Genomic DNA, 57,671 nt, shown 5'->3' on the forward strand with positions numbered 1-57,671 from the left:
TCCTTTCTTGGTGGTTTCGCAATCCCGAGAATACCCTACTTTTTTGTTGCCTGCTAGGCTCCAAATTTTGGTACACAACTTACTTTACGCCATCCCTGTGGTGAATTCAGAGGTATTTTTACCTCTCATTTCCGCATATAGCCCGCCTGTGGCGAATTCAGAGGTATTTTTACCTCTCATTTCCTCGATAGGCCCGCCTGCGGCGAATTCAGAGGTATTTTTACCTTTCATTTCCTCGTATAGGGCCGCCTGCGGCAATTTCTCTCCCAAAAAAGCAAAAAACAGCTCCCCCATCCAGGGAAGCTGTAGTCCACAAATCTAGCCGCAGCTACTGTGATCTGCCGGCTTTGGCAGCAGGTCTGCCGCTGGGGCGGCTGCTGTAGTTATTGCCCGGTCTGCCGCCTTGGGTGCCAGCAGATCTGCTGTTCTGCCCGGCGCTTGTCCGTTCACCCGTTCTCCCGCTAGCGCTGCCGCCGGGGCGGCTGCCTGCACCAGCTCCGCCGCCGTTCCCTCCGCTTGGTCTCCCGCTAGCACCGGCTCCGCCAGACCTTGCTCCACTGGCGGGAGCACTTCCAGAGCTTGCGCCAGCATGGTGGGCCGGCTTCCCGTCCGGTCTGCTTCCCGCGCGGCTATTGGCTCCGCCGCCAGAGCTGTTGCCCGGACGGTTGCCCTGCGTGAACCACTCGGACTTTGGCTTGCGGGCCGGATTGGACTTCGCTTTTGCCGCCGGTTTCGCCGGTGACTTGACCGGACGATCATTCAGCAGCGCCAGAGTACTTTGAGACATCGGATAGGCGTGGTCTGTCACTTGCGGTATCGTCTTGCCGATCAGCTTCTGGATATCCTTCAGGTACGGAATCTCTTCTGCTTCGCATAAGGAAATGGCAATTCCGCTCATCCCGGCACGGCCGGTGCGGCCGATCCGGTGTACATAGGTCTCCGGAATGTTCGGCAAGTTGAAATTAATAACATGCGACAGTTCATCAATATCAATCCCGCGCGCGGCTATGTCCGTGGCAACGAGTACACGGGTGGCCCCGCTTTTGAAGTTGCGCAGCGCATTTTGCCGGTCATTCTGGGATTTGTTCCCATGTATCGCCTGAGCGGTAATATTAATGCGGGTCAAATCACGGGTCACCCGGTCAGCCCCCCGTTTCGTGCGGGTGAAGACCAGTGCAGACACAATCGATTTGTCCTGCAGCAGACGGTTCAATTGATTTTGCTTATTGCCGTTCTCCAGCAGGTAGACTGATTGTTCGATTCTGTCCACGGTAGAGGAAACCGGGGTAATTTCGATCTTCACCGGGTTTACCAGCAGCGTTTTGATCAAATTTGAAATTTCTGTCGGCATCGTTGCCGAGAAGAACAATGTTTGCTTTTTGCTTGGCATTTTGGCGATTATCCGCTTTACATCATGAATGAAACCCATGTCAAGCATGCGGTCCGCTTCGTCCAGCACAAGGATCTGCACATATTGCAAATCGACATGCTTTTGGGTAATCAGGTCAATCAGCCGTCCTGGTGTGGCAATCAGGATGTCTGTACCCTGGCTTAATGCCCGCTCTTGAGCTTTTTGGGACACACCGCCGACAATAGCTGTTGAACGGATATTGGTGAATTTACTGTAAGCCTGAATATTTTCCGAGATTTGCAGGGCAAGCTCTCTTGTCGGTGTGAGAATCAGCGAGCGGATGCGGCGTTTGCCGCCTGTTACGGAAGGCTGCTGGCTTAACAGCTGAATAATCGGCAACGAAAAAGCCGCTGTTTTACCCGTACCGGTCTGTGCGCAGCCAAGGACATCCCGGCCAGCCAGAGCCGCTGGAATGGATTCCTCCTGAATGGGGGTGGGGGATGTATAATTTTCTTGGCTTAACGCCTTGAGGATTGCCGGGATTAAATTCAAATCATTAAAAGTCATGTTGTCTCCTTAATGTTAAATACATATATTTTCAGATCATGTGCGAGCATATTCAGCTTATTCCTGCGTCTCCACATAGCGCAGTTGTAAGTCATAACACATAATGATACCACAGATCCGCATAATAGATAACCCTACAAACTGGGATTGAAATTTCAAGGGCCCTGTCCAAGAGATTTCCAGAAAAAAAAGCAGTTCCCTTATAAAAGAACGAGGGGACTACTTTTTTTGAACCCAATTCAGTCCATTTGCCAGTATAATCTCTGACGGGACAATGATCTGATGCGCTTGGATCAATGTTGCAAAATTAAATTGATGCTGATGACCATCATTTACAGTAGTGAGACCGGTAACAAAATGTACATGCTTGCCATTACCAACCGGAATAGCCGGTCCGGTTCTACTCTTTTTCAGATTATGAAAATGGTTCAAAAAATCGGTTTTATTAAGATCAATTTCATGGACATGGCTGTTCCCTGCCCGGATTGCCTGCCCCGTCACACCTGCGAACCGATGGTTATGCCGATCTGCGCCTGCTTCGGCCAGTTTAGTACTACCTTCAAATTCATGTACATGCCGCTGTGCCTGTTTAAGAAGATGTACCTTTCAACCTTCTGAGATTTTTCTTCTGCATCCGTCACTTGCCTCCTTACAATAGTGGACTCCACAACATCATATTGAGGCAAAAATATGTATGTGCTAGGCAACTGTCAGTGATCAGAATGTTATTTCCCCGGCTTCGCGAGGCTTTTGCATGGAAGCTGGTTCAGGTACTTTGCTGATGATATGCAAAAAAAGCGGAGGATCGCTCCCCCGCTCTCTTCCTTCTTATAAAAAATAAAGACTAATCCACAATTTCAGCAGTATCGCCATTGTTGGCGCCTGCAGCGTTGGCTTCGTCGGTGTCGATATGCATGTCGAGCTTAAAGTTGTCGGATACACGTGCAATCACGTTCTCAAGTACCAGACCACGTTCACCGCCAAGGCGTACCTTCAGCATTTGCTTGTCGGCGATACCCCAGGCTTCAGCTTCAGAGGTATGGAAGTGGATGTGGCGTGCTGCCACAATAACGCCTGTTTCCAGCTCAACTTCGCCGGCAGGTCCTTTGATCGTAATGCCTGGTGTGCCTTCAATGTGGCCGGATTCGCGGACAGGGGCTTTCACGCCGAGGCTGAATGCGTCTGTGCGGGATACTTCCAGCTGCGATTGCGGACGGACAGGTCCAAGAATTCTGACCTTGTCGAATTTTCCTTTGGTGCCGATTACGGCTACTTGCTCATTTGCTGCAAATTGTCCGGGTTGGGACAGCGGTTTGAACTCCGTTAATTGATAGCCTGGGCCAAACAATGCTTCTACGTGCTCCTGCGTAAGGTGAATATGCCGGGCCGACACACCTACGGATACAGTCTTGCTCATTGTAATGTCACTCCTTGTATTTTCTCTAGTATCTGTACAAGCCACTGAACATTATACATCTATTTCTCTGAAAATAAAAAGCCCCTCTTCACATAGAGGGAGCTTTTTTCGACATTTTACGATATTGGAACAGGATTGTCAAAAAATCGCCACTTGCGGGACCGGTATTCACAGCTACGGTTGGATTGTCTTGGATGGCAGATTTTTGGCGAGAAAAGACAGGGCATTCCCGTGAAGCCAGCTCTTCACCGCATCTTCAGGGTAACGGGCGAGCAGCAGCTCGGCGAACTCTGCATATTTTCCCGGATGCTCCAGGCCCTCCACCCAGCAATCGATGCCGTCAAAATCCGATCCGAACATGATCTGCCCGGAGCCGCCGAGCGAACAAATATGCTCAATATGCCGGAGGACATCCTCAACCTTCGCCTCCCCGCCATCCCGGACAAACCAGGGGACAAATGTCACTCCGATCCGCCCGTCCATTGCGATCAATGCCTGAATCTGCTCATCGCTCAGATTGCGCGGATGTCCGCACACAGCAGCAGCATTGGAGTGAGAGGCAATAAAGGGACGCACACTCCGCTCCGCAAGCTCCCAGAACCCGGCAGGCGCCAGATGCGACACATCCAGCAGCATTCCGCTCTCATTGCACCAATCTATTAGTTTCCGGCCCTGTTCCGTAAAACCACCGTTCCGCTGCTCCAGCACGCCGTCCGCTGCCCAGTTGGCATAATTCCAGGTTACGCCTATGAACCGTACTCCCAGTTCAAAGCACAGCTGGGCATAGAACAGATTGCCCTCCAGACCGTCCACACCTTCCAGGGAGAGCATTCCCCGGCCTGTAGGTGTATTTATCTGTTCTGCTGCCTCCTCCTTCCAGCGCAGCCACTGCAGGCCTCCTGAACCGGCTACTTTATTGCGGAACGACTCGATTTGACCCAGAATGCGCTCAAAGCCCGCCTTTTCCCGCCGGGTAGACAGATAGACGGCAAAAACCTGCAGTTCGACACCCCCCGCCTGCAAACGGTCCAGGGTCACATCCAGCCGGCTGTCATTCCTGAAATCTATATCCGGTGAAGCCTGCAGCTTGCTAAGCACATCACAGTGAAAATCCGCCACTCTCCGTTGCCTGTTTCTCACCACTGCATAAACCTCGCTTTCGTTTGGGCTTATAGCCTATTACTAAGCTTATGCTCCCATAACTTAACTCTCAACTTGGAACCAGTAATTTCTATATGCACAGCAAAAAACCTGCTTACTGGAGTAAACAGGTTCATTCAAAAGTTTTGCGGGGATGACTCCAACAATTGGACTTCACGCAAAACTCACTTCGAAAATCTACTTATGGCTATCTATTATCTAGGTTCTACAATCAGTTTAATCGCGGTCCGATCCTCTCCATCGATCACTATGTCTGTAAAAGCGGGAATGCAGATCAAATCGACGCCGCTGGGTGCGACAAATCCCCGGGCAATGGCAACTGCTTTGACGGCTTGGTTCAGTGCTCCGGCTCCAATAGCTTGCAGCTCGGCCGATCCACGTTCACGAAGAACACCTGCTAACGCGCCGGCGACGGAATTAGGATTGGATTTAGCTGATACTTTTAATACATCCATAGTAAGTACCTCCCCTGGGAAAATGATGGTGTTCTTCCACTACTGTAGATGTTATTCGCGTTAGAAGAATTAATTCCTTCTTTTTGCGGACCATTCCGGAGAAATTAGGACAAAAGATACTCTTTCTCGATATAATAAATATCACACTTTACCCAAAACCAGCGATTATTCTCGAAAAACCTATTTACTTGGAACCCAAACTAGCTCATTACCCATTCGCCTTCACGCATCCGGATCTTCTCAACACGTGTCGCCTTACCCGTAGCTTCATCAAGTTCTGCGAACAACCCATGCAGCTGCCACTTCCCTTCATCCACTACAAATCTTGCCGGAAGCTGGGTAGTAAATTTATACAGTACCGCATCCTTTTCCATACCCAGAATCCCTTCTCTTGAACCAACCATCCCGGCATCGGTCAAATATGCAGTCCCTCCCGGCAGGATAACTTCGTCGTTGCTCTGCACATGGGTATGCGTCCCGACCACGATTGAAGCCAGTCCATCCATGAAATAACCCATGGCAATCTTTTCGGAAGTAGCTTCAGCATGAAAATCAACCAGGATACATTTGTGCTTCTGTCGCAGCTCCTGGGCAATCTCTTCGCCAATACGGAACGGGTCATCAATAGCCGGCAAAAACGTACGTCCCTGCAGATTGACAATTGCGAGCTGTTTGCCATTCGCTTTGATCACTGTGTAACCGCGGCCTGGCGTGCCTGGAGGGAAATTAGCCGGACGAATAAGCCTCGGCTCATCGTCGATAAATTCAAAAATATCCTTGTTGTCCCAAGTATGATTACCCATCGTAATGCCATGCACACCCCAATTGAAAAATTCATTGGCAATGGCTGAGGTAATCCCTCTGCCGGCAGCGGCGTTCTCTCCATTAACGATAATCACATGCGGCTGATATTTATCCTTTAGGGTAGGCAGCATTTCGCGCAGCGCTTTTCTGCCGGTATTCCCGCAAATGTCTCCGATAAATAGAACTTTAATGATGTTCTCCTCCTGAAAGAAAAAAGGCCCCGCAGAGGGGCCGATTTCCTTGTTATTTAGCGTATTCTACTGCCCGTGTCTCGCGGATTACGGTAACCTTGATATGACCCGGATAATCCAGTTCACTCTCGATCATCTTCGTAATGTCGCGGGCCAGACGGAAAGCTTCGGCATCGTCGATCTTCTCAGGCTGCACCATCACGCGAACCTCACGGCCCGCTTGAATGGCATAGGATTTCTCCACGCCTTCGAAGGATTCGGAGATCTCCTCCAGCTTTTCCAGACGCTTGATATACGTTTCCAGGGTCTCGCGGCGGGCGCCAGGGCGTGCGGCCGACAAAGCATCGGCTGCTCCAACCAGCATGGCGATAACCGAGGTAGCCTCGCAGTCTCCATGATGGGACGCGATACTGTTGATGACCACCGGATGTTCCTTGTATTTCTTCGCCAGTTCGACGCCGATTTCCACGTGCGAACCTTCCACTTCGTGATCCAGCGCTTTGCCGATATCATGCAGCAGTCCGGCGCGTTTTGCAAGCACGATGTCTTCCCCAAGCTCACCGGCCATCAGTCCAGTCAAATAAGCAACCTCCATGGAGTGCTTGAGTACGTTTTGACCATAGCTCGTACGGAATTTCAGACGGCCCAGGATCTTGATCAGATCCGGATGCAATCCGTGAACGCCTACCTCGAAGGTAGCCTGTTCGCCGTATTCACGGATTCGTTCATCTACTTCCTTACGGGACTTCTCTACCATTTCCTCGATTCGGGCCGGATGGATACGTCCATCCGCTACCAGCTTCTCAAGTGCCGTACGGGCCACTTCGCGGCGAATCGGATCAAAGCCTGACAGAATAACCGCTTCCGGCGTATCATCAATGATGAGATCAATACCAGTGAGAGTTTCCAGTGCACGAATGTTGCGGCCTTCACGGCCGATAATCCGGCCCTTCATCTCTTCATTAGGCAGTGTTACGACCGACACGGTAGTTTCCGCCACATGATCAGCAGCGCAGCGCTGAATCGCCAAGGTAATGATTTCACGGGCCTTCTTGTCCGCTTCTTCTTTGGCCTGCTGCTCAATTTCCTTGATCATCTGTGCGGTTTCGTGGCGAACTTCCTGCTCAACATTGCTCAGAATGATACTTCTGGCATCATCGATGCTCAAATTGGAGATGCGTTCCAGTTCAGTGACTTGATTCTTGTAAATAACATCAATTTGCTGCTGTGTTTCGTCAATTCGTTTCTCTTTGTTAGCTACTTGTTCTTCTTTTCGTTCGAGCGATTCCATTTTTTTATCCAGCGATTCTTCCTTTTGCAGCAAACGTCTCTCTTGCCGTTGGATTTCATTCCGACGCTCACGAGTTTCTTTCTCAGCTTCGGTGCGGATTCTATGAACTTCGTCCTTAGCTTCAAGTACCGTTTCCTTCTTCAGCGCTTCTGCCTCTTTCTTCGCGTTCTCCACGATGACTACGGCTTCCTTCTCAGCACTGGAAATCTTAGCTTCTGCAAGGGATTTACGAATAAAATAACCGAATCCAAAGAATAATGCAGCTACAACGAGAACGATTATGACCCAGATTGCAGGATGCATTCTGTTCACCTCCTCGTTGGTTCCTCCAAGAACAAGCCTTGGGAATTTGTGCAGTTGTTAAACTAATCCGTTCATCACCATACAAAAAACCGGTAATACACCGATTGCCATACTGCACATGCTGCACATGCACACTGCCCGCCTTATCCGGCGATTACATTTCATATGAGTTGTACGCGAACCGCACCATAAGAGTCTGCTTTTTGGGAAGGAAAAAGGATTCTTATTTAGGCCGATTCATGTTATATTTTATTATTTATAAAAAGACATTGTCAAGAGAGTCGATAACCGCATTAAAGTCAAGACAATCAGTCAGGGAAGTAAATCTCCTCTTCTTCGCCTTCAAAATCTTCTTCCTCGCGTAAAATGTTCAGCACCTGACGCACCATATCCCCAGAAAACCCCCGCCGCATGAGAAATGCGCCGGTCTTCCTGCGCTTGTCATTCACATCGCCGCGGATCAGATTCCATTTCTTCCTTCCCGTCTGCAAAGCGCTCTCCAGCTCCTGCTCGGGAGTAATATTCTCCAGCGCCTCGGAAATCAGCGACTTGTCGATGCCCTTCTCGCGCAGCTCCTGGCGGATCCACAGCTTGCCTTTGCGCTGGTTCGTAATACGCTGCTCTGCCCATTGCTTGGCATACAAGGGATCATCCAGCAGACGCTCCTGCTGCAGGCGCAGCAGAACTTCGGCAATAATAGTCTCTCCTATTTCCTTGTCCCGTAAACGGCGGGCCATCTCCTGGGATGTCCGGGGCTTGCGCTCCAGATACCGCAGTCCCTCCACATAAGCCCGCTGGCGTTCATCAGCGACAACGATCTCCTCCAGATCGGACTTCATGAAGGAGCTCCCGGTAATCATCCGGTACTTAATCATGACATCTTCATGAACGGTCATCTGATACGCACCAAAATGAATGATGTAACGGTGGTCGGACTTCTTCTGGCGCTCCACCTTCGTAATCACCAGCAGCTCATCCGCAGGAAAATCGGCCAGCATCTGCTCGTCCTGCTCTTCGGGTTCGGGATTTAATTGTATTACCATGATGGCTGTCACCTCATTGCTATTGTAAGTCTGGTTCATTTTACGAAAAAACGCCCTGTCAGATCATTCACAGGGCGCTCGATATCTTACCTAGTATTCAATTTCAGAAGATTGAATATCAAGTTATTCGATTTCAAGCAGCAGCTTTTCTTCTTCCTCTTGCTCAGCCGCCACCTCAGATTCAGTTGGCGCAGCCACAATCGTTGACAGATTGCTTGCTTCACGAATCTTATTCTCAATCAACAGGGCAATATCCTGATGTTCCTTCAGGAACTGCTTGGAATTCTCACGGCCTTGTCCAAGACGCTCACCCTCATAAGAGTACCAGGCACCGCTCTTGTTGACGATGTCCATTTCAGTACCGATGTCCACAAGGCTTCCTTCTTTGGAGATCCCTTCACCATACATGATATCAACATCAGCCTGCTTGAATGGAGGAGCTACCTTGTTCTTCACGACCTTGATCTTTGTGCGGTTACCCACCACATCGTTACCCATCTTAATGCTCTCAACGCGGCGTACATCCAGACGCACGGAAGAGTAGAATTTCAAGGCCCGGCCGCCGGGTGTTGTTTCCGGGTTACCGAACATTACACCAATCTTCTCACGAAGCTGGTTGATGAAGATAGCAATAGTATTCGACTTGTTGATTGCCCCCGACAGCTTCCGCAAAGCCTGAGACATCAGGCGGGCCTGCAAGCCTACATGGGAATCGCCCATGTCGCCTTCGATTTCTGCCTTCGGAACCAATGCTGCCACGGAGTCCACTACGATAATGTCGACCGCACCACTGCGGACAAGTGCTTCAGCGATTTCCAGCGCCTGCTCGCCCGTGTCCGGCTGGGACAGCAGCAGCTCATCGATGTTAACGCCAAGCGCGTTAGCGTATTTAGGATCAAGCGCATGCTCGGCATCGATAAAGGCAGCTTGTCCGCCGACCTTTTGCACTTCTGCAATCGCATGCAAGGCAACTGTGGTCTTACCGGAAGATTCCGGTCCATATACTTCAATAATACGTCCTTTGGGAAGTCCGCCTATACCTAGTGCAATATCAAGTGCCAAAGATCCGCTAGGTACCACTTCCACCTTCATGTGGTTGGATTCTCCCAATTTCATGATCGAACCTTTACCGAATTGTTTTTCTATTTGACGAAGCGCCATATCAAGCGCCGCACGACGATCTGACAATCAGACCACTTCCTTCACTGTTTATAGTACTATAATAACGTGTTTTGGAGGTCTTGCCAAGCTTTTTTTCGAACATACATTCGTTTTTTTTGTCCTGCGGGGGAATACTCCCTTTTATTGTAAGCCTCCTTCCGGATCTGGTGCTAACCCAGAATATTCGGTCACCGGACGCCGGACAGTGCCTTCTTCCAAAGGAAGGCTGCAGGTTCATGCCTATTAATATAACAAAAAACCGCAGCAAGGATATCTCAGTGCCACGGTTCTTCCGTATACTTGAATTATATACTGGGCAATACGGTTATTGCAAGGCTGACCCTTCAAGCGGGGTATCCACCTTGCGCTCCTCCAGTCTGCGCCAGAGACGGTACAGAAGCGACTTGACGGTCCGCAGACGGATGTTCTCCCGCGTACCCTTAAGATTGAGCTCATAGACCTCGGTAGGCCGGCCCCGTTCCGCCAGTCCAACGAACACAAGCCCAACTGGCTTGCGTTCAGAATATCCCGGACCGGCTACACCGGTAACCGACAACCCGAAATCACTGTCTGCAATCATTCTGACCTGATCCGCCAGCACCTCGGCCACTTCCCGGCTTACCGCGCCCGGCGCATCCGGCCCCTCCAGAAGGGCTGACGGCACATTCAGCAGCTTTTTCTTCATATCATTGGAATAGCATACGATTCCTCCGAGAAACATCGAGGCGCTGCCCGGAATACTCGTAATGCTCTCCATCAGCAGGCCGCCAGTACAGCTCTCCGCCGCACTCACAGTCAATCCGGCATCCGCCATCCAATCGACGATCAGCTGTTCCAGAGGCACATCGATATTAGCGTACATATGCTCCGGCAGGATCTCCTGAATGGTTTTCTCCAGCACCTCCAGCTTCTGCATGGCCTCCCGTTCAGAAGGGGCTTTGGTGGATATGCGGACCGTTACCTCGCCCTCCTTGGCATAAGGAGCAATGGTCGGATCACTCTGATTCCTAATCAGATCAATCAGCTTATCCTCCAGAAGCGATTCTCCAATGCCGGCGAACTTAAGCATCTTCGAATAAATCGGCATTTCGCCGGTCAGTGCATGCTGCTGCAGCCAAGGCTTGGCCTGGCCTGTGAACATAGGCTTCATCTCACGCGGAGGACCGGGAAGTACAATGTAATACTTGCCTCCGTCTGCAAGCGCAAGGCCCACAGCAAGACCCGTTTCGTTCGGAAGCGGTGTGGTTCCATCAATGATAAGTGCCTGTTTGCGGTTATTTTCGGTCATTACAATCTTGCGTTCATCAAAAAAACGCTGGACATGATCCATGGCAAGCTGATCAATATGCAGGCTGCGGCCCAGCGATGCGGCAAGCGCGTCCTTGGTAAGATCATCTTCTGTGGGGCCAATCCCGCCGGTGAACAGAATGACATCCGCACGGCTGCGAGCTATTTCAATGGCCTGCTGAAGGCGGCTGCTGTTATCCCCAACGACGGTCTGAAAGAACACATCGATTCCAAGCGCCGCCAGCTCCAGGGATAGAAACTGGGCATTGCTGTTTACGATCTGTCCGAGTAAAAGTTCTGTACCAACGGCAATAATTTCCGCTTTCATAGCTGGCTTTCTCCTCCTGGATGTAGAGTAACACAAGTAATATTGGTCTTAGCGGTCAGGCATTATGAAGCTCCAGCAAATCTTTATTTTTTACAAAATAGTCAATGCCGGAATAGATAGTAACAAGTGCTGCAGCCCAGATGGCAATATCATCTACAGGAATGCTGACGAATTGAAACGGGAAGTTATTCAGCAGCAGCAGGGAAATTGCAACAATCTGAATAACAGTTTTTATCTTGCCCCACTTGCTGGCAGCAACCACTTTTCCTTCGAGCAGCGCTACCTGGCGCAGTCCGGTTACTGCGAACTCACGGCTGATAATAACGATTGCGATCCATGAGTCACATCTGCCCAGCTCCACCAGGGAAATCAGCACAGCCGAGACCAGCAGCTTGTCCGCAAGAGGGTCGAGCAGCTTGCCCAGATTGGTGACCATGTTGTACTTCCGGGCGATATAACCGTCAATGCCATCGGTGCTGGCCGCAAGCAAAAAGATCACCGCTGCGATCAGATGATTAAAGGAAAGCTGGAACGAGCCCCAATGAATCGGTTCCGGATAAAAGCTGAAATTCACCAGCAAAAAAAACATCATAATCGGGATAAGACAAATACGTGCCAGCGTAATGCGGTTAGGCAAATTCACAGAAGTTCCTCCCTTGTTCCATACGAATCCGATATTCCAGTATTCAAGTTGAAACGGCTGCGCCGTCCTTATAAAAGCTTATGCTTCCGAAGCAGCGATACAACGTATCGCTTTCAGGTACCCGTTTCAACGAGAAATATAAATTCTTTATATTTTCTAAAAAACGGCTTACGCAAGTATATTATAGCCCTATGTAGGTGTCAAAAAAACACAAAGCACCCCGCAGGCGAGAAATCAGCAAGCAGTGCGGGGTACGAAAATCTTACTTTAAGTTATTAAACTGCAGATCCAGCGGCAAATCGGCTTTGCGCAGAATCTGGATAATCTGCTGCAGATCATCACGGCTTTTGCCGGTTACGCGGATTTGGTCCCCCTGGATTTGGCTCTTCACTTTCAGCTTCGAATCACGGATCAGAATGTTGATTTTTTTGGCATTTTCCTGATCAATTCCCTGCTTAAGACCCAGACGCTGGCGCACAGTGCCCAGAGAAGCCGGCTCAACCTTGCCGAAATCCAGATTCTTCAGTGTAATGCCGCGCTTGACCATCTTCGACTGTAAAATATCGATGACGGCATTCAGCTTGTATTCGTCCTCCGAAGCGATGATAAGCGCATCCTTCTCCAGCTTCAGACTGCTCTTGCTGTTCTTGAAGTCGAAGCGGTTATCGATCTCCTTCTCCGTCTGGTGAACGGCATTGGTCAACTCCTGCATGTCCATTTTGGACACGATATCAAATGAACTTTCCGAACTCAATTCATCCACTTCCTTTGTTAGCAAATATTCTTTTCCTATTATATGAGAAAGGAACTCTTAAGTCTAATTTGACAGGTAAAGCCCGACATACAAAACAGCCCCACCAAAGTGGAGCCATTCTGTGTAAAGGCAGAAACCCCCTTCCCCGGATTCAATGAATCGGGAGACGCGCTACTGCCTGCTGCGTGAGGGGGCCCGGAACATATCCAAAATCCCGAGCAGAATATGTGCCAGTCCAAAGCCCAGAATACCATAACCCCAGACACTTGGTGTCAGATAATATCCGAGGAGACTGACGATAATACCAAGCCCTGTTACGATCCAGCTTGCGGTCATGAGAGAATACACCTCACTTTGGCGTAAGAACTGTAAATCAGTCATAGGTTCTCCTAAAAGCCAAAGTCTATACATCAGATGATCATTCAGCAGTTGAATTCTCCTGATTTGTATTCTCCTGATTGGTTACATTGTCCTGGCTTCCCTCAGTACCGCTGTTCTGTGTTCCTGTTGTATCTCCGGACGCTGAGCTATCATCCAGCTCCAGGAGAAGCCGGGATGAGGTTTTGCCGTCTGTGACTACTTGTCCATTGACTGTAATTTCCGTAGCCGGGGAGTACCCGGACTTGATGTACATTCCTTCACTGTCGAGCGTGAAGCTCAAGTTGTCCCCGGCAGCAGTATTGCCGAAGCTTAGCTTCTCTCCTTTGGAATTCTCGCCTTTGTAGACTTCAAGCCAGCTCACCCCGCTCGCAGCGATCTGCACCTGAACGGCGCTTCCAGCAGGGGCTGACACCTTGTACACCGTCGTTTTTCCCGATTTGCGGTCCTGAGTGACCGTAACCTCCTGGGAGGATGGGGATGGTGATGGAGATGGTGAAGCCGATGGAGCTGTTGTCGCCTCAGGAGTCGCTGTGCCCGAACCGGCATCTGCCGAAGCGGAAGGCGCCGCAACGCCACCTCCCACAGCAGTCGGTGAAGGCTGAACCTTCGACGGATCCTGTGTAGCCGTGGTCAGATTGCCAGGTTCGGCTTTGTCTGGTTCCGGTTTGTTCATATTGGAAGAAGCGTACATGTAAATCACTACGATAATAAGCACGGGAAAGGTCCACATCAGAACTGTAGGCAGCCATTTCGCATTCCGTTCCGTTTCTGGTCTGCGGCTGCGCTTCTGTATCACCGTTTCCATCGGTGTCTCTACCGGAGCGGCAGGCACGTTGCCGTGTTCCTCCATCAGCTCGTCGGGATTTACATCCACGGCTTCCGCATAGGTTTTGATAAATGCCCGGACGTAAAAGCTTCCCGGCAGCACCTTATAATCCCCCGCTTCGATGGCTTCTAAATATTTTTTGCGGATTTTTGTTACTTCCTGGACATCATCAAGGCTCATCCCTTTTTGCAGACGCGCCTCCTTCAAATGCCGGCCCAGTTCCGACATACCATCACCTCCTAAGTGTGTAGTGCCGCTATCAGCAGCTATTTATAGATCATCACTGTAGCTCGTCGTGAACGAGTCATACAATATCTCTTCGCTTGGTATATTGCGCAGCTCGATAATAATATCGAAATCATCATAGGTGTATTCGGATTCCCGTACAAAAATATCCGGGTGCTCAATCACCTTCGTGCTTGGCATGCTCATCACATGCTGCAGCAGATTATAGTGCTTCTCGTTGGAACGGATCGTGCTGACAATACCGTCAATAATGAATACATTGTGCGGGTTCATTTCATCTTCAGCGAGCTGGCTGCGCACCGTCTGGCGCAACAGCGTCGAAGAGACAAACGTCCAGCGCTTCATGGCGCAGACACTGCCGGCGATAATCGATTCCGTCTTGCCGACGCGGGGCATGCCCCGAAGACCAATAACCTGATTTCCTTCCCTTTTAAACAGCTCACCGAGAAAATCAACCAGCAGCCCCAGTTCATCCCTGGTGAACCGGAACGTCTTGCGGTCATCCGAGTCACGGTCGATATAGCGCCCATGCCGTACGGCCAGCTTGTCAACAAGCCGCGGGGAACGGAGCGCGGTCACTGTTATATTATCAACTTTTTTGAGCATTTCGCCCATCAGCATGATTTTTTCATCATCACTTGTTTCCAGCAGCATTCCGCGGGTCTTGCCTTCTACCCCGTTAATGGTCAGGATATTAACCTCCAGCATTCCGAGCATTGAAGCGATATCACCAAGCAGACCAGGTCTGTTCTTATGTATCTTATACTCCATGTACCATTGTTTATATTCCACTTGCTACACCTCATAGATTCCTTTTCCCATAACTTTGCGGTATACACCAAAAAAAGCCGGCTTCGGCAAAGTGTTCTGAACACGGGTCATGTTAATGATATATAAAATAAATTTGAAAGGCAAGGACACTATTGTAATAATTGCAGAAAAGCTCCCGCGAGGGGAGCTTGTTCCGCGAGCTATGCGTTTTTCTTCGCCAGCTTCACCATGAGGGAAGCAATGGTCTGCTTCTCATCATCCGTGCCGACATCCCACAGCTCTTTGATCGCCCGGTTGGAGTAGTTGCCCGGATCGACTTTCTTATCGAGAAACTCCCCGATTTCAAAAGCCAGCTTGGAAATGGTTTCGTCGCTCATCCCCATTTTTTCAGCCTGAATGACCCGCTCTCCCAGAAAGCTTTTCCAGGTATCAAAGTTCTTCACTACGGAGTCTGTTGACATCTTAAATCCTCCTCAAAATGTTGTGGGTTACGTGAGATTTAAAAGCAACAGTTATAATATGTCTCCGTCCGGATATTCTTATGCTGGAGTATTTCTCCAAGGGTACAGCTTCAGGTAATCCAACCGCCGTTCGGACTGATGATCTGCCCGGTGATATAACCGGATTCCGGAAGCGCCAGAAAATACACCAGCGAAGAAATCTCCTCTGGAGAAGCGAGACGTCCTGCCGGAATCTCATCCTCCAGCATCCGCATCTCATCCGCCTGCAGGTTGGCAAGCATCGCCGTCTGAACGGCTCCAGGGGCTACGGCGTTGACTGTGACACCCGATGGGGCCAGTTCCTTCGCAAGTGCCTTGGTGAAGGCATTCACACCGCCTTTGCTGGCGGAATAAGCGACTTCACAGGAGGCGCCGGAAATTCCCCAGACCGAGGATACATTGATAATCCGCCCATACCGCTGGGACACCATATATGGCATAAAAATCTGGCTGCACAGGAAGGTGCCTTTGAGATTGACTGCCATAATCTCGTCCCATTCTTCCTCAGTCACATCCGCCAGCATCCCGTAATGCGCCTTACCGGCGTTATTTACCAGAATATCCGGCTGCATTCCGCTCGCCGTGAGCCTTTCGGCCATCCGCACCAGCTGGCTGCGGTCCTTCATATCCGCAGCCACTGTCATTACCTTGGCTCCAAGCGCCATACAGCGCCGGGCCACATCATTCGCCGCTTCGTGCGAATTCATATAATGAATAACAATGTTCATTCCGACTGAGGCAAAACGTTCGGCAATTGCACCGCCGATTCCCCCGCTGCCTCCGGTAATGAGTACGGTCATTTCCCCGATTGGTTTGCTGTTCTCTCCCGGAAGCGTCATTAAGGGCTCACCACAAGCGACACTGCAAGCTGCTCCCAGTCGACATGCGAGCGCAGACGTTCGTTGACTTCTTCCAGTGTGATCGATTCATAAAGCGGAAGCACTTCAAAAAGGTCCCCTCCGCGGAACTGGTACCGCGTGAATTCATGGGCAATGCTCTCAGGCGAATTCAGCATGCGCAGATAGCCGCCGATTTTCTTTTTGCGGGCCCGTTCAAAATCCTTCTCCGCAAAACCGGACGCCAGCACGAGATTGATTTCTTCCTTAATCCGCTTCAGCAGCAGATCAGTGTCTTTGGTATCGCCGCCGATAGCCGAAAACGCGTATTGCGGCGAGCTGTTGAATTCATGTCCGAAGCTGTCCGAGATCAGCTCTTCGTCATACAGTTTCTGGTACAGTGCCGTACTGCTCCCGAGCAGCAGGTCCAGCATCAGCTTGGTCGTCAAATCGCGGCGCACCGCAGCTTCCCCGGTCAGGCCCTCCACCTTTTCCTTGAAGCCGAACAGCAGCTTCGGCATGGACACCGCCAGCTTGCTCTCCTTGACTTTTGTGGCTACCTGAGCAGGCTCTTCCTCAAAAATGCGCTGGATTTCTCCCTGTTTGCCGTAAGATTTGCCCTTCTGGTTGTTGCGGATCAGCTCGAACACCTTCTCCGGATCGACTCCGCCGACTACAAACAACAGCATATTGCTGGGATGGTAGAAGGAATTGTAGCAGGTATACAAGGTTTCTTTGGTGATCGTGGCAATCGATTCGATGGTACCGGCAATATCGATATGGACCGGGTGTTTGGAATACATGGCTTCGATTAAACCAAAATAAACGCGCCAGTCGGGATTATCCGCATACATATTGATTTCCTGGCCGATGATGCCCTTTTCCTTCTCCACATTCTCATCGGTGAAATAAGGCCGCTGCACGAAATCCACAAGCGTACTAAGGTTGGTTTCGATATTTTCGGTTGCCGAAAAGAGGTATACCGTCTGGTCAAAGCTGGTAAACGCATTTGCTGAAGCTCCGTTGGATGCAAAGGTGGCGAAAATATCGCCTTCCGGCTCCTCGAACATTTTATGCTCCAGGAAGTGGGCAATGCCGTCAGGAACTGTCGTTTCTTCGCCTCCTGCAACCTTGAAGTGATTGTCCACGGACCCGTATTTGGTCGCAAAGGTGGCATAGGTTTTGAGAAAAGCCGGCTTCGGCAGCACATACACCTGCAGACCGTTATCCATAACCTCGTGATACAGCGTTTCTTGAAGTTTCTCGTAATGAATCTTCTCCACCGTTATTCCCCCTTCCCTGTCAGGAAATAAATCGTATCCAGCTCAAAGGTGCCGGCTGCAGCCTTCACATCTTCTGCCCCCGTGCTGTCAACCTGAGCCAGGAGTTCCTGGGCGGAGCGGTCTTTTCCGGACAACTGGCGGTTGAAGTCAAAGGATATCATTTCAAAAGCGGAGTCCTGAATTTCGGAGAGCAGATTGCGGATCATGGCTTTGGTCTGGCTCAGCTCCAGCTCACTGATATTCCCGGCCTGGAGTTCATCCAGCTGCTTGCGGATAATGTCCACGGCTTTGCTGTAGTTCTGTGTCTCAATCCCCGATTGAATGGTGCCAATGCCTTTATGGCCGTCATAACGCGAGGATGCGTAATAAGCCAGGCTCTCTTTCTCGCGCACGTTCACAAACAGCTTGGAGTGCGGATATCCGCCCAGAATACCGTTGTACATGAGCGCTGAAGCATACCTGTCGTCTTTGTAGGTTATCGGGGTGCGCAGACCCATGTTGAGCTTCCCCTGATTGACATCGAGCTTCTCTTCCACCGTGCGGACCTCCGTAACGGTTACCGGTGAAAAATTAGAGGAATACTCCGCTGATTCCCCGTGGGCACGGCCGAAATGGCGGGTTACCAGCTTCTCTACTTCCTCAGGGGTGGTGTCACCTACGACATACAGGTCGAGAATGGCTCCGCCCAGCCAGGAATTATAGGACTGATAGAGCGATTCCGGAGTAATGCCGTCGAGATCGGCTCTTTGGCCCAGCGGGTGAAGACGGTACGGTTCGTGCCGGCACATTTCTTCAATGCAGCGTTCGGCTGCATAACGGATTTTGTCGTTGACGATGGCTTCCAGCTTCTTGCGCACGGTTTCGCGCTCGGTTGCTACATAGGAAGCACGGAAACTCCCTGCCTCCAGCAGCGGTTTTGTCAGCACCTCTCCGAGAAACGCAAACGATTCGCCCAGCAGGCTTTCTTTGCTCTGGACAAAGGAATCATTGATCGTATCCATACGAAACTGGACAATCTGATAGTCGCCTCTTTTATAAATGTCAAAACCGAAACCGGCCCCGTACAGCTCCTCCAGACGTTCGCGGAACTGTGTGGTTTCGGGATAATTCGCCGTCCCTCTGCGCAGCACAAAGGGAATCAGCGCTGTCGGGGTCACCGTGTTTTCATCAAGCGGAACACCGGCATAGAGTGAGATGGCGAATGTCTTGAACGCCTTGGTCGGCAGGACATGAATACGCATACCTGCGGCGCTGCCATGTTGAAATCCATTATTTGTCAAGTCCAAAACTCCTTTGCGGCGGGGATAACTGCCATATAAGCTGAACTTAAGAGCAATAACAAGCCGGATTCTTAAGTTCACTCTCTATACAACAAGTTTATGAAGTATTATCCATTCTAAACCATTCCAAAGTAAGGAAGCAACCGGAAGCAGGCTGCCGGTTGCTCTTGGTCGATTTTTGACTTATATGGTGCTGCCATATTGCCGGCTACATGCAGAAAATATGCTCGCCGATGGTCTTCACCTGCGGACGGCTCCAAATCCATTTGGATGTGGCTGTCTTCGGATTGAAGTAATAAATGCAGCCGCCGGAAGGGTCCCAGCCGTTAAGGGCCTGCTGCACCGCCTTGCGCGCCTGTTCATTCGGCTCCAGATAAATCTGTCCATCTGCCACTGCGGTGAAGGCGCCCGGCTGAAAAATCACACCGGAAGGTGTATTCGGAAAGTTTGGTGATTTCACACGGTTCAGAATGACCGCAGCTACTGCAACCTGGCCTTCAAACGGTTCACCGCGCGACTCTCCATATACGGCATTGGCCATAATTTTGAGATCATTCTCCGACAAGCCCATGGTGTTGCCGGAGCTAAGCTCGGCTGTATTCTTGTTAGCCGCATTTGAAGCTCCGGTGTTCCCGTTGCCTCCCGTCTTCTTAGCAGTGCTGGTTGACGGTTCTGTAGGCTTCCAGGCTTTGGTGGCGTTATAGAGCTTCAGCTTTGTTTTGGCCCCGACAATACCGTCAGCCTTCATCCCAAATTTCCACTGGAACCACGTAACTGCATTTTTAGTTTTGGCTCCAAATTGGCTGTCTATGGCACCCGCATAAAATCCGAGATGCTTGAGCCTGCCCTGCAGCTCGTAGACATCCTGTCCGGAAGAACCCACCTTAAGCAGGGTCGTCCCAAACGCAGGCAGCGCCTCTTCTTCAGGCACAGTGCTCTCCGTCATTGGAGATGTATGATTATTCTGATTCGCATAAACTGCACCTGGTTCCTTGATGAGTATAGCTGTGAACGGTGCAGCTGCCAGTGCAAGGGTTAGTGCGGCAAATATCCATTGCGTGTGCTTTTTCATTGGGGATCGCTCTACCTTTCTCTTGTAAGTTCTGCATGGATGGCTAAAGTTATTATGACGACTGGCAGGGCATCCTATGCATTACCGGCTTCGAAACAAGCGGTCCCGGTGAATCCGGTTTAACTTGAAATACAACAAACCCCCTTCCAATAAGGAAGAGGGCTTGATCCCTAATAAATAATACCAATAGTTAAGAGCTAATCCGGTTATGCTGGTATTGTTCCAGCGACATCAACACTTCGCGGGGTTTACTGCCTTCGTATGGTCCGATCACGCTCCGCGCCTCCATAGCATCGATCAGCCTCGCAGCGCGAGTATAACCGACACGCATGCGCCGCTGAAGCAGTGATACCGAAGCTTGCTTCGCTTCCAGCACAATCTGCACCGCCTGCTCATACAATTCATCTTGCGGCTCATCGTCTTCAGTCACCGTGTCATCCACTTCAGGAACAATGGACTCATCGTAATTGGCTTCCCCTTGACTGCTGACATACTGGACAATCGTTTCCACTTCCTGATCGCTCATAAAAGCACCCTGGACGCGTATCGGCTTAGAAGCGCCCATAGGCAGGAAAAGCATGTCGCCACGGCCCAGCAGCTTCTCCGCTCCCGGCATATCCAGAATGGTCCGCGAATCAACGTTAGAGGATACCCCGAACGCAATGCGTGAAGGAATATTGGCCTTAATGAGTCCTGTGATGACATCGACTGACGGACGCTGGGTTGCAATGATTAAGTGGATGCCTGCTGCGCGGGCCATCTGGGCCAGGCGGCAGATCGCGTCCTCGACATCGTTAGCCGCAACCATCATGAGATCGGCAAGCTCGTCCACGATCACAACAATATAGGGCAGCACGGCAGCCGGGTTATCCTTCATCAGGTTATTGTAGCCTTCCACATTGCGTGTACCCGATTTGGAGAAGAGTTCATATCTTTTCTCCATTTCAACCACAATTTTCTTCAGCGCCAGACTTGCTCTTTTGGGATCTGTGACGACTGGAGCAAGCAGATGAGGTATTCCGTTATACACATTAAGCTCAACCATCTTGGGGTCAACCATCAGAAACTTAACCTCATTCGGTTTGGCTTTATATAAAATACTGGTAATAATGCCGTTAATGCAGACAGACTTCCCGGAACCCGTTGCTCCCGCTACAAGGAGATGGGGCATCTTCGCCAGATTGCCGACAATCGTCTGCCCGGAAATATCTCGCCCGAAGGCAATCGATAACCTGGATTCGGCATCCTGGAAAATCTGCGTCTCCATGACCTCGCGCATGGTTACGACCGACACTTCCGGATTAGGCACCTCAATCCCTATGGCAGACTTGCCTGGGATAGGCGCCTCCATACGGATATCCTTGGCCGCCAGGGCCAGCGCAATATCATCCGTCAGATTCACAATGCGGCTGACCTTGACGCCGATATCCGGTTGAATCTCGTACCTGGTAACGGCTGGTCCTCTGACAACCTCCAGCACTTTCGCCCGCACGCCAAAGCTCTCCAGTGTGGCTTCCAGCTTGCGTGCCGTCTGCATGTAATCATTCTGGTCACCGGACTTGGCTCCGTTGTTAGGCTTAGCCAAGAGCCGGAAAGGCGGCAGCTTGTACGGCTTGGGCGGAGGAGGCAGCGGTACGGGAACCGGTTCTCCGCCCTCCGCCGAATCCAGCAGCCCGTTCAGTTCGAGCGGTGCCAGTTCCTCTTCCGGCACGTCCTCCACAGCCGGGATACCTCCGTTAACCGGGGGTGTCCCGGAAACGGCTTCCCTGACCGCTCCGCTGCGCGCTGCAGGAGAAAATTCGCTCCATTCTTCTCGATCCTCCGCATTCAAGCCTTCCGCACGGATGTGCTCAAAGAAATCACGAATAATCGGAGTAACAGGCTCTGTATCATCACCTAGATAATCCTCGTCATCGTCCAGCTGTGACAGGTCTCCTCCGGGGTAACCCGAAATAATTGGACCGGAAGGTGTACCGCTCAGCACCACATCTGCATCTTCATCCGCAGAATGGCCTTCGCCAGCAGGTTGTCCAGTTCTTGCCCCTCCGCTGAACCAGCCACCGATTCTACGCAGGAACTGCGGCTGGCTGCGGCTTGGAAGCTGCTGTTCGTCCTCATCCTCATCGTCGTCATCCTGCACAGGCTGTGGAGCAGGTGTCCTTGCGGTTCTGGCCGTTCTGGCAGGTCTGGAGTTTACCGGGACGGCAGCCGGCCGGTTGGCGGCCTTCTGCCGGATGCCTTCCACCAGCTTCACTACCCGGACGCGCAGCAATGTAAACAGTTCTACATAGGAGAGGTTCGTGATCAGCATAAAGCTGATCGCCAGCATAACAATCATCAGCAGCTTGGCGCCCAGACTCCCGAACAGCCACAGCAATGCGGCGTATTCCAGTGCCCCGACATACCCTCCGCTGATGTCCTTGCCCAGCATATATACATCACTGCCGTCTACACCCGGTGAAAGCGAGCCTGACAGATCATTATGTATTTGGGCCAGCACATTGCCGGGATGGAGCATCGATAATGGGCCCAGTTTCTGCTCCATGGCTGAAATTGTACTCATCAGGCACATAGACAGCACCAGCAGCAGTGCGCCGGAATGGCGGCTTGTCCATTTGGAAGGCCACCTCCGGTGAATCATTACCATCAATCCATAAAAAATCCCTACCAGCGGCAGCACAAAATAGAATCTGCCGAATAAATAGCCTGACATATTCGAGAGAGAGCGTCCTACCGCTGCCTCACCGGATAATGCGATGACGGAGATTGTAATCAGCATGATCCCGTAGATTTCATATTTTAAAACGCTGCCGAGCAGCGCTTTTTTCTTTTTCTTTCTTCGTTTAGCCACAACAGCCACCCCCGGAACAATATTATACCATATAATGGCGTGGCGTACCTATGTTCTCTTTTGTCAGAAAATGCATCTTTCTGCATGTTGTTCGCATTTTCTGCAAAAGTTCCGGGGGGAATGGTTTATTTATTTCCAGCTGATGATGGCTCCCGGTGAAAATGCCGGGTCCAGATACTTTTCCAGCGGACAATCCAGCAGCCTGACGATACGCGCCCGTCCGCGGTCCAGCGGTTCCACCTGCAGCAGCAGCCCCTGGAAGCTGACCTCCTCCAACGGCTCCATGAAGCTGACCGCCCCTTCAAACACCTGTTCCAGCGGAATAACAGTATACAAGGTCATTGCGTAAGCCCTCCTTGAACAATCTGTTCCGGCGGCTGCCCCATCTCAGCGGCAATCATTCCGTTCAACCGGGACATCGCTGCACCGATTCCGCCTACCTCATCCATCAGTCCGTACTTAACGGCATCATGACCGCCGACTGCCGTACCGATATCCCGGTTCAGCTCACCCGTACGGAACATCAGATCCTTGAACTGCTGTTCGGAAATCCGTGAATGGGAGGTTACAAACCTCACCATCCTCTCCTGCATCCGCTCCATATATTCGAAGGTCTGCGGTACCCCGATCACCAGACCGTTCATTCGGATCGGATGAATCGTCATCGTCGCGCTCTCGGCAATGATGGAGTAGCTGGAGGCTACGGCAATCGGCACACCGATGCTGTGTCCTCCGCCAATGACCACAGTCACCGTAGGCTTCGACAGCGAAGCGATCATTTCCGCAATTGCAAGCCCGGCCTCAACATCGCCGCCGACAGTATTCAGAATAATCAGCAGGCCTTTGATGGTTTTACTCTGCTCTGCGGCAACCAGCTGCGGAATAATATGTTCGTATTTGGTGGTTTTATTATGCGGCGGCAGCACAAAATGCCCCTCAATCTGTCCGATAATTGTCATGCAGAAAATGTCCGGCTCGCCGGTCGGTACAGCGGTCTGACCCAGCTCTTTCACAATTCCAGCCGTTCCCGGAAGTACCGGCTCGCTGGTTTGCGGTTTCACCACATCCGGGAGGACCTCCTCATTTGTGCCGACATTTGTCCCTTCAGTTTCTTCCATTGTTCGCAGCGCTCCCTTTTTGCTTGCAGCACTCGCGGCTGCAGCCATACTAGCTTTGGTTAGTATGACATTTCAGGGGACCTGCTTATACACCCGGCCTTGATATTTGTCCACAACAGCTCCAAGCAGAGCGTTGAGGTTACAGGATCAAAATACAGCAAAAGCCCCTCCAACCCTGGAAACCGTCCAATATTTCCGGGAAGAAGGGGCGTTTGGCCCTGCATATTTATTTATTTATTTATTAAGAAGCTGGCTTCTTGATTACACTTCCATGATGATCGGAAGAATCATCGGTCTGCGGCGTGTTTGCTCATAGAGGAAACGGCCTAGTGAATCCTTAACACTTGTTTTCAGTGAAGCCCACTCATTGACCTTCTCGCTCATCAGACGCTGCAGCGTGCCGGATACAATCCGGTTTGCTTCGTCCAAGAGCCCTTCGGATTCCCGTACATACACAAAGCCGCGGGAGATAATATCCGGTCCGGAAACAATAGCGCCGTTCTGCTTGCTCAGCGTGACAACCACTACAAGAATACCGTCCTGGGACAGCAGCTTGCGGTCACGCAATACAATGTTGCCTACATCCCCTACACCCAGTCCATCAATCAGCACGTTGCCTGCTGTTACCTTGCCGGCTCTGCGTGCTGAACCGCCGGAAATCTCAATGACTTCACCCAGTTCAGTGATGAAGATGTTGGCTGGTTCTACACCTACGGATTCCGCAAGCAGTGCATGTCTACGCTGCATCCGGAATTCACCGTGAATAGGAAGGAAGTATTTCGGTTTCATCAGGTTGAGCATAAGCTTCAGTTCTTCCTGGCTCCCGTGTCCAGATACGTGAACACCGGAATTGGATCCGCTGTAAATTACGTTGGCGCCCAGCCGGAACAGTTCATCAATGGTACGGCCGACATATTTCTCATTGCCTGGTACCGGGGTTGCCGCAATAATTACGGTGTCGCCCGGCAGGATGTCAACTTTGCGGTGACTGGAGCGCGCCATACGGGTAAGCGCCGACATAGGCTCACCCTGGCTGCCTGTGCACAATACCACTACGCGGTTGCCAGCCATTCTGTTCATTTCTTCCGGCTCAATCAGCATGCCGTCTGGAACGTGGAGATACCCAAGCTCGGAAGCAATGGATACTACATTGACCATACTGCGTCCGATAACGGTAATCTTGCGTCCCGTAGATTCTGCAGCATTTACTACCTGTTGGATACGATGCACGTTGGAAGCGAAGGTTGCAACCACCACACGCTGTTCGGCTTTGCGGAAAATGTCCTCCAGAACGATGCCGACATTCTTCTCCGAAGGAGTAAAGCCCGGCTTCTCAGCATTTGTGCTGTCTGACATGAGTGCGAGCACGCCTTTTTGTCCGATTTCAGCCATCCGGTGCAAATTGGCAAACTGGCCATTCACTGGAGTATGGTCAAATTTGAAGTCACCAGTGTGAACAACATTGCCCTCCGGCGTCTCGATGCATACGCCGACCGAGTCGGGAATACTATGATTTGTTCTGAAGAAAGTTACTTTGAGCGAGCTGCCCAGTTCAATTTCCGAATCCTCATTAATCAGAATCCGTTTGGTTTCGCCAAGCAGGTTCGCTTCCTTGAGCTTGTTCTCTACAAGGCCCAGCGTAAGTCTTGTTCCGTAAACCGGAACATTCAGGTTCTTGAGCACGTACGATAACCCGCCAATGTGATCCTCGTGTCCGTGGGTAAGAACAATACCTCTGACTTTGTCACGGTTCTCAGTTAAGTAAGAGATGTCAGGAATAACAATGTCAATCCCGAGCATATCTTCTTCCGGGAACTTAAGTCCCGCATCCACGACCACAATATCGTTTCCGTATTGTACCACATACATGTTTTTTCCGATCTCTCCGACTCCGCCCAAAGCGAAAATCGTCAATTTATCGTTGTTGTTTTTTTTGGACAAATGAATCTAACCCTCCTATGATGTTGGACGTCATACTTTTATTTGCAAACAATAAGCTTCATTATCTCAGCGGCGCTGAACACTTCTTCAAATTGCTGATAGCTTCCACGATCAACAAGGAAATTCCATAAGTCTGTAAAATTTCGCCTTGCGAAAATACCTGAATCGGGCAGTGAAACCCTTCTTGAGCGGAAAAACCCCGTCAAAATTCACTGCCCGCGCCCCTTGCGCGAAAATCTGGCAACATTAGCACAGACTTATTCAAGGACCTATCCTGTCTCACAATGTAAAAATACATTGACGGAAGATTACCGCATATTTAATTTTAACCGCACCCAGTCACTTAATGACATTATACATGATTTTTTTGGCAAAAGACAAGTCATCGGCTCCGCAACCCTTTTCTTTCCTAAATTTCAGGGCTGGAACTTAATACTGCGTTAATATTTTTGACATAAAATATACAAAAGCCGGCACCCCTTTAACGAGGAATGCCGGCTTAAAACTGATTATGAATAAAATGCGCTACTTCAACAGCGCAGCAATAAATGACGCTTCTTCTTCTGTAGGAGAAACCAGCGGGAGCCGTACCGTTCCTACATCCACACCACGGAGGCCAAGTGCATACTTCACGGCAGAGGGATTCGGAAGCGGATGCGGACATTCAAACAGCCCCTTGAACACCGGGAACAGCTTGCGGTGAAGTTCGCCTGCCCGTTGTACGTTGCCCGAGATATAGGCTTCAACCATCTCCGCCATCTGCTCACCAACCACATGGCTGGCTACACTGATAATACCGTAGGCCCCTACAGCAAGCGCAGCAAGTCCGGCGGAATCATCCCCTGAATACACACGGAAATCAGCCGGACAGGCTGAAACAATCTGTGTAACCTGATCCACTGACTGGCATTCCTTCGTTGCCACAATGTTCGGAATCTCGGCAAGCCTCAGTGTCGTGGCTGCGCTCATGCTGACGCTGGTCCGGCTGGGCACATTATAGAGAATAACAGGCAGCGCTGTCTCCCATGCTATGGCAGCAAAATGCCGGTACAGCCCTTCCTGATTCGGTTTGTTGTAATAGGGAACAACGAGAAGCACACCGTCCACACCAATCTTCTCCGCTTCCTTCGTCAGATGAATGGAATGTCTGGTGCTGTTGGTGCCTGTTCCGGCGATGATTTTACAGCGGCCTGCGGCCTTCTTCAGCACATAAGCGAATAACTCCAGCTTCTCCTCATCGCTTAAGGTAGGGGATTCTCCCGTCGTCCCGCAGACCACCAGCGCTTCCGATTTCTTTTGCTCAATGAGATAGTCAATTAAGCGTGAGGTAGCTTCCCAATTGATTTCGCCAGAACTGTCAAAGGGAGTTACCATAGCGGTGATTAATCTTCCGAAGTCCACTTTGAATTCCTCCTTGTCAGCGGTGTAATTCAAATTTGGCATGCAACGCGCGCAGCGACTGCACCATATCTTCTTTTTTGACCAGAACCCAAATGGTTGTATTGGAATCGGCAGACTGGAGAATCTGAATATTCTCCGAGCTAAGGGCCTCAACGATGCGGGCCATGATGCCCGGAACGCCGTTGATCCCGCCTCCGATAACCGAGACTTTGGCGCAGCCGGACAGGCTCGAAGGACGCAGCCCCAGCTCCTGAAGTGCAGCAATCGCCTGTTCCGATTTGTCATCGTTCACCGTATACAGCGCTTCAGTTGGCGTTACATTGATGAAATCCACACTGATGCCATTGTCGGCCATGCTTTTAAAAATCTGCAGCTGTACACCGGTTCCGTTGCCATCGGGGCATTCCACAGATATCTGGGTCACGTTGCTGACATAAGCGATCCCCGTGACAAAGCGGTCGACCACTCCATGTGAAACATCGCTGAACCCCTCCGGATGAGTCACGAGCGTACCTTCGGCTTCAGAAAATGTAGACCGGACTCGCACAGGAATCTGGGCCTGCATGGCAATCTCGACGGCACGGGGATGAATGACCTTGGCGCCTTGGTAAGCCATGTTGCAGATTTCGGTATAGCTGACATATGTCAGCTGCTTCGCATCCTCAACAATCCGCGGATCAGCGGTCAGGATGCCGTCCACATCAGTATAGATATCGACCATATCTGCCCGCAGCGCAGCGCCTAGCGCCGTAGCCGAAGTGTCACTGCCGCCGCGTCCAAGGGTCGTAAAATCACCGGCTTCGGTCTGCCCCTGGAACCCGGTTACAATAACTACTTTGTGTTCGCGCAATTCGCGCAGAATACGTTCGGTCCGCACATCCAGAATCCGGGCGTTGCCGTAGTTGTTATCGGTCAGAAAACCGGCCTGAGCTCCTGTCAGCACAGTGGCCGGGACTCCTTCATGCTCCAGTAAGCCGCACAAGGTTGTGGCAGAAATAATCTCACCGCAGCACATCAGAAGATCCTTCTCCCGGCTGGGCAGAGCATCCCCATTCTGCACCGCCCAGTCCAGCAATGTATCGGTCGCATAAGGTTCCCCTTTGCGCCCCATGGCCGACACGACCACGACCAGACTGAAGCCGCTGGCCAGTTCACGTTTGACATGACGGATCACGTGTTCTCTGGCCGCTGGTGTAGAGAGTGAGGTTCCGCCAAATTTTTGTACCAAAATACCCATGTATAATTCCTCCATTACTTCTCTAAGCAAGCACGCTAATACGTACACACTCTATCCATACTGTAAATGGAAAGAATCCGCCTGTGCGGTTCCGTATTCAGGTAGCTGAATAAAGTGTTGAACCGCCCTCGGAATGAGGACGGCAGATGTATACCTGTATGGTCAGAGTGCCTGCATGAAACATATGTCTATGCTGAATGAAACCGTTCGATAATCATCGGCTGCAGCTGGTTGCCCTGCAGAGCCGCGTAGCAGGTTTCGGGAATGAGGTCCATCTGCGCCACAAGCGAATTCGGCTTGCCCTGCGGATTATCCTGGCCGAACGGAACGAAATAAATGTTCTTCGTAACCAGGAGCTTCGCGATATTCGCCGCATTCAGGCCAAGTCCATCATTGGTGGAGATTGCCAGCACCAGTGGGCGGCTGTTGCGCATTTGCGATTTGGCGGCCATCAGCACGGGGCTGTCGGTCATGGCATTAGCCAATTTACTTGTCGTATTCCCAGTGCAGGGCGCGATAGTAAGCACATCCAGCAGCTTGGAAGGACCCAGCGGTTCCGCTTCAACAATTGTAGAAATGATATCATTCCCTGTTATATCTTTCAACTGTTTTAGCCAATTTTCCGATGCGCCAAAGCGGGTGTCCGTATTCAGCACGGATGCGGACACAATCGGCACCACACTGGCTCCGCCATCCATAAACCGCTGAATCTGCGGCATGACCTCGGCAAACGTGCAGTGAGAGCCGGTAATTGCATAACCTACTGTTTTTCCATGCCAATCCATTAAACGTCCCCCCTGTTAAAAGTCTCGTCTGATATCGACTGTACCAGCGCACCCGCCATAATGATCCCGGCAGTTTTGGGAGCAACGACTCCGGGCAGTCCCGGTGCCAGCATGGCCTTGATCCCGCGTTTTTCCGCGTAGCGGAAATCGCATCCGCCCGGGGCGGAAGCCAGATCGATAATTACACAGTGTCTGGGAAGACGCGATAACACCTGTGCGGTGATAATCATACTAGGGATGGTGTTGAAAATAAGATCCGCCTCCGGCGCATGCGCCACCAGCTCCCCGGTCATAAAGGGCTTCCAGCCCATCTCCTCGGCCCGTGCGTAATGCTCCTGTTTTCTTACGCCCACTTTCACGTTTGAACCGAGGCCCTGCAACACTCTGGCCATAGTAAACCCGGTTCTGCCCATACCCAGAACCATTGAGGTAGAACCATGGATTGTAAAATCCGTATTCTGAATAGCCATAACCAATGCTCCCTCTGCTGTAGGGATGGAATTGTAGATCGCTACATCGTCCCTGCTCAGCAGCTCCACCAGCTTCAGCGAATGTCTCTCGCACAGGCCGCGCAAGTAGCCTTTGGCCATACCGGTATAGACCATACAGTTTGGCGGAAGCGCGGCAATATGTTCCTCCAGCAGCTGCAGGCGCTCCGTAGACAAGAGGGCATTGATATTGCCTTCATCATCACACCCCACCGTTGGCAGCACCAGCACATCCGCGCGGCTCAGCAGCTCTACCGACATTTGTTCCAGGCTCACCCCTGGGCTTGGGGCGTCCCACTTGTCGAACCCGGCAGCGCTTACCGTAGCATCCATTTCCACACATTTCCGAATCACTTCAATCTGTCTCGCGTCCCCGCCCAGGAACACGATCCTGATGCCAGTAAGCATAGGGATGACGCTCCTTTCCACATACACACTATCGACTATAGAGCATCTTATGCCGCAGGCTGCGGATGGGTGATGAGCGGAGAAGAAATAATGGGCACTGCAATGTAAGATAAAAAAGCCTGCGGATAAATACCGGTAACGGTATCTCCGCAAGCTTATTGTGCAGCTATTGATGAAAGCGCGCCTTAAAGAAAAGACGGTGAAGCCCTTGTTATTTGCCCGTATGGCCAAAGCCGCCGGCACCGCGCTCAGTTTCCGACAGCTCCTCCACTTGGACAAGTGTCACAGCCGGAACCGCCTGAAAAACCATTTGGGCAATCCGTTCATTCCGGGCAATGGCAAACGGCTCCTGGCCGAGATTGATCAGCAGCACCTTAATCTCTCCCCGGTAATCGGCATCGATCGTTCCCGGCGTGTTCAGGCAGGTAATGCCGTGCTTCAGCGCCAGCCCGCTGCGCGGCCGGATTTGTGCCTCCAAGCCGTCCGGCATGGCCAGGGATATCCCGGTAGGGATTAGTGCACGCTCCCCCGGAGCGAGGACAACCGCTTCGCCCACGGCGGCATACAGGTCATAACCCGAAGCCTGTTCCGACATTTTACGGGGCAGCTCCACATCCTCATTCCCCGAAAGCTTGTTAATTTGAACGTAATAAGACAAGATCATCTCTCCTAACATTGGCAATAGCTTTGTCTGTTGCGCCCACCATCGCTAAAGCGAGCGGCTGTGCAAACATATGATCCAGCAGCTGATTCACGTCATCCATGGTTACCTGCTGGATTTTGGCGATCATATCATCCAGTGTATCATGTCTTCCCAGCATCAGCTCGTTTTTTCCGATACGGTTCATCCGGCTGCTGGTGCTTTCGAGGCTGAGGATCAGGCTGCCTTTGAGCTGCTCCTTGCCTTTTCTCAGTTCATCCTCGCTGAGCCCCTTGACGGCAAGCTCATGCATCATTTCTTTGATCAGCTCGGTAACCTCTTTGGTCTGCTTCGGCGCAGTCCCCGCATATACCGTGAACATCCCGCTATCCGACTGGGAGCTGTGGTAGGAGTAGACCGAATAGGCTAACCCGCGTTTTTCGCGGATTTCCTGGAACATCCGTGAGCTCATGCCGCCACCGATGGCATTGTTCAGCAGCACCATCGGATATTGCAGCGGTCCCCCGCTTTGGACACCCGGGAGAGAGAGGCAAATATGGTTTTGCTCTGTTTTTTTGCGGTGGAACAGCAGTTCGCCATGGAAATCGGGTACCGCCAGCGCTGCGGATTCGCCATGATTCTGAAAAGAACCGAAGTGCTTCTCCAGCAGCTCTTGCAGCCCGTCATTGATGTTGCCGGCTACGCTGATCACTGTGTTCTCAATCGTATACTGTGCCTTCATGTAGGCCCGGAGATCATCCGGGGTCATTTCCTGAAGCCGCTCCTTGAGTCCCAGAATGGAATAGGCCAGCGGGTGCTCACCGTAGGCTGCGGCGCACATCAGATCATGCACCAGATCATCCGGTGTGTCCTCGCACATGGCGATTTCCTCAAGAATGACATTTTTCTCCTTCGCCAGCTCTTCGGCATCCAACCGCGAACGGAAAAACATATCGGCCAGCACATCCACCGCAATCGGCAGATGCTCATCCAGCACTTTGGCATAATAGCATGTATATTCCTTAGAGGTAAACGCATTGACGTTGCCGCCAATAGCGTCGAACTGTTCAGCAATATCCTTGGCGCTGTACCGGTCGGTTCCTTTGAACAGCATATGCTCAATAAAATGAGAAATCCCGTTGTTCAGCGGAGTCTCATTGCGGGAGCCTGTTTTGACCCATATTCCAAAGGAAACGGATCGGCCGGTGGGAATTTTTTCAGTTACCACCCTGAGGCCGTTTGACAACACTATTTTTTCCACTTCTAAATCCTCCTGGCATAGCCCTGGTTCTATCTGTATTTTGGTATACGCGCCTCTTATCCTACCAGAATTAGGCGGCTCACTCAACATCCGCAGGCAGCACACGCTCCGCTGAGAGCGTCTGGCTGACCGTTCCCAGCTGCAAGCCTTTAGCTTTTATTCCCCGGATCATCCCCAGGAGCGCCTGCGATGAAGAAGCTGTCGGGTGCATTAGAATTAAGGTTCCCGGCTCCGCTTTGCTGCTGATTTTGGAAATGATCGAATCCGGAGAAGGATTGCGCCAGTCCACTGTATCCAGCGTCCACAACACTGTTTTCAGCCCCAACGAGGCGGCAATGTCTACAGTCTCCTGGTCAAAGTCGCCGGATGGAGGGGCAAACCAGATATTGGTCACTCCCAGGCTTTCTTTGAGCAGGTTTTGCGTTTTCTGGATTTCGGCTGTGGCCCGCGCCCGGCTCAAAGTGCTCATATTGGGATGGGTATAGGCGTGATTTTCCATTTCATGCCCGCGTTTCAGCATTTCCGCGGCCAGCTCTTTATTGCGGCTGAGCCAGCTGCCGTCCAGGAAAAAGGTGACTTTCACCTTTTCCTGATCTAAGATGTCCAGCATTGGGATAATGTACGGGTTGCCCCAAGCCACATTGATCATCAGGGATACCATCGGCTTCGCCGGATTGCCCCGGTAGATCGGCTGAGCCCCCAGGTCATCCAGTGAAATCTTAGGTTTAATCTGGCGGTACAGCAGCTTTAAGCCAGCATTAGGCCCCTTCAGCTTAGCATTCCGGTATGTTGCCTCCACATCCACTTCCAGCCCGTTATAACCCGGTATAGCCTTCCATACCCGGTCAACGGTTGCATCCACAGGCGGGCTGTTCAGCTTGGCGGCCTTACTCTCGATGCTTGTGCGCAAATCATCCTGGGTTTCTGTGTAGACCCTGCTCCATACAGCCAGCCCAGTCTGCGGCTTAAGCTGGGCCAGCATTTCCTTCACCGGCCCATATGTACTGCCGATCCCGATCACCACAGCAATACAGGCCAGCACAAGTGCCGCTTTTTCCGTCTTCATGACGTCTTTCCTCCCCGGCCGAAACGGTTCATTTGTCCGTCCCGGCACAAGACAGGTGCAGAGACGCTTTGTCCCAGCCTATGAATCCATGAAGAAAAATATGTCCAATGTCTGCAATTTAAAAAAGAGCCAGAACAAAACTGCTTCTGTCTCTTCCGTTCATGTATTTAATTCGTTTCAGGCTTATGGTGAAATTACGCCTTGGCTGCGCCTTCTGAAGTGAGCACAGCTTTGCGCGACAGATTGACGCGGCCCTGCTGGTCGATTTCAGTGACTTTTACAGTAATTGTGTCGCCGATAGCCACTACATCTTCAACCTTGGCTACACGTTCTGTGGACAGCTGGGAAATATGCACCAGTCCGTCTTTACCCGGAATCAGTTCGACAAAGGCACCAAACTTCTCGATGCGTCTGACTGTACCCACATAAATTTCGCCGACCTGTACCTCACGCACAATGCCTTCGATAATGCCGCGGGCTTTTTGAATCATCGCTTCGTCCGAAGAACCGATGAAGACACGGCCATCCTGCTCGATATCGATCTTTACGCCGGTTTCTTCAATGATTTTGTTAATGATCTTGCCGCCTGCACCGATGACATCACGGATTTTGTCCGGATTGATGTTGATGATAATGATTTTTGGAGCGTATTTGGACAGACTTTGTCTAGGCTCGGAGATGGCTTCCATCATTTTACCCAAGATGAACATCCGTCCTTCTTTGGCCTGCTGCAGCGCATCCTGAAGAATCTTACGGTCAATACCGGCGATCTTGATATCCATCTGAATCGCTGTAACCCCTTCAGCCGTACCTGCCACCTTGAAGTCCATATCGCCCAGATGATCTTCCATTCCCTGAATATCTGTCAGGATCGATACATGCTCTCCGTCTTTGATCAGACCCATAGCTACACCGGCTACAGGCGCCTTAATCGGCACACCCGCATCCATCATGGCCAAGATGCTGGCGCAAATACTCGCTTGGGAAGTTGAACCATTGGATTCAATGGCTTCTGACACCAGGCGAATTGTGTACGGGAATTCAGTTTCACTTGGAATCACTTTGGACAATGCGCGTTCCCCAAGGGCTCCGTGTCCAATCTCGCGGCGTCCCGGTGCTCTAAGCGGGCGGGCTTCCCCTACGCTGAACGGCGGAAAGTTGTAGTGGTGCATGAAACGTTTCGTTTCGGCCGGATCAATCCCGTCCAGAATCTGCACATCTCCAAGCGCACCAAGCGTACATACGCTAAGGATCTGAGTCTGTCCGCGTGTGAAGAGCCCGGAACCATGGGTGCGCGGCAGCAAAGCCGTATCGCATTCGATAGGACGGATTTCATCCAGCTTGCGCCCATCCGGACGGATCTTGTCATGTGTGATCAGACGTCTTACTTCATCCTTGACGATATCATGCAATACTTCCTTGACATCCTTCAGCAGCTCCGGTGTTTCTATGTATTTCTCTGCGAAATACTCCACCGTTTCATTGTTGATCAGGTCGATGGCATCCTGGCGGGCATGTTTCTCGGCAATTTTTACAGCTTCGACCAGACGGATCTGTGCATAAGCGCGGACCTCTGCATTCACTTCGCTGTCTACCGTGTGCAGCTTCACGGCCATTTTTTCTTTACCGGCAACTGCAACCAGTTCCTCAATCACAGCTACGATCTTGCGGATTTCATCATGTCCGAACATGATAGCTTCCAGCATAACATCTTCCGGCACTTCATTGGCTTCAGCTTCCACCATCATGATGGCGTCCTTGGTTCCGGCTACGACTACATAAATATCGCTGACCGCTTGCTGCGCAACGTCCGGATTAATGACGAATTCACCGTTAATTCGGCCCACAGCCACACCACCGATCGGTCCGTCAAACGGCACATCGGAAATGCTGAGCGCAGCGGAGGTACCAATCATAGCGGCAATATCCGGCGCACAATCCTGATCCACGCTCATTACCAGATTAAGCACCTGGACGTCGTTGCGGAATCCTTCGGGAAACAGCGGGCGGATTGGACGGTCTGTCAGACGGCTGGACAGAATCGCTTTTTCACTGGGTCTGCCCTCACGTTTGATGAAGCCTCCAGGAATTTTACCAACCGCATATAATCTTTCCTCATAGTTAACTGTAAGCGGGAAAAAATCAAGATCTTTGGGTTCGCTGGAAGCTGTAACCGTACACAATACTGAAGTGTCACCATATCGTACCATAACTGCAGCATTTGCCTGTTTGGCAAGGCGGCCCGTTTCAAGCACAAGGCGTCTTCCGCCAAGCTGCATTTCTACACGTTTTTCCATAAAATCCCTCCTTAAATGGTAGTAGACCTGTCTTTATCATCACAGGTTTCAGCATAACGCCTAATAAATTCTTATCTTTCAAGCAAAAACGGCTTGTCCCCAAGCAGAGGTTAAATAGCCGTTTTGTGCAAATCATATCCACTTGCCGCCTGCAATAGTTTTCCCTAAATTTTCAAAAAGCAACCCGGCTGTCCCGCTGTCGCTCGTAAGAAGGACATACGGTATACAACCAGGCTGCTTTAGGGTAATGATTATGGAAAATTAGCGACGCAATCCCAGTTTTTCGATCAGGGCGCTGTAACGTCTGATGTCTTTGTTCTTCAAATACGCCAGCAGTTTACGACGTTGTCCAACCATCTTCAGCAGTCCGCGGCGGGAATGGTGATCCTTCTTGTGCGTACGCAAGTGGTCAGTCAAATTAACGATGTTCTCCGTTAGGATAGCAACTTGCACCTCAGGGGATCCAGTATCGGATTCATGAGTTTTGTGCTCGTCAATCAATTGATGTTTACGTTCTTGAGTTAATGCCATCCTGTTCACCTCCTTCAATATAATCGCCAATAGCCTCGTCACCGTCGGTGAGAACATGCAACCAAGCTAAGGTTATGATGCTGTCATTCCAGCAACGTTAATCAGTATAGCACCTTCGAAGACAAATGTAAACGGCATGTCCACAGTGAATCAGGATTCTTTTTCCAGCAAGTCTTTGGCGGTGTTGGCATCTTCCCTAATCTGCGCGATCAAGGCATGAATGGAGTCGAACTTGCGTTCAGGACGGATGAAGGAAACCAGCTCCACCTTAAGCTCCTGCCCGTAGATATCTCCCGCAAAATCAAACAGATGCACCTCAAAGCTGGGCGCTGTTACCCCTTCGTGGAAGGTAGGCTTCACACCTACGTTCATTACCCCGTGCAGAACTTCATCCTTATAAAAGACTCTGACCGCGTAGACCCCCTTGGCGGGAATAACATACCGGTCTTCGAGCTGCACATTGGCTGTAGGAAAACCTATAGTGCGTCCGCGCTTCTCGCCATGAACTACCGTTCCCCGCAGATGATAACAGCGCCCGAACCATGTATTCGCCAGGGTAAGATCACCATTCTGGAGACTCTTGCGTATCCCGGAGCTGCTTACCTTCTGTCCTTCAATCAGGAACGGAGGGGCAGTTAGGACATTCATCATCCCATCCCCCAGCTCACGGAGCCGGTCTGGATCACCTTTGCCCAGATAGCCGAAATGGAAATCAAAGCCAACCACGGCAGTTGCAATCTGCAGCGGCAGCAGCATCACAGACACAAAGTCCTCCGGACTTACCCGGGACAACTGCTCGTTAAATTCAATAATATACAAAATATCGACACCCATGCCGGCAAGAATCTCCTGCTTGTCCTTCGCCGGGGTCAAATATCCGTCATAATCCCCCTTGCCCATAACATCCTTGGGATGCGGATGGAAGGTCATGACTGCAGCCGGTATGCCTTCTTTGCGGGCCAGTGCAACAGCGGATTCTATGACACTGGCGTGTCCGCGGTGCAGCCCGTCAAACTGCCCCAGGGCAGCTACTTGCGGCTGTGCCCACTTCGCTGCAGTCTCCGGCGGCAACGGATAGCTTAAGGTTATGGTTCTCACGCTGTTTCTCACCTACAATTCACTAATGAAATTAATAGTCAAGCTTGTGCGAATACTTTTACAGGCGCGATGGCTCCGGTTTCTTCCAATTCATATATTCCCAGAAACCCGCCCTGCTCATCATAAAGCCGAAAATGCCCGTTCCGCTTTACTTCGGGTGCTACATGGCGGGGAGACAGACGCTGCCCCTGCAGCGCTGCTTTTTTCTTCTCGTCCATCACTGTATGTCTGGGCAGATGCGGGATCGCCTCGTCCGCCGCAATCAAATGCTCCTCCAGGGTACCAGCCTCTTTGTGTTCAGCGATTTGTTCGAGGGTCAGGCAATGGCTTGCGGATATCCCGGCAGACATCGTCCGCTCAAGCTTCACCATGACACCAGGTAGTCCAAGCGCACGGCCGATATCCACGCATAGGGTGCGGATGTACGTGCCTTTAGAGCACAGCACACGGAACGTAACATCCGGATGATTACCGTTCCAGACCATGCCGGTCATTTCAATTTCATAGATTTCCACTTCTCGGCTCTTACGCTCAACGGTTTTCCCTTCCCTTGCGAGCTCATAGAGACGTTTGCCGTCAACCTTGACAGCAGAATACATGGGCGGAACCTGAGAAATCACACCTTGAAAAGACTTAAGCACTGCGAGCACTTCCGCTTCCGTAACATGCACCTCATCTACAGTTTCCGTAATCGTTCCGGTTAAATCCTCGGTATCACTGGATAGGCCGAGCCGCAGTGTGGCTACATACTCTTTGGGCAGTTCCTGGATGTATTCCACGACACGCGTAGCCCGTCCAAGACAAAGAGGCAGGACACCTGTTACCTGGGGATCAAGTGTCCCCGTGTGGCCGATCCGCTTCATGCCGAGAATGCGCCGGGCCTTGGCAACAACATCATGTGAAGTGAAGCCGGCAGGCTTATAGACAGCCAGAACACCTGTAAGCTCACTCATAAATGACGTCTGACCTCCTGCAGCACTATTGGAATAGCATCTTCCAGTGTCGCATCGATGCGCGCACCCGCAGCCCGGGTATGCCCGCCTCCGCCAAACACTTGCGCCAAAGCGGCCACATCTACCTTACCTGCAGACCGGAAACTTGCTTTTACGGCACGCTCATGAATAACCTTGAACAGAATTCCTACCTCTACGCCACGGATATTGCGCGGATAGTTAACGATGCCTTCAAGATCTTCGTTTGCGGCTTCGCAATCCAGCATATCCTGAGGTGTTACGGATACCCAGGCAATATCGCCTTCCGGGGAGAGCTGCAATGTACTCAGCGCCCGGTTCAGCACCTTGACCTGCCCCAGTGTCATCTCCTCCAGCAGCGTTTCCGCAAGCGTCGGACCATTGACACCGAGCTCAAGCAGCTCAGACACCGCCGCCATCACTTTAGGAGAAGTATTGCTGTAGCGAAAGCCTCCGGTATCCGTGAGCAGTCCGGTATAGAGGGCGGTCGCGATATCAATATCCCATTCCACCTCAAATGTCTTCAGCAGATCGAATAAAATCTCCGCAGTTGCAGCAGCATCGGGTTTAATCAAATTAATGAAGCCATAACCGTTGTTCGTAGGATGATGATCAATATTTACGATGAGGGCATCGGGGGCAAAATGGCGCTGGGTCAGTCCTACACGCTGAAAATCGGCGCAATCAACGCAAATGACATGGCTGTACCCGCGGGGAAGCTCCCCTTCTGCCAGATTGACTATCTCACCGGCATGCCACAAGTATTCCATCCGCTGCGGGATCGGCCCTTCGTTCAGCATAGTATATTTTTTGCCCAGACATGAGAGAAGCCAGCCCACCGCGAGGGTGGAGCTGACTGCATCTCCGTCCGGCTGAATATGCGACACTACAAGATAGTCGTCGTGTTCCAGCAGAAACTTACGGGTCTGCTGGAGACTTTGTTCATAGCTCTGCATTCGCCGTCTCCTTTATGTTTCCTAGCTTTCTTCATTCTTGCCGATTTCACCAAGCAGCTTCTCGATATGGCTTCCGTAAGCAACGGATTCGTCAATCTTGAAGATCAGCTCAGGCGTATGGCGCAGGCGGATCGCTTTGCCAAGCTCCGAGCGGAGAAAGCCATTGGCCTTCTCAATCGCTTTTAGGGAACCTGTGACCTGCTCTTGGTCCCCGAAAACACTCAGGTACACTTTGGCCTGTGACAGATCGTTCGTCACATCCACGCCGGTAACAGTTACAAACCCGACGCGGGGGTCTTTAAGACCGCTTTGGATCAGCTGGCTAAGTTCTTTTTTGATCTGCTCGCCAACCCGTCCGGCTCTGATTTTAGACATCTATATCACCTCTTCGCTTAGCGCTCAACCGTCTCCATGATAAACGCTTCGATAATGTCGCCTTCGACGACATCATTATAGCGTTCCAAAGTTATGCCACATTCATAACCCTGTGCCACTTCTTTGGCATCATCCTTGAAACGCTTCAAGGTGTCGATCTTGCCTTGGAAGACAACAATACCGCTGCGGATCAGGCGCATTTCGGCATTGCGGGTAATTTTGCCTGAAGTAACCATACAACCTGCAATGGTTCCCACTTTGCTGATTTTGAAGACGTTGCGCACTTCGGCATGGCCGATAATGTTCTCTTTGTAGACGGGATCAAGCATGCCTTTCATGGCACTTTCAATTTCTTCGATTACATTGTAAATGATGTTATGCAGACGGACATCAACTTTTTCCTGCTCGGCTGCGGCTTTGGTCTGGGCATCCGGACGCACGTTAAAGCCGATTACAATCGCATTGGAAGCCGCCGCCAGGGTAATGTCGGATTCCGTAATCGCACCCGCACCACTATGGATAATCTTCACACGCACGCCTTCAACTTCAATTTTGGCTAAGGAGCCTTTGAGTGCTTCAACTGAACCCTGCACGTCACCTTTGATGATCACGTTCAGGTCTTTGATCTCGCCTTCTTTGATGTGCTTGAACAGATCATCCAGCGTTACCCGGGTGTTCGTATTCAGCTCAGACTGGCGCTGTGTTGTGGAACGTCTGTCTGCAATCGCACGGGCTTTACGCTCATCTTCAAACGCCATGAACGGATCGCCGGCTTGCGGAACTTCAGTCAGACCCGTGATTTCCACTGGTGTGGAAGGACCTGCTTCCTTGATCTTGCGTCCTTTGTCATTCACCATGGCGCGTACACGTCCAAAGCAGTTCCCTGCTACAAAGGCGTCGCCGACCTTCAGCGTACCATTCTGTACCAGAATCCGGGCAACTGGTCCACGGTTCTTATCAAGCTCTGCTTCGATGACGGTACCGCGTGCCCGTTTGTCAGGGTTTGCTTTGTACTCATTCACTTCGGCAACGAGCAGAATCATTTCCAGCAGCTCTTCAAGGTTGATGCGCTGTTTGGCTGACAGGTTAACGAAAATCGTATCTCCGCCCCACTCTTCCGGCACCAGCTCATAGTTGGTAAGCTCCTGCTTCACCCGGTCAGGGTCTGCACCCGGTTTGTCGATCTTGTTGACAGCAACAATGATCGGCAGGCCTGCAGCCTTGGCATGGTTGATTGCTTCCACCGTCTGCGGCATCACGCCGTCATCGGCGGCAACTACGATAATGGTCATATCCGTTACCTGGGCACCACGGGCACGCATCGCGGTAAACGCTTCGTGGCCCGGTGTATCGAGGAACGTGATCTTTTTGTGGTTGATTTCGACTTGATAAGCACCGATATGCTGGGTAATCCCGCCGGCTTCGCCGCCGGTTACATTCGTTGAGCGAATGGCATCCAGCAAGGTCGTTTTACCATGGTCAACGTGACCCATGATGGTTACGACCGGAGGACGAGTCTGCAGATCCTCTTCGGAATCGTTCTCTTCCACTGTCTCAAAGCTGTCTTCATCCACTGGAATCTTGACTTCAACTTCCACTCCGAATTCGCTGGAGAGCAGCAGAATCGTGTCAATGTCGAGCTCCTGGTTAATTGTAGCCATAACCCCCATGGATATCAGCTTCTTGATGACTTCAGAAGCGTCCTTATGAAGCAGCTTAGCAGTTTCACCGACAGTCATGCTGCCGCGGACAATGATTTTCTTAGGGGTGTTGTCGATTTTTTCACGGACCGGCTGATTGCTTCGGCCACGGTTGTTTTTACCGCCCCGGCCGCGGAAATTACCGCCTTTGCCGTCTTCAAAACGTTTTTGACCGCTGTTGTTGTTCGGTCTGCCGCCGTTAGTGTTCTTCTTGGGTCCTCTGTCGCCGCCACGGGAGAAATCTCCGCCGCCTTGGCCTTGCGGACGGCTGTCAGCGGTACGCGCTCCGCCTTGACCCTGTGGACGGTCTCCAGTACGTGGCGCACCGCCGCCTTGGCCTTGCGGGCGGCTGCCTGTAGAGCTGCCTTGCGGACGGCTGCCCGTGGAGCTGCCCTGCGGACGGTTGCCCGTAGAGCTGCCTTGCGGACGGCTGCCCGTGGAATTGCCTTGCGGACGATTGCCGCCTGTGGAATTGCCTTGCGTGCGTCCGCTAGTGGAACTGCCCTGCGGGCGGCTGCCTGTGGAGCTGCCTTGCGGACGGTTGCCGCTTGCACTGCTTTGCGGGCGTGAATTTTGTGCTGAACCTGATGTTGCTCTGCGGGAATCTTGTCCGCTTTGGGGCCTTGGGGACGTCGTCGATTGGTTGTTGTTTTGGTTACTGTTCATACCTACCTGCTTTTCCGGTTGATTTTTGTTGGCATTCTGAGCGCTTTGGGGTTCAGCGGTTACCGTTCCGGCAGATGCCGGACGGCTGCTGGTTCCGCTATCCCGCTTGGCTGCAGCATTTGACTTGATATCCTTGAAGAACTGTTCAACTTTGCTCACGGAGCCATTCTCCATGACACTCATATGATTATTCACAGGAACATTCAAACGCTTCAGAATTGTAATAATTTCTTTACTGCTCATGTTGAGCGATTTCGCGTATTCATACACGCGCAGCTTATCCTTATTGTCTTCTTTAGTCAATAACTCCACCTCCGACAGTATCTCCCAGCACTCTGGAGATCATTTCCGCGAATCCTTTATCCGTAACGGCCAGCACTACGCGCTGGTCTTTACCAATACTTGCACCGAGTTCATCCCGGTGAAATGCGATTACTAGTGGAATATCGTAGGTCCCGCACTTGTCGCGGAACTTTTTCTGAGTATTTTCTGAAGCATCACCAGCCAGGACGACCAGCTTCGCCTCCGAAGACCGTACCGCTTTCAGCACAGCTTCGTCGCCGGTGACAATCTTGCCCGCTCTCATGGCAAGCCCTAAATAAGAAAGTGCCTTACTCATTGTCCTCACTATCCTTTGCTGCCAGAAACTGCTCCTCCACGGATGCAAAATCCCGGGCAAGCTGGGCATAAATTTCCGGACTCACTTGACATTTGAGTGCACGGTCAAGTGCTTTGTTCTTTTGTGCCAGCTTAAAACATTCCAGTTTGCCGCATATATAAGCGCCACGGCCCGACTTTTTGCCTGTCAGGTCAATCAGCACTTCGCCCTCCGGCGTTCTCACCACGCGAATCAGCTCTTTTTTGGGCATCATCTCCTGGCTGGCAACGCATTTGCGCAGCGGCACCTTACGCTGTTTCATGTCAATCGCCTCCCCTCTAAAATAGAGCAGGTTGATTAGTCAATGGAGACGGAATCCTGATGCATTTCATCATTAGAAGTTCTTGGTCTGCCGTATTCCTGCTCTGCCTGGCTTTCGCTCTTGATATCAATTTTCCAGCCGGTCAGCTTGGCGGCAAGACGGGCATTCTGCCCTTTAATGCCGATTGCCAGCGACAATTGATAGTCAGGAACAATGACACGCGCCATTTTCTCCGCTTCAAAGACCTGAACCTCAAGCACCTTGGATGGACTAAGCGCATTAGCCACATACTCCTGAACCGCATCGGAATAACGGACGATATCAATTTTCTCACCGCGAAGCTCCGTAACGATCGTCTGAACGCGTGTGCCTCTAGGGCCTACACATGAACCAACAGGATCCACTTCCGGGTTGCGCGAAAAGACGGCAATCTTGGAACGGAAGCCCGCTTCCCGGGCAACGGAACGAATTTCGACAACACCGTCAAAAATTTCCGGGACCTCAAGCTCGAACAGGCGTTTCAAGAGCCCGGGATGACTGCGGGACAGCATGATCTGCGGCCCTTTGGTCGTGTTCTCAACCTTGGTGATATAAGCCTTGATACGTTCGCTTTGCTTGAATTTCTCACCCGGCATCAGTTCGCTGAGCGGCAGAACCGCTTCGATCTTGCCCAGGTCAACATAGATGTTGCGCATATCCTGGCGCTGTACAAGGCCGGTAACAATGTCATCTTCCTTGTCGATAAAAGCGTTATAGATCAGTCCGCGCTCTGCTTCACGAATGCGCTGGGTGACCACCTGCTTGGCCGTCTGGGCGGCAATGCGGCCGAAATCACGCGGCGTTACTTCAAGCTCGGCGATATCCTCCAGCTGGAAATGCGGGTTGATTTCACGCGCAGACATCAGCGAGATTTCGGTGCGGGTATCCAGCACCTCCTCGACAATCAGCTTGCGGGCGAACACCTTGATTACGCCTGTGTTGCGGTTCATGTCGACACGCACATTCTGCGCGGCATTGAAGTTGCGTTTATAACTCGAGATCAGCGCAGCTTCAATGGCTTCGAACAACACATCCTTGCTGATGCCCTTCTCTCTTTCCAGTTCATTCATAGCTTCAATAAAATCCATACTCATGAAATTCCGGTCCCCCTTTCAAGACGTTAAAAAATAATGGCCAATCTCGCACTGGCGACTTTGGCGTACGGTACAACATGTTCTTTTTTGCCCGCGGAGATGAGCAGTTCCTCGTTCTCGAACGAGAGCAAACGACCTTCGAATTCCTTGAGTCCCTGAATCGGCTCATATACCGTTACATAGACGTCCTTGCCAACCGCTTTGGCAACATCCGCAGCCTTTTTGAGCGGACGCTCAGCACCAGGTGAGGAAACTTCAAGAAAATACGCCTCAGGTATAGGATCATTCTCATCCAGCTTCTGGCTGAAATATTCGCTGATGGCACCACAGTCATCAATATCAATGCCGCCTTCTTTGTCAACAAATATGCGCAAAAACCAGTTGGAGCCTTCCTTCACATATTCAACGTCCACCAGTTCGAAACCATTGTCCTCGAGATAGGGCCCGAGCATCTGCTCTACCGTTTGTTTAATTTTGGATTTGGGTGTGCTCAAAAGAAGATAACCTCCACGAACTTGTCTTTTGCTATATACCAAAGATAAAGAGTGGGTTTCCCCACTCTTTACACAACGGACTTATCTCATTATTACCAAAAAAATTATACCATAGTGCATCTGCACTGACAAGTGCCGGCCCTTGACTGCCTTATTCGGCAGGGCATAAAAGGAGGTTCAGCTCCACTTTGTAGGGTAGTTTAGAACAGGGACAGCTGGTTGCTCTCCGGCAATCCGCGGAAGCAGCCCATGCTGTTCAGCAGTTCGATAACCGTCTTGCTCGCCTTCGATTTCTGCTGGAAATCCTCAATGGACAGGAACTCTCCGGCTTCCTTGGCAGCAGCGATATTGATGGCGGCATTATCCCCGATTCCGGCAAGCGAAGAGAATGGGGGAATCAGGCTGGTGCCGTCAACGGTAAATTTGGTGGCGTCGGAACGGTACAGATCAATATTTTTGAAGGTGAAGCCGCGCGCGGTCATCTCCAGAGCCATTTCCAGCACAGGCAGCATCGCTTTTTCCTTCGGCAGCGCCTGGAAGCCCTTCTGCTCAATTTCGACGATTTGCCGGCCGATCGCCTCATAGCCTTTGCAGCATAATTCAATGTCAAAATCGGCCGCCCGGACCGAAAAATAGGTCGCATAATATTCAATAGGATGATACAGCTTGAAGTAAGCCGTGCGTACTGCGGAAATAACATAGGCGGCAGCATGCGCCTTCGGGAACATGTACTGGATCTTCAGACAGGAATCAATATACCATCCCGGAACCTTGCATTTCTTCATTTCCTCAATCCATTCGGCAGACAAGCCCTTGCCCTTACGGACACTCTCGGTAATTTTGAAGGCCAGGCCTGCATCCATTCCCGCCTTGTAAATCAGGTAGAGCATGATATCATCGCGGCAGCCAATAACCGTCTTGATGTTGCAGGTGTTGTTCTTGATAAGCTCCTGGGCATTCCCCAGCCATACCCCTGTGCCGTGGGACAATCCGGAGATCTGCAGCAGGTCGGCAAAGCTTGACGGCTTCGACTCTACAAGCATCTGCCGGACAAACTTGGTGCCCATCTCCGGCACTCCATAGGTGGCTACCGGTGTGCGGATCTGGTCCGGTCTGACTCCCAGCGCCTCCGTGGAATTGAACATGCTCATCACCTTGGGATCATTCATCGGAATGGTCGTCGGGTCAACGCCTGTCAAATCCTGAAGCATACGCATCATGGTCGGATCATCGTGTCCCAGAATATCGAGCTTCAGCAGGTTCGCATCGAACGCGTGATAATCGAAATGGGTTGTTTTCCATTCGGCAGTGACGTCATCTGCAGGATACTGCACCGGAGTGATATCTTCAATCTCCATATAATCCGGCAAAACGACGATACCGCCGGGATGCTGGCCTGTACTTCGTTTCACTCCTGTGCAGCCTGCCGCCAGACGCCCGACCTCGGCTCCGCGCCAGCGCTTCTGATGATGCTCCTCATATTTCTTCGTAAAACCGAAGGCGGTCTTTTCAGCTACTGTACCGATAGTCCCTGCCCGGAAAACATTGTCCGGCCCGAACATGGTCTTGGTGAAATTATGGGCATTCGGCTGATATTCACCCGAAAAGTTAAGATCGATATCGGGAACCTTATCTCCCTTAAACCCGAGGAAGGTTTCAAAGGGAATATCCTGCCCTTCTCCTCTGAGTTTGCCTCCACAGTCCGGGCAGTCCTTGTCCGGAAGGTCGAAGCCGCTCGGCACACTGCCGTCAAGGAACCACTCACTGTGCCGGCACTCCGGATTGGCGCAGATATAATGGGCAGGCAGCGGATTTACCTCGGAGATCCCGAGGAAGGTGGCTACTACTGACGAGCCTACGGAACCACGGGAGCCTACCAGATAGCCGTCCTGGTTCGATTTTTTCACCAGCCGCTCCGAAATCAGATAGTTGGCAGAGAAGCCATATTTGATAATCGGCGCCAGTTCTTTTTCAAGACGGGCGACGACAACCTCGGGCAGCTCTTCCCCATAGATCGATTTTGCCGTATTGTAGCAGGTATTGCGGATTTCTTCGTCGGCACCTTCAATAATAGGTGTGAACAGCTCGCTTGGGAAAAGCGGATATTCCTCAAAACGTTCAGCCAGTGCTACAGTGTTAGTGACAACAACCTCCAGCGCTTTTTCCGCACCGAGGAATTCAAATTCAGCCAGCATCTCATCCGTTGTGCGGAAATGGGCGTCCGGCTTGCGCTGGTCCTTCAGCGGGCTGAAGCCGGTAATTCCATGAATCGTAATATCGCGGAACAGCTTGTCCCGCGGCTCCAGATAATGCACATTCCCGGTGGCAATAACCGGCTTGTTCAGCTGATCGCCAATCTCACAGATCTTGCGCACAACGTCACGCAAATCATCCGGACTGGCCACAAACCCCTTGTCCACCAGGTGCATGTACATGGTCAGCGGCTGTATCTCAAGCACATCGTAAAATTGTGCAACTTCCATCGCTTCTTCAGTGGTCTTGTTCAGCACCGCTTCGAAAAACTCTCCCCGTTCACAGCCGGAAATCACTATCAAGCCGTCCCTGTGCTCTTCAAGCTTGGACTTTGGAATGCAAGGTACACGTTTGTAATACTCCGTATGTGACATGGAAATCAGCTTATACAGATTCTTTTTGCCGGTCGGATTAAGCGCATAAATGCCGCAGTGAAACGGCCGCACATTGGAGAGGTCGTTGCCGACATAATCATTCAGCCGCTCCAGACGGGTGATGTTCTTCAGCTTCTCCGCGTCAGCCAGCAAGCCGTTCAAAATGCCACCCAGTGCAACGGTATCGTCCACCGCACGGTGATGGCTCTCCAGCAGTACTTTATATTTATCCGCCAATGTGTTCAGCCGGTGATTCTTCATGCTCGGGAACAAGAGACGGGCCAGCTCCAGTGTATCCAGCGAGGGGTTGGGCAATACCGGCTTGCCCAGCTTCGTCAGTGATGCCTGGATAAAACCCATATCAAATCTGGCATTGTGGGCGACCAGGATGCTGTCCCCGACAAATTCCACGAACTCCTCCAGCACAGGCTCCAGATCCGGCGCATCCTTCACCATTTCATCGGTGATGTTGGTCAGCTGCTGAATATGGTAAGGGATCTTTTCATGCGGATTGACAAATGTCGTATAACGGTCCAGCTCCTTGCCTTCGCACATTTTGATTGCCGCAAGCTCGGTAATATTGTTGCGCGTAATCGATAAACCGGTGGTCTCGATATCGAACACAACATAGGTAGCTTTCTTCAGGTCCAGCGGCTGCGGATTCTCAACAATATTCACCGAGTCATTAACGACATTGGCTTCCACGCCGTAGAGCATTTTGATTTTGTGCTTGTGGGCGGCGTGATCTGCATCAGGGAAACTCTGGACTACACCGTGATCCGAGACGGCAATCGCCGGATGCCCCCATTTTGCGGCTGTTTTAACATAGGCATCAATGGGTGTGACCGCATCCATTGTGCTCATCGTCGTATGCAGATGGAATTCTACCCGTTTTACTGGAGCCAAATCTTTACGTGCAGGCGGCGCCTGCACCTCGGACAGATCCGAAGGAATCATGACCAGCTCGGGAATCTGCATAAAACGGTCGTATTCCACTTTGCCGCGTGCTCTGACCCATTTGCCGTTCGCCAGTTGTCCCATGACCTTCAGATCTTCCTTAGTCTTGGCAAACATCTTGATTTGCAGCGAATCCGTAAAGTCCGTGATACAGAAGGTGAACAGCGTATTGCCGTTGCGCAGCTCTTTGCTCTCAAGGCCAAAGATGGTTCCCTGGATGGTGATTTTCTTTTCTTCATCCTGGATTTCAATGATCGGTACAGCCTGCTCCTTGATCTCATATCCAACCTGGAGCTTGATCACTTCGTTCGGATCCCCTTCGTCTTCAGGCTCGTCCGGCTCGCTGGCCATCATCATCATTTCCACCAGCTCCCGCTGCTCCTGCTGCAGCTTCTGCTGGAACTCCTCATAGGCATCCGCTTTGCTCTCATTCTCGGCAATCTGCAGCTTAACCTTCAGGGAGAGGCCGAAAAATTTATCGTAAAATTTCACAATCGCGCCTTCGATGCCTTTCTTACGGGCCAATTCGAGGGACATGGAGTCGTTCAGGCTCAGCAGCAGCGTACCGTCCTGCAGTTCTTGGGTGGAACGCGTCAGCCAGCCATTAACAGAAGGAATCTCCCGCTGCACCCATTCCAGAAAAAGCCCCCAATATTCCTGCACAAGCTCCGCTCTGCTGATTTTTTCATCATATAGGAACAAAAAGCTGACTTTGGCAATATGCTGCAGCTTCTCACGCATTCTGAGTATAAAGGTCCGGTACGTCTGGGCCGGAACCAAACTTTCTTTGACAATAACAATGTGCCAGTCACGATTGCCGCGGCTGATCTCCACACGTTCAATATGTCCGTCCAAGAAGTAGGGATCAATGATTGCGGGCGGAATTTCTCCCTGCTTCATTAAAAGCTCGAACCGCTTTCTTCTCTCCACGTTCTGTTCCATGCTTCCCCCACCTAACTTACGCAATGATAAAAATGCCCAATCCCAGAATAAAATAAATAAACAGATTGTAAAAAGCTTCCGGGTCAAAAAGCTTTGGGTTCTTTCGGCCCGCCGACTCCTCTCTCCAGAAGCTAGATTTACGTGACTTGCATCATAATCATAAACAATGCTGAAGCAAATTAATAGGCTTTGGCAAAAACAACCGTGTGCTCGGCAGGCTTGCCGCAGCAGATGCAGACCTGCTTCGTTTCGGCCGGATTAAATGGAATGTTGCGGCTGGTTGCGCCGGTTTCTTCCTTGACCTTGGATTCGCATTCCTCAGAGCCGCACCAGCCTGCCAGTGCAAAGCCGCGTTTCTCTTCCATGGAAGCCTTCATTTCATCAAGGGTATCCACCGAATAGAAGTGATCTTCACGGAATTTCAGCGCGCGCTCGAACATCTCGTTATGCACCTGCTCCAGCATCGCCTGCACTTCTTCTACAAGGTTCTCCTGCTGGATAACCTTCTTCTCTCCGCTAATCCGCGAGACCAGTACACAGACTCCATTCTCCATATCACGCGGTCCCAGCTCCAGGCGGACTGGCACTCCGCGCATTTCATATTCATTGAACTTCCAGCCGGGAGTTACATCACTCCGGTCATCGACACGCACGCGGATGCCTGCGCGTTTAAGTTCCTTGAACAATTCATCCGTACGTCCGATGACGGCTTCGCGGGTTTTGGGAGGGCCGATCGGAATCATAATAACTTGAGTAGGCGCAACTTTTGGCGGCAGTGCAAGCCCGCGGTCATCACCATGAACCATAATCATCGAACCGATCAGGCGTGTGCTTGTCCCCCATGAAGTGGTATGTACATACTCAAGTACGTTGTCCCGGCTCAGATACTGGATTTCAAAAGCAACCGCAAATTTGGTGCCCAGATAATGCGAGGTTCCCGCTTGAACGGCACGTCCATCCTTCATCATCGCTTCGATGGAATACGTATCCACCGCACCCGCAAAACGTTCCGAAGGCGTCTTCTGACCGGTAATAACCGGTATCGCCAGATAGCCTTCTACAAAATCACGGTAGATCTCCAGCATCTGCATCGTTTCTTCACGCGCTTCCGTTTCATTCTCATGGGCGGTGTGGCCTTCCTGCCAGAGAAACTCACTCGTGCGGATGAATGGCAGCGTCCGTTTCTCCCAGCGGACTACGTTGGCCCATTGATTGATCAGGACCGGCAGATCACGGTAAGACTGAATCCATTTGGAATACATATGGCCGATCATCGTTTCTGAAGTCGGACGGATCGCCAGACGTTCTTCCAATTGATCCCCGCCTGCTTCCGTCACCCATGGCAATTCGGGGTTGAAGCCTTCAATATGATCCTTTTCCTTCTGGAAAAAGCTCTCCGGAATAAACATCGGAAAATAGGCGTTGCGGTGTCCGGTCTCCTTGAAGCGGCGGTTCATTTCCTCCTGGATATGCTCCCAGATTTCAAAACCATCCGGTTTGAACACAATACAGCCGCGGACCGGTGAATAGTCCATCAAATCCGCTTTTTTGATTACATCAATATACCAGCGTGAGAAATCCTCGCCCTGCGGCGTGATCTCCGTAACGAACTGCTTATCTTTGGCCATGTCGTGAAATCCTCCTAAAATTGCCCCACAAAGTGTTGAATAATTCTCGAAGCTGATTCAAGTACTTTGCGGGGACCCCAAAAGAATGTAAAACCATACGAAAAATATAAGGATAAAGATTAGGTAAAGCAAGGTAAGATCAACCGCTAATGAGCCGTAATATATCATTATACGTAACGGCAATCATCACCAGGAACAGCAGTGCAAAGCCCACGAAATGAACCATGCCTTCCCGGCTTGGATCAACCGGCTTGCCGCGCAGCGCCTCAACACCCAGGAAGACGAGACGGCTTCCGTCCAGCGCCGGAATAGGCAGCAGATTGAATATTCCCAGATACAGGCTTAGAATTGCCGCCCAATAGGTTAGATATTGAATCCCCTGCTGCGCAATCTGGCCGGTCATCTGGAATGTGCCTACAGGACCGGAAATGTCGTCCATGTTGAACTTGTTGATCAGCTGCTTGAATCCGATGAAGATCAGCTTGGTGGTATCCACCATAGCCGTGCCTGATTTGGTTATCGTCTCTCCAAAACCTGCTGGCCGGGTAGGCAGTTCAGGGGTTATCCCCACTTTGCCGCCTTCTTCATTCTCCATGCTGCGGGGAATCATAGATACGTTATAGGTTTCTGCGCCGCGCTGAAGTGTCCATTGCATTTCCTTGCCTTTGGACGCCGATGTTAGCGAAATCATCTTTTGGTAATCTCCGCCAATCTTCTCCCCATTTATAGATACGACGATATCGCCCTTCTGCAGTCCAGCTTCTTCTGCCGGCATGTTCGCACTTACATCACCAATCTTCACATACGTAGGGTTTTCAATCTTAATTCCGGCCATTTGCAGATGGATGGCGAACAGCACAAAGGCCAGCAGGAAGTTCATCACCGGTCCGGCAAAAATCGCTATTGCACGCTGACCCACCGTTTTGCTGCCAAACTGGCGGTCCTTGGGCGCAATCTGTGTCTGCTGGGTACCCTTGATCAGCATAGCTTGGGGATGAACATCATAAACCGTTACTTCCCCATCCACATCGAGGCGGATTTTCAGTTCATTCTCCAGATCTGTATACTGCGCTTCCCCACGGATAACATTTCTGCGTGTATCGAGGGAATCCAGGTATATGTTCTTGACTTTGTTATCTTGTCCCAGTCTTACGGCTATGGTCTGCCCAGGACCAATCTCAATGATCTCCGGGTCTTCGCCAGCCATCCGCGCATATCCCCCAAAGGGCAGCAGACGAAGGGTGAACTGAGTTTCATTGCGTTTATAAGAAAACAGTTTCGGGCCGAAACCGATAGCAAATTCCCGCACGAGAATACCGGCGCGTTTGGCAAAATAATAATGCCCCCACTCATGTACTGTCACCAGTACAAAGAACATAAGCACCGTTAAAAAAACGACTCTTACCATTTCCATGCGTAACTTTCCCCCTTTAGGTGTAAGACCGAAGTATGTCCTCTTAATTTATCATTATTCCAAGACCTTGCACAAGAGAATCACCAGCTCCAGCCTATTTTTCAGGGTAAAGCAAAGCTTTCCGGTCTAAACCTTGATATCCACGGTTTTATAGCTTGCTTGCGAGCTCACGGGCTGCCCGGTCACATTCCTCAATTTGCTCCAGATTCGGATGGGCTGCCGGTTCATGTTGCTGAAGCACCTTCTCAATAATCTCTTCAATCCGCACAAAAGGAATTTCATCACGCAGGAAGCGGGCAACCGCGATTTCGTTAGCGGCATTAAACGCAGTGGTTGCTGTCCCGCCGGCTTTGCCGCACTCGATCGCAAGCTTCAAGGCCGGAAAACGTTCATAGTCCATTTCCCGGAAAGTTAAGCGCTGGGCTTCTGCCAAAGACAACCGTTTCGCCGGTGAAGCCCAGCGGTCCGGATATGTGAGCGCATACTGGATAGGCACCCGCATATCCGGGTTGCCCAGCTGGGCAATAATACTGCTGTCCCGGAACTCCACATAGGAATGGATAATGCTCTCCGGATGCAGCAGCACCTGAATCTGCTCATACGGCAGACCAAACAGCCAGTGCGCTTCAATGACTTCCAGTCCCTTATTAACCATGGTGGCAGAATCAATCGTGATTTTGGCTCCCATGCTCCAGTTGGGATGGCGGAGCGCATCTGCAACCGTGACATGCTTCAGCTGATCCCGTGTATAGTCACGGAAAGAGCCGCCTGAAGCAGTAAGGGTGATGCAGGCGATGTCTTCACGGTTCTCACCGTTCAGACATTGAAATATTGCGGAATGTTCGCTGTCGACCGGCAGCAGTTGAACGCCTTTGCGTTCAGCCAGCTCTGTCACCAGATGCCCGGCAGTTACAAGTGTCTCCTTATTGGCCAGTCCAATATGCCGTCCGGCTTCAATAGCCGCAAGCGTTGACCGCAGACCTACACTGCCCATCACGGCAGTTACAACGGTATCCGCCTCGCCTCCGGCAGCAATCTCCACCATTCCTTCGTTTCCGCTGAACAATTCAACGCCGGACGGAAGACTGGATCTGATCTCCTCGGCCAGCTCTTTCGTCGATACCGAAACACGGCGCGGCTTGAAACGCCGGACCTGCTCCAGCAGCAGGGCTGTATTGCTGCCTGCCGAGAGCCCGTCCACTTCGAAGGCATCCGGGTGCATGGCAATGACGTCCAGCGTCTGCGTGCCAATCGAACCCGTAGAGCCGAGAATACTTATTTTTTTCAAAGTAGAACCTTCTCCCTGTCGTTAATAGTAAGGCATAAGCATTACGATATGTACGAAAGGAAATACGATAATCCAGCTGTCACAGCGGTCAAGAATCCCTCCATGACCAGGCAGCAGCGAGCCTGAATCCTTAATACCGTACACCCGTTTATAGGCTGACTGTACAAGATCTCCAAGCTGACCCAGAACCGCACATGAAAGCCCGATAAGCAGTGCGCGTCCAAACGTCAGCAGATCAGGAATAAATAAGGCAAAGCAGATGGCAATCAGCGTGGAGATCAAAACTCCTCCCAGTGCTCCCTCTACCGTTTTGTTGGGACTGATTGCCGGCCACAGCTTATTTTTGCCAAAGCTTCTGCCTACAAAATAGGCACCTGCATCACTTCCCCAAATACAGCACAACAGCAGGAAGGTCCAGACTACCCCATGCCCGTCATTCGCACCGCGGGCAATGGCCATATAGGAAAAACCCATTCCTATGTATACAATCCCAGTAAACATCAGAGCAGTAATTTTAATATCCTGCTTATTCTTGCTGAATACCGTAATCAAGAGGAACAGCAGCAGCAGCAGCCAAATCCCTTGTTCCCAAGACAAAAATTCAGCAACGCCCATTAAATCCCATGGGATCATAAAGCACATTATGGACAAATAACCTAACAGGGCGGTACCGCCGAAGGTTTGCGTGCCCGTCATTTTCACAAATTCATAATAGCCGATGAGCGCCATAGCTGTAAGCAGCAGCTGGTACGGCCAGCCTCCCCAAAAGCACAATCCCAAAAACACCGCTCCGGCAACAATTCCGGTAATCAATCGCTGCTTCAAAGGTTCCCATCTCCCATCAGGCTACTTCAATCCACCATAACGGCGTGTGCGGCGCTGATACTCCGCCACAGCCTGCAGCAAATGTGTTTTGTCAAACTCCGGCCAATAGGCATCTGTAAACCAAAATTCACTATAGGCAACCTGCCAGAGCATAAAGTTGCTGAGACGCATCTCTCCACTCGTACGGATCAGAAGATCCGGATCGGGCAAACCTGACGTCAGCAGTCTGTTGTCTATCAGCTCAGAAGTAATATCCTCCGGTGACAATAAGCCCGCCTGAATGTCCCGGCCCAATCCGCGCATGCAGTCTTCGATTTCTTTACGAGAGCCATAATTTAGCGCAAAATTTAAGATAAGACCTGTATTATGCTTAGTCCGGTCCACTGCCTCCTCCATCGCCTTGCGGGTATGGGCGGGCAGGGCATCGGTATCGCCCATCACACGTACTTGCACGTTTTTTTCAATAAGTTCATCCAGCTCCAGAGCCAAAAACTCCACTGGCAGACGCATCAAAAAATCCACTTCTTCCTTCGGCCGTTTCCAGTTCTCGGTAGAGAAAGCGTACATGGTCAAGAACTCCACTCCCAGATCATTCGCAGCAATCGTGGTACGTTTGACTGCCTTCATCCCGTTCTGGTGCCCGACGATTCGCGGCAAGCCGCGCCGTTTAGCCCAGCGGCCATTCCCATCCATAATGACTGCGACATGCCGGGGGATGTTATCCGGTGAAATCTCGACTGGCTGCTCCTGCCTGTCTTTACGGCTCAGCCACGCTTGAATCCGTTTGATCATTTCCGTTTCCTCCAAGCTCTTATCAGAAAGAGACAAACCCCACCATAAACGGAGGGGCCTGAAGTCTCTTGAATTCCATTATACTTCCATAATCTCTTTTTCTTTGGCCAAGAGCACTTTATCAACTTCAGCTATGAACTTATCCGTTGACTTCTGAATGTCCTCCTGGTGCCCGTGGGATTCATCTTCCGAAATCCCGTTTTTCTCCATCTTCTTGATGTCATCATTAGCATCACGGCGGATGTTGCGGATAGCCACCTTGGCTTCCTCACCAAATTTCTTGGTGAACTTCACCAGCTCGGTGCGGCGTTCTTCGGTCAGCGGCGGGATGGACAGGCGGATAATCGTTCCGTCGTTCGCCGGAGTAATCCCGATATCCGATTTCAGGATCGCACGTTCGATGTCGGACATCGAAGTTTTATCCCAAGGCTGAATCAGCAATGTCCGTGAATCCGGCGTGCTGATATTGGCCAGCTGGTTGACAGGGGTAGGCGCACCGTAATACTCAACTTGAATGCGGTCCAAAAGAGACGCAGAAGCGCGTCCCGCCCGCAATGTCGCCAAATCGCGTTTTAGCGATAAAATCGCTTTTTCCATACGCTCTTCGGCATTTTTCTTTACCGATTGTGGCATTAATCTACACTCCCTTTAACAATCGTCCCGATCTTCTCACCGAGAACGACACGTTTGATATTGCCTTGCTCTGTAATAGCAAACACAATGAGCGGTATATTATTATCCATGCACAGAGAGGAAGCAGTGGAATCCATAACGCCAAGATTTTTGTTGAGCACTTCCATATACGTGAGCTGCTCGTATTTCTCGGCAGTACTGTCTTTGAACGGGTCAGCAGAGTATACACCATCCACTTTGTTCTTCGCCATAAGAATAACTTCCGCTTCGATTTCAGCGGCCCGCAGTGCTGCTGTAGTATCTGTAGAGAAGAACGGATTACCCGTACCTGCAGCAAAAATAACTACACGGCCCTTCTCCAAATGCCGTATCGCCCGGCGGCGGATGTAGGGCTCAGCAATCTGCTGCATAGAGATCGATGTCTGGACCCGTGTCGGCACATCAATCTGTTCCAGGGCATCCTGCAAGGCAAGGGAGTTCATCACCGTTGCCAGCATTCCCATATAATCGGCTGTGGCCCGGTCAATGCCGCTTGCGCTGCCTGCGATTCCACGCCAGATATTGCCTCCACCGCACACAATAGCAACCTGAACCCCTAGCTCAACGACTTCCTTGACCTGTTCCGCGATGGAAATAATCGTATCGGCGTCAATGCCATATCCGTTTTGACCTGCGAGAGATTCTCCGCTAACCTTAAGGACTACCCTCTTAAATACCGGCTGTTCCAATTGTATACCCTCACTTTCTTACAAAAGACGGAACACTACGTGTATGTGTTCCGCTCTTTTGATGCTTGCCATTATTCAATTCTGTAAGCTGTGGACTGCGTGCTATTATTGATTAACTTGCGCCATAACTTCTTCTACGAAGTTGTCAACTTTCTTTTCCAGGCCTTCGCCCAGCTCATAACGGACAAAACGGCGGATAGAGATGTTTTCACCGATCGTGCTGATTTTTTCGTTCAGCAGCTGGGAGATCGTTTTGTCTTGGTCTTTAACAAAGGTTTGTTCCAGCAGACAGTGTTCTTCGTAGAACTTGCTGATGCGGCCTTCTACCATTTTTTCAACGATTTTTTCCGGTTTGCCTTCGTTCAGCGCCTGAGCCTTCAGAATTTCTTTTTCTTTTTCCACAGCTTCAGCCGGCACTTCTTCACGGCGAACATACAGCGGGTTGGCTGCTGCGATCTGCATGGCGATATCACGGGCAAATTCCTTGAAGGAATCCGTTTTACCTACGAAGTCAGTTTCGCAGTTGATTTCCACAAGCACGCCAATGCGTCCGCCAGCGTGGATGTAAGATTCAACAACACCCTCAGTTGCAATACGCCCAGCTTTGTTAGCAGCTGCGGAAAGACCTTTTTCACGAAGCAATTCTGCTGCTTTGGTGATATCACCGTTAGCTTCTTCCAGCGCTTTTTTGCAATCCAGCATGCCCGCGCCAGTTCTTTCACGAAGTTCTTTTACTGCTTTTGCATCTACTGCCATTGTTAATTCCCTCCAGATAGTTGTCGTTATGTTGCATTTCCAAGTCTATTATCCTAAAAAAAGGGCAGTGAGAGGTTATCCACCTGCCAACCACCCTTTTCATTTAAGTTCTTGTTAAGTACGGCTACTGCTTAAGCTGTAGTTGTATCTTCGCCCTGGTGAGCTTCAACCACTGCGTCAGCCATTTTACCGGTGAGCAATTTCACGGCGCGGATCGCGTCGTCATTACCCGGGATTACGTAGTCGATTTCATCCGGATCACAGTTGGTATCAACGATAGCCACGATAGGAATACCCAGTTTGCGGGCTTCCGCAACAGCGATGCGCTCTTTACGCGGATCAATGATGAACAGCGCGCTAGGCAGGCCTTTCATGTTTTTGATACCGCCCAGGAATTTTTCAAGACGATCTTTCTCTTTGCGGAGAAGGATAACTTCTTTCTTAGGCAGAACTGCGAAGGTACCGTCTTCTTCCCAAAGTTCCAGTTTCTTCAGACGGTCAATCCGTTTCTGAATTGTCTGGAAGTTAGTCAGGGTACCACCCAACCAGCGTTGGTTAATGAAGAACATGCCAGAACGCTCGGCTTCTTCTTTAACAGAGTCTTGAGCTTGTTTCTTTGTTCCTACAAACAGGATTGTGCCGTTGTCGCCAGCGACGCTTTTTACAAAGTTGTAAGCTTCCTCTACTTTTTTAACCGTTTTTTGCAGGTCAATAATGTAAATTCCGTTTCTTTCAGTGAAGATATAACGATCCATCTTTGGGTTCCAACGACGAGTCTGGTGACCGAAGTGTA

The 57,671-nt window shown here is 51.1% G+C and carries 51 protein-coding genes and 2 pseudogenes (1 of these 53 running past the window's edge); all 53 read right to left on the bottom strand.

Annotation, left to right across the window (positions count from 1 at the left end; all coding sequences use genetic code 11):
* Positions 1–84: 84 nt before the first annotated feature.
* The gene (locus BLQ82_RS12075; RefSeq protein ID WP_157243797.1) at positions 85–270 is read right to left on the bottom strand and encodes a hypothetical protein; all 186 of its coding nucleotides are present in this window, start codon (positions 268–270) and stop codon (positions 85–87) included.
* A gap of 58 nt (positions 271–328) precedes the next feature.
* Positions 329–1,918 (bottom strand): DEAD/DEAH box helicase, encoded by a 1,590-nt coding sequence (locus BLQ82_RS12080; protein WP_062523312.1) that lies wholly within the window; start codon positions 1,916–1,918, stop codon positions 329–331.
* Between the two features lie 219 nt (positions 1,919–2,137).
* Positions 2,138–2,506 (bottom strand): annotated as a pseudogene (locus BLQ82_RS12085) (YmaF family protein); the annotation flags it as partial.
* Between the two features lie 256 nt (positions 2,507–2,762).
* Positions 2,763–3,335 carry a phosphate propanoyltransferase gene (gene pduL / locus BLQ82_RS12090; RefSeq protein WP_062523311.1) on the bottom strand — a complete coding sequence of 191 codons (573 nt, stop codon included), beginning with the start codon at positions 3,333–3,335 and terminating at the stop codon, positions 2,763–2,765.
* A gap of 174 nt (positions 3,336–3,509) precedes the next feature.
* Positions 3,510–4,475 (bottom strand): dipeptidase, encoded by a 966-nt coding sequence (locus tag BLQ82_RS12095; protein WP_082722651.1) that lies wholly within the window; start codon positions 4,473–4,475, stop codon positions 3,510–3,512.
* Between the two features lie 215 nt (positions 4,476–4,690).
* Positions 4,691–4,951 carry a stage V sporulation protein S gene (locus BLQ82_RS12100; protein WP_019910496.1) on the bottom strand — a complete coding sequence of 87 codons (261 nt, stop codon included), beginning with the start codon at positions 4,949–4,951 and terminating at the stop codon, positions 4,691–4,693.
* Between the two features lie 200 nt (positions 4,952–5,151).
* A complete protein-coding gene (locus BLQ82_RS12105) occupies positions 5,152–5,946 on the bottom strand; it encodes a TIGR00282 family metallophosphoesterase (protein ID WP_062523309.1) in 795 nt (264 codons plus the stop codon).
* A gap of 52 nt (positions 5,947–5,998) precedes the next feature.
* On the bottom strand, positions 5,999–7,540 hold the full coding sequence (gene rny, locus BLQ82_RS12110) for a ribonuclease Y (protein ID WP_020428001.1): 1,542 nt from the start codon (positions 7,538–7,540) through the stop codon (positions 5,999–6,001).
* Between the two features lie 308 nt (positions 7,541–7,848).
* Positions 7,849–8,583, bottom strand: coding sequence for a regulatory protein RecX (locus tag BLQ82_RS12115; protein WP_062523308.1), 735 nt, complete (start codon positions 8,581–8,583; stop codon positions 7,849–7,851).
* Positions 8,584–8,706: 123 nt separating this feature from the next.
* Entirely contained in the window at positions 8,707–9,771 is a 1,065-nt protein-coding gene (gene recA, locus BLQ82_RS12120; protein ID WP_062523307.1) for a recombinase RecA, read from the bottom strand.
* A gap of 298 nt (positions 9,772–10,069) precedes the next feature.
* Positions 10,070–11,359 (bottom strand): competence/damage-inducible protein A, encoded by a 1,290-nt coding sequence (locus BLQ82_RS12125; RefSeq protein ID WP_062523306.1) that lies wholly within the window; start codon positions 11,357–11,359, stop codon positions 10,070–10,072.
* A gap of 55 nt (positions 11,360–11,414) precedes the next feature.
* Complete coding sequence (pgsA, locus tag BLQ82_RS12130) at positions 11,415–12,002, bottom strand: CDP-diacylglycerol--glycerol-3-phosphate 3-phosphatidyltransferase (protein WP_062523305.1); 588 nt, start codon at positions 12,000–12,002, stop codon at positions 11,415–11,417.
* A 262-nt stretch (positions 12,003–12,264) separates the two neighbouring features.
* Positions 12,265–12,756 carry a YajQ family cyclic di-GMP-binding protein gene (locus BLQ82_RS12135; protein WP_025704683.1) on the bottom strand — a complete coding sequence of 164 codons (492 nt, stop codon included), beginning with the start codon at positions 12,754–12,756 and terminating at the stop codon, positions 12,265–12,267.
* 171 nt (positions 12,757–12,927) lie between these two features.
* The gene (locus BLQ82_RS12140; RefSeq protein WP_143013428.1) at positions 12,928–13,092 is read right to left on the bottom strand and encodes a DUF4175 domain-containing protein; all 165 of its coding nucleotides are present in this window, start codon (positions 13,090–13,092) and stop codon (positions 12,928–12,930) included.
* 82 nt (positions 13,093–13,174) lie between these two features.
* A complete protein-coding gene (locus BLQ82_RS12145; protein WP_062523304.1) occupies positions 13,175–14,191 on the bottom strand; it encodes a RodZ domain-containing protein in 1,017 nt (338 codons plus the stop codon).
* A gap of 42 nt (positions 14,192–14,233) precedes the next feature.
* Positions 14,234–15,001 (bottom strand): DUF3388 domain-containing protein, encoded by a 768-nt coding sequence (locus tag BLQ82_RS12150; protein ID WP_020428009.1) that lies wholly within the window; start codon positions 14,999–15,001, stop codon positions 14,234–14,236.
* A gap of 179 nt (positions 15,002–15,180) precedes the next feature.
* On the bottom strand, positions 15,181–15,441 hold the full coding sequence (locus tag BLQ82_RS12155; RefSeq protein ID WP_062523303.1) for a DUF3243 domain-containing protein: 261 nt from the start codon (positions 15,439–15,441) through the stop codon (positions 15,181–15,183).
* Between the two features lie 110 nt (positions 15,442–15,551).
* Complete coding sequence (gene ymfI, locus BLQ82_RS12160) at positions 15,552–16,319, bottom strand: elongation factor P 5-aminopentanone reductase (RefSeq protein ID WP_062523302.1); 768 nt, start codon at positions 16,317–16,319, stop codon at positions 15,552–15,554.
* Positions 16,319–17,599, bottom strand: a complete 1,281-nt coding sequence (gene yfmH, locus BLQ82_RS12165) for an EF-P 5-aminopentanol modification-associated protein YfmH (RefSeq protein WP_062523301.1) — start codon at positions 17,597–17,599, stop codon at positions 16,319–16,321. Before yfmH ends, ymfI begins: the two co-directional genes overlap by 1 nt.
* A 2-nt stretch (positions 17,600–17,601) precedes the next feature.
* A complete protein-coding gene (gene yfmF, locus BLQ82_RS12170; protein ID WP_425281141.1) occupies positions 17,602–18,840 on the bottom strand; it encodes an EF-P 5-aminopentanol modification-associated protein YfmF in 1,239 nt (412 codons plus the stop codon).
* A gap of 247 nt (positions 18,841–19,087) precedes the next feature.
* Positions 19,088–19,951 carry a spore cortex-lytic enzyme gene (gene sleB / locus BLQ82_RS12175; protein WP_062523299.1) on the bottom strand — a complete coding sequence of 288 codons (864 nt, stop codon included), beginning with the start codon at positions 19,949–19,951 and terminating at the stop codon, positions 19,088–19,090.
* A gap of 190 nt (positions 19,952–20,141) precedes the next feature.
* On the bottom strand, positions 20,142–22,802 hold the full coding sequence (locus tag BLQ82_RS12180) for an FtsK/SpoIIIE family DNA translocase (protein WP_062523298.1): 2,661 nt from the start codon (positions 22,800–22,802) through the stop codon (positions 20,142–20,144).
* A gap of 129 nt (positions 22,803–22,931) precedes the next feature.
* Complete coding sequence (locus BLQ82_RS12185) at positions 22,932–23,144, bottom strand: YlzJ-like family protein (RefSeq protein WP_062523297.1); 213 nt, start codon at positions 23,142–23,144, stop codon at positions 22,932–22,934.
* The gene (locus BLQ82_RS12190; protein ID WP_062523318.1) at positions 23,141–23,920 is read right to left on the bottom strand and encodes a ClpP family protease; all 780 of its coding nucleotides are present in this window, start codon (positions 23,918–23,920) and stop codon (positions 23,141–23,143) included. The genes BLQ82_RS12185 and BLQ82_RS12190 overlap by 4 nt, the downstream gene beginning before the upstream one ends.
* Before the next feature lie 261 nt (positions 23,921–24,181).
* Positions 24,182–25,861, bottom strand: coding sequence for a ribonuclease J (locus BLQ82_RS12195; protein ID WP_039834582.1), 1,680 nt, complete (start codon positions 25,859–25,861; stop codon positions 24,182–24,184).
* 525 nt (positions 25,862–26,386) lie between these two features.
* Positions 26,387–27,262: a 4-hydroxy-tetrahydrodipicolinate synthase gene (dapA, locus tag BLQ82_RS12200; protein ID WP_062523296.1), complete on the bottom strand. Its 876-nt coding sequence runs from the start codon at positions 27,260–27,262 to the stop codon at positions 26,387–26,389.
* A 16-nt stretch (positions 27,263–27,278) separates the two neighbouring features.
* On the bottom strand, positions 27,279–28,499 hold the full coding sequence (gene dapG, locus BLQ82_RS12205) for an aspartate kinase (protein ID WP_062523295.1): 1,221 nt from the start codon (positions 28,497–28,499) through the stop codon (positions 27,279–27,281).
* 188 nt (positions 28,500–28,687) lie between these two features.
* Positions 28,688–29,284 (bottom strand): dipicolinate synthase subunit B, encoded by a 597-nt coding sequence (locus tag BLQ82_RS12210; protein WP_062523294.1) that lies wholly within the window; start codon positions 29,282–29,284, stop codon positions 28,688–28,690.
* Complete coding sequence (gene dpsA / locus BLQ82_RS12215) at positions 29,284–30,180, bottom strand: dipicolinate synthase subunit DpsA (RefSeq protein ID WP_062523293.1); 897 nt, start codon at positions 30,178–30,180, stop codon at positions 29,284–29,286. The genes BLQ82_RS12210 and dpsA overlap by 1 nt, the downstream gene beginning before the upstream one ends.
* Positions 30,181–30,391: 211 nt before the next feature.
* A complete protein-coding gene (gene dut / locus BLQ82_RS12220) occupies positions 30,392–30,838 on the bottom strand; it encodes a dUTP diphosphatase (RefSeq protein WP_208810672.1) in 447 nt (148 codons plus the stop codon).
* Positions 30,816–32,081, bottom strand: a complete 1,266-nt coding sequence (locus BLQ82_RS12225; protein ID WP_062523291.1) for a M16 family metallopeptidase — start codon at positions 32,079–32,081, stop codon at positions 30,816–30,818. Before BLQ82_RS12225 ends, dut begins: the two co-directional genes overlap by 23 nt.
* A gap of 79 nt (positions 32,082–32,160) precedes the next feature.
* A complete protein-coding gene (locus tag BLQ82_RS12230; protein WP_062523290.1) occupies positions 32,161–33,147 on the bottom strand; it encodes a polysaccharide deacetylase family protein in 987 nt (328 codons plus the stop codon).
* Positions 33,148–33,341: 194 nt separating this feature from the next.
* Positions 33,342–35,444, bottom strand: a complete 2,103-nt coding sequence (gene pnp, locus BLQ82_RS12235; RefSeq protein WP_062523289.1) for a polyribonucleotide nucleotidyltransferase — start codon at positions 35,442–35,444, stop codon at positions 33,342–33,344.
* Positions 35,445–35,705: 261 nt separating this feature from the next.
* On the bottom strand, positions 35,706–35,975 hold the full coding sequence (gene rpsO, locus BLQ82_RS12240) for a 30S ribosomal protein S15 (protein ID WP_019910460.1): 270 nt from the start codon (positions 35,973–35,975) through the stop codon (positions 35,706–35,708).
* A 150-nt stretch (positions 35,976–36,125) separates the two neighbouring features.
* Positions 36,126–37,073, bottom strand: a complete 948-nt coding sequence (locus BLQ82_RS12245) for a bifunctional riboflavin kinase/FAD synthetase (protein ID WP_062523288.1) — start codon at positions 37,071–37,073, stop codon at positions 36,126–36,128.
* Positions 37,074–37,111: 38 nt separating this feature from the next.
* A complete protein-coding gene (gene truB / locus BLQ82_RS12250) occupies positions 37,112–38,026 on the bottom strand; it encodes a tRNA pseudouridine(55) synthase TruB (RefSeq protein ID WP_062523287.1) in 915 nt (304 codons plus the stop codon).
* The gene (locus BLQ82_RS12255) at positions 38,023–39,000 is read right to left on the bottom strand and encodes a DHH family phosphoesterase (protein ID WP_062523286.1); all 978 of its coding nucleotides are present in this window, start codon (positions 38,998–39,000) and stop codon (positions 38,023–38,025) included. Before BLQ82_RS12255 ends, truB begins: the two co-directional genes overlap by 4 nt.
* 21 nt (positions 39,001–39,021) lie before the next feature.
* On the bottom strand, positions 39,022–39,375 hold the full coding sequence (rbfA, locus tag BLQ82_RS12260) for a 30S ribosome-binding factor RbfA (protein WP_062523285.1): 354 nt from the start codon (positions 39,373–39,375) through the stop codon (positions 39,022–39,024).
* Positions 39,376–39,392: 17 nt separating this feature from the next.
* Positions 39,393–42,044, bottom strand: coding sequence for a translation initiation factor IF-2 (gene infB, locus BLQ82_RS12265; protein ID WP_062523284.1), 2,652 nt, complete (start codon positions 42,042–42,044; stop codon positions 39,393–39,395).
* Positions 42,042–42,360 (bottom strand): annotated as a pseudogene (locus tag BLQ82_RS12270) (YlxQ family RNA-binding protein); the annotation flags it as partial. The gene infB and the pseudogene BLQ82_RS12270, both read right to left, overlap by 3 nt.
* Complete coding sequence (gene rnpM / locus BLQ82_RS12275) at positions 42,353–42,661, bottom strand: RNase P modulator RnpM (protein ID WP_019910454.1); 309 nt, start codon at positions 42,659–42,661, stop codon at positions 42,353–42,355. The gene rnpM and the pseudogene BLQ82_RS12270, both read right to left, overlap by 8 nt.
* Before the next feature lie 35 nt (positions 42,662–42,696).
* Complete coding sequence (gene nusA, locus BLQ82_RS12280) at positions 42,697–43,794, bottom strand: transcription termination factor NusA (RefSeq protein ID WP_025705363.1); 1,098 nt, start codon at positions 43,792–43,794, stop codon at positions 42,697–42,699.
* Positions 43,795–43,820: 26 nt separating this feature from the next.
* Positions 43,821–44,288, bottom strand: a complete 468-nt coding sequence (gene rimP / locus BLQ82_RS12285) for a ribosome maturation factor RimP (protein ID WP_019910451.1) — start codon at positions 44,286–44,288, stop codon at positions 43,821–43,823.
* A 200-nt stretch (positions 44,289–44,488) separates the two neighbouring features.
* Complete coding sequence (locus BLQ82_RS12290) at positions 44,489–48,814, bottom strand: PolC-type DNA polymerase III (protein ID WP_062523283.1); 4,326 nt, start codon at positions 48,812–48,814, stop codon at positions 44,489–44,491.
* Between the two features lie 179 nt (positions 48,815–48,993).
* Entirely contained in the window at positions 48,994–50,442 is a 1,449-nt protein-coding gene (gene proS / locus BLQ82_RS12295; protein ID WP_062523282.1) for a proline--tRNA ligase, read from the bottom strand.
* Between the two features lie 139 nt (positions 50,443–50,581).
* Positions 50,582–51,856: an RIP metalloprotease RseP gene (gene rseP, locus BLQ82_RS12300; protein WP_062523281.1), complete on the bottom strand. Its 1,275-nt coding sequence runs from the start codon at positions 51,854–51,856 to the stop codon at positions 50,582–50,584.
* A gap of 148 nt (positions 51,857–52,004) precedes the next feature.
* Entirely contained in the window at positions 52,005–53,144 is a 1,140-nt protein-coding gene (locus tag BLQ82_RS12305) for a 1-deoxy-D-xylulose-5-phosphate reductoisomerase (protein ID WP_062523280.1), read from the bottom strand.
* Between the two features lie 21 nt (positions 53,145–53,165).
* A complete protein-coding gene (locus BLQ82_RS12310) occupies positions 53,166–53,969 on the bottom strand; it encodes a phosphatidate cytidylyltransferase (protein WP_062523279.1) in 804 nt (267 codons plus the stop codon).
* A 21-nt stretch (positions 53,970–53,990) separates the two neighbouring features.
* Positions 53,991–54,761, bottom strand: a complete 771-nt coding sequence (locus tag BLQ82_RS12315; RefSeq protein ID WP_062523278.1) for an undecaprenyl pyrophosphate synthase — start codon at positions 54,759–54,761, stop codon at positions 53,991–53,993.
* Between the two features lie 78 nt (positions 54,762–54,839).
* Positions 54,840–55,394 (bottom strand): ribosome recycling factor, encoded by a 555-nt coding sequence (frr, locus tag BLQ82_RS12320; RefSeq protein WP_062523277.1) that lies wholly within the window; start codon positions 55,392–55,394, stop codon positions 54,840–54,842.
* Positions 55,394–56,122, bottom strand: coding sequence for a UMP kinase (gene pyrH, locus BLQ82_RS12325; RefSeq protein WP_025705355.1), 729 nt, complete (start codon positions 56,120–56,122; stop codon positions 55,394–55,396). Before pyrH ends, frr begins: the two co-directional genes overlap by 1 nt.
* Positions 56,123–56,227: 105 nt before the next feature.
* Positions 56,228–56,878 carry a translation elongation factor Ts gene (tsf, locus tag BLQ82_RS12330; RefSeq protein ID WP_020434092.1) on the bottom strand — a complete coding sequence of 217 codons (651 nt, stop codon included), beginning with the start codon at positions 56,876–56,878 and terminating at the stop codon, positions 56,228–56,230.
* Positions 56,879–57,009: 131 nt separating this feature from the next.
* Positions 57,010–57,671 carry the 3' portion of a 30S ribosomal protein S2 gene (gene rpsB / locus BLQ82_RS12335; RefSeq protein ID WP_020434093.1) on the bottom strand. 40 nt of this gene lie beyond the right edge of the window, so only the last 662 of its 702 coding nucleotides appear in the window; its start codon lies off the right edge, out of view; its stop codon occupies positions 57,010–57,012.

It is taken from the genome of Paenibacillus jilunlii, assembly GCF_900102965.1.
In the GTDB taxonomy this organism is placed as follows: Bacteria; Bacillota; Bacilli; order Paenibacillales; family Paenibacillaceae; genus Paenibacillus_AQ; species Paenibacillus_AQ jilunlii.

Coding starts and splice junctions, on each gene's coding strand:
- truB (WP_062523287.1), bottom strand. CDS start 38,026: ATGAGTGAGCTTACAGGTGTTCTGGCTGTCTATAAGCCTGCCGGCTTC.
- BLQ82_RS12190 (WP_062523318.1), bottom strand. CDS start 23,920: ATGGAAGAAACTGAAGGGACAAATGTCGGCACAAATGAGGAGGTCCTC.
- ymfI (WP_062523302.1), bottom strand. CDS start 16,319: ATGACGCTTCCGGGAGAGAACAGCAAACCAATCGGGGAAATGACCGTA.
- pduL (WP_062523311.1), bottom strand. CDS start 3,335: ATGAGCAAGACTGTATCCGTAGGTGTGTCGGCCCGGCATATTCACCTT.
- tsf (WP_020434092.1), bottom strand. CDS start 56,878: ATGGCAGTAGATGCAAAAGCAGTAAAAGAACTTCGTGAAAGAACTGGC.
- nusA (WP_025705363.1), bottom strand. CDS start 43,794: ATGAGTATGGATTTTATTGAAGCTATGAATGAACTGGAAAGAGAGAAG.
- BLQ82_RS12140 (WP_143013428.1), bottom strand. CDS start 13,092: ATGACCGCAAGCTGGATCGTAACAGGGCTTGGTATTATCGTCAGTCTC.
- BLQ82_RS12115 (WP_062523308.1), bottom strand. CDS start 8,583: ATGGTAATACAATTAAATCCCGAACCCGAAGAGCAGGACGAGCAGATG.
- rpsO (WP_019910460.1), bottom strand. CDS start 35,975: ATGGCATTAACTCAAGAACGTAAACATCAATTGATTGACGAGCACAAA.
- BLQ82_RS12100 (WP_019910496.1), bottom strand. CDS start 4,951: ATGGATGTATTAAAAGTATCAGCTAAATCCAATCCTAATTCCGTCGCC.
- rbfA (WP_062523285.1), bottom strand. CDS start 39,375: ATGTCTAAAATCAGAGCCGGACGGGTTGGCGAGCAGATCAAAAAAGAA.
- BLQ82_RS12290 (WP_062523283.1), bottom strand. CDS start 48,814: ATGGAACAGAACGTGGAGAGAAGAAAGCGGTTCGAGCTTTTAATGAAG.
- yfmF (WP_425281141.1), bottom strand. CDS start 18,840: ATGCGTATTCATGTCCTGCCGACCAAGGCGTTCAAGACATTCGCCATC.
- BLQ82_RS12125 (WP_062523306.1), bottom strand. CDS start 11,359: ATGAAAGCGGAAATTATTGCCGTTGGTACAGAACTTTTACTCGGACAG.
- BLQ82_RS12185 (WP_062523297.1), bottom strand. CDS start 23,144: ATGACCTTGTATACTGTTATTCCGCTGGAACAGGTGTTTGAAGGGGCG.
- dpsA (WP_062523293.1), bottom strand. CDS start 30,180: ATGCTTACTGGCATCAGGATCGTGTTCCTGGGCGGGGACGCGAGACAG.
- BLQ82_RS12155 (WP_062523303.1), bottom strand. CDS start 15,441: ATGTCAACAGACTCCGTAGTGAAGAACTTTGATACCTGGAAAAGCTTT.
- BLQ82_RS12255 (WP_062523286.1), bottom strand. CDS start 39,000: ATGCAGAGCTATGAACAAAGTCTCCAGCAGACCCGTAAGTTTCTGCTG.
- dapG (WP_062523295.1), bottom strand. CDS start 28,499: ATGGGTATTTTGGTACAAAAATTTGGCGGAACCTCACTCTCTACACCA.
- rseP (WP_062523281.1), bottom strand. CDS start 51,856: ATGGAAATGGTAAGAGTCGTTTTTTTAACGGTGCTTATGTTCTTTGTA.
- pnp (WP_062523289.1), bottom strand. CDS start 35,444: ATGGAAAAACGTGTAGAAATGCAGCTTGGCGGAAGACGCCTTGTGCTT.
- BLQ82_RS12080 (WP_062523312.1), bottom strand. CDS start 1,918: ATGACTTTTAATGATTTGAATTTAATCCCGGCAATCCTCAAGGCGTTA.
- rny (WP_020428001.1), bottom strand. CDS start 7,540: ATGCATCCTGCAATCTGGGTCATAATCGTTCTCGTTGTAGCTGCATTA.
- frr (WP_062523277.1), bottom strand. CDS start 55,394: ATGCCACAATCGGTAAAGAAAAATGCCGAAGAGCGTATGGAAAAAGCG.
- BLQ82_RS12230 (WP_062523290.1), bottom strand. CDS start 33,147: ATGAAGACGGAAAAAGCGGCACTTGTGCTGGCCTGTATTGCTGTGGTG.
- BLQ82_RS12145 (WP_062523304.1), bottom strand. CDS start 14,191: ATGTCGGAACTGGGCCGGCATTTGAAGGAGGCGCGTCTGCAAAAAGGG.
- BLQ82_RS12315 (WP_062523278.1), bottom strand. CDS start 54,761: ATGATCAAACGGATTCAAGCGTGGCTGAGCCGTAAAGACAGGCAGGAG.
- proS (WP_062523282.1), bottom strand. CDS start 50,442: ATGGCCAAAGATAAGCAGTTCGTTACGGAGATCACGCCGCAGGGCGAG.
- sleB (WP_062523299.1), bottom strand. CDS start 19,951: ATGAAAAAGCACACGCAATGGATATTTGCCGCACTAACCCTTGCACTG.
- rnpM (WP_019910454.1), bottom strand. CDS start 42,661: ATGAAACAGCGTAAGGTGCCGCTGCGCAAATGCGTTGCCAGCCAGGAG.
- BLQ82_RS12210 (WP_062523294.1), bottom strand. CDS start 29,284: ATGGATTGGCATGGAAAAACAGTAGGTTATGCAATTACCGGCTCTCAC.